Origin of the sequence: Paenibacillus sp. FSL R5-0345, from assembly GCF_000758585.1 — a bacterium.
GTDB lineage: Bacteria > Bacillota > Bacilli > Paenibacillales > Paenibacillaceae > Paenibacillus_AQ.
In genome coordinates, this window is sequence record NZ_CP009281.1 from 4,897,028 (window position 1) to 4,954,698 (window position 57,671).

Annotated in this window: 41 protein-coding genes and 2 pseudogenes (2 of these 43 running past the window's edge); 8 read left to right on the forward strand and 35 right to left on the reverse strand. The window is 46.6% G+C overall.

Annotated features, from left to right (window positions below; all coding sequences use genetic code 11):
* The 6 genes from R50345_RS21755 to R50345_RS32020 all read right to left on the reverse strand — a co-directional run.
* On the reverse strand, positions 1-134 hold the beginning of the coding sequence (locus R50345_RS21755; RefSeq protein ID WP_042130046.1) for a beta-galactosidase. 1,864 nt of this gene lie to the left of the window's left edge; 134 of the gene's 1,998 nt are visible here — the first part of the coding sequence; the start codon lies at positions 132-134; its stop codon lies off the left edge, out of view.
* 27 nt (positions 135-161) lie between these two features.
* A complete protein-coding gene (locus R50345_RS21760; protein WP_052414682.1) occupies positions 162-1,592 on the reverse strand; it encodes a family 43 glycosylhydrolase in 1,431 nt (476 codons plus the stop codon).
* 113 nt (positions 1,593-1,705) lie between these two features.
* Positions 1,706-3,379 (reverse strand): type 2 periplasmic-binding domain-containing protein, encoded by a 1,674-nt coding sequence (locus R50345_RS21765; RefSeq protein WP_042130047.1) that lies wholly within the window; start codon positions 3,377-3,379, stop codon positions 1,706-1,708.
* A gap of 41 nt (positions 3,380-3,420) precedes the next feature.
* Positions 3,421-4,290 carry a carbohydrate ABC transporter permease gene (locus tag R50345_RS21770; protein WP_042130049.1) on the reverse strand — a complete coding sequence of 290 codons (870 nt, stop codon included), beginning with the start codon at positions 4,288-4,290 and terminating at the stop codon, positions 3,421-3,423.
* A 78-nt stretch (positions 4,291-4,368) separates the two neighbouring features.
* Positions 4,369-5,163: an ABC transporter permease gene (locus R50345_RS21775; protein WP_231573864.1), complete on the reverse strand. Its 795-nt coding sequence runs from the start codon at positions 5,161-5,163 to the stop codon at positions 4,369-4,371.
* The gene (locus tag R50345_RS32020) at positions 5,099-5,365 is read right to left on the reverse strand and encodes a hypothetical protein (protein ID WP_231573865.1); all 267 of its coding nucleotides are present in this window, start codon (positions 5,363-5,365) and stop codon (positions 5,099-5,101) included. Before R50345_RS32020 ends, R50345_RS21775 begins: the two co-directional genes overlap by 65 nt.
* Positions 5,366-5,586: 221 nt before the next feature.
* Between R50345_RS32020 and R50345_RS21780 the strand changes: the two genes are divergently transcribed.
* From R50345_RS21780 to R50345_RS21790, 3 genes are all read left to right on the forward strand, one after another.
* On the forward strand, positions 5,587-7,314 hold the full coding sequence (locus R50345_RS21780) for a sensor histidine kinase (RefSeq protein WP_042130053.1): 1,728 nt from the start codon (positions 5,587-5,589) through the stop codon (positions 7,312-7,314).
* Entirely contained in the window at positions 7,295-8,650 is a 1,356-nt protein-coding gene (locus R50345_RS21785) for a response regulator (protein WP_042130054.1), read from the forward strand. Before R50345_RS21780 ends, R50345_RS21785 begins: the two co-directional genes overlap by 20 nt.
* A 181-nt stretch (positions 8,651-8,831) precedes the next feature.
* On the forward strand, positions 8,832-9,665 hold the full coding sequence (locus tag R50345_RS21790) for a helix-turn-helix transcriptional regulator (RefSeq protein WP_197069702.1): 834 nt from the start codon (positions 8,832-8,834) through the stop codon (positions 9,663-9,665).
* A 44-nt stretch (positions 9,666-9,709) separates the two neighbouring features.
* Here the strand turns inward: R50345_RS21790 and R50345_RS21795 are convergent, their stop codons facing one another.
* Together R50345_RS21795 and R50345_RS21800 are read right to left on the reverse strand one after the other, a co-directional pair.
* The gene (locus R50345_RS21795) at positions 9,710-11,893 is read right to left on the reverse strand and encodes an alpha-galactosidase (protein ID WP_042130058.1); all 2,184 of its coding nucleotides are present in this window, start codon (positions 11,891-11,893) and stop codon (positions 9,710-9,712) included.
* Between the two features lie 264 nt (positions 11,894-12,157).
* The gene (locus R50345_RS21800) at positions 12,158-14,623 is read right to left on the reverse strand and encodes a beta-mannosidase (protein ID WP_042130060.1); all 2,466 of its coding nucleotides are present in this window, start codon (positions 14,621-14,623) and stop codon (positions 12,158-12,160) included.
* A 132-nt stretch (positions 14,624-14,755) separates the two neighbouring features.
* Here R50345_RS21800 and R50345_RS21805 point away from each other — a divergent pair, with 132 nt between their 5' ends.
* Positions 14,756-15,607: a helix-turn-helix domain-containing protein gene (locus R50345_RS21805; RefSeq protein ID WP_042130062.1), complete on the forward strand. Its 852-nt coding sequence runs from the start codon at positions 14,756-14,758 to the stop codon at positions 15,605-15,607.
* Between the two features lie 94 nt (positions 15,608-15,701).
* Here the strand turns inward: R50345_RS21805 and R50345_RS21810 are convergent, their stop codons facing one another.
* The 3 genes from R50345_RS21810 to R50345_RS21820 form a co-directional block, all read right to left on the reverse strand.
* Positions 15,702-17,315 (reverse strand): extracellular solute-binding protein, encoded by a 1,614-nt coding sequence (locus R50345_RS21810; RefSeq protein WP_042132364.1) that lies wholly within the window; start codon positions 17,313-17,315, stop codon positions 15,702-15,704.
* A gap of 144 nt (positions 17,316-17,459) precedes the next feature.
* A complete protein-coding gene (locus R50345_RS21815; protein WP_042130063.1) occupies positions 17,460-18,350 on the reverse strand; it encodes a carbohydrate ABC transporter permease in 891 nt (296 codons plus the stop codon).
* A 27-nt stretch (positions 18,351-18,377) separates the two neighbouring features.
* Positions 18,378-19,334 carry an ABC transporter permease gene (locus R50345_RS21820; protein WP_042130066.1) on the reverse strand — a complete coding sequence of 319 codons (957 nt, stop codon included), beginning with the start codon at positions 19,332-19,334 and terminating at the stop codon, positions 18,378-18,380.
* A gap of 227 nt (positions 19,335-19,561) precedes the next feature.
* Between R50345_RS21820 and R50345_RS21825 the strand changes: the two genes are divergently transcribed.
* Complete coding sequence (locus tag R50345_RS21825; RefSeq protein WP_042130068.1) at positions 19,562-21,316, forward strand: cache domain-containing sensor histidine kinase; 1,755 nt, start codon at positions 19,562-19,564, stop codon at positions 21,314-21,316.
* Positions 21,317-21,726: 410 nt separating this feature from the next.
* On the opposite strand, the gene R50345_RS30410 is transcribed toward R50345_RS21825, so the two are convergent.
* The 4 genes and pseudogenes from R50345_RS30410 to R50345_RS21840 form a co-directional block, all read right to left on the reverse strand.
* Positions 21,727-26,532, reverse strand: coding sequence for an S-layer homology domain-containing protein (locus R50345_RS30410; RefSeq protein WP_052414683.1), 4,806 nt, complete (start codon positions 26,530-26,532; stop codon positions 21,727-21,729).
* Positions 26,533-26,815: 283 nt separating this feature from the next.
* Positions 26,816-26,914 carry an AraC family transcriptional regulator gene (locus tag R50345_RS32350; protein WP_331281376.1) on the reverse strand — a complete coding sequence of 33 codons (99 nt, stop codon included), beginning with the start codon at positions 26,912-26,914 and terminating at the stop codon, positions 26,816-26,818.
* Positions 26,911-27,380, reverse strand: a pseudogene (locus R50345_RS32490) (transposase); the annotation flags it as partial. The pseudogene R50345_RS32490 and the gene R50345_RS32350, both read right to left, overlap by 4 nt.
* Positions 27,381-27,818: 438 nt before the next feature.
* Positions 27,819-28,121, reverse strand: coding sequence for a YolD-like family protein (locus tag R50345_RS21840; RefSeq protein ID WP_042130069.1), 303 nt, complete (start codon positions 28,119-28,121; stop codon positions 27,819-27,821).
* 593 nt (positions 28,122-28,714) lie between these two features.
* On the opposite strand from R50345_RS21840, the gene R50345_RS21845 reads away from it, so the two are divergent.
* Positions 28,715-29,092, forward strand: a complete 378-nt coding sequence (locus R50345_RS21845; RefSeq protein ID WP_042130071.1) for a DNA-directed RNA polymerase subunit alpha C-terminal domain-containing protein — start codon at positions 28,715-28,717, stop codon at positions 29,090-29,092.
* Positions 29,093-29,728: 636 nt separating this feature from the next.
* On the opposite strand, the gene R50345_RS21850 is transcribed toward R50345_RS21845, so the two are convergent.
* Entirely contained in the window at positions 29,729-29,941 is a 213-nt protein-coding gene (locus tag R50345_RS21850) for a hypothetical protein (RefSeq protein ID WP_042130074.1), read from the reverse strand.
* A 169-nt stretch (positions 29,942-30,110) separates the two neighbouring features.
* Here R50345_RS21850 and R50345_RS21855 point away from each other — a divergent pair, with 169 nt between their 5' ends.
* Entirely contained in the window at positions 30,111-31,322 is a 1,212-nt protein-coding gene (locus R50345_RS21855; protein ID WP_042130076.1) for an IS4 family transposase, read from the forward strand.
* A gap of 961 nt (positions 31,323-32,283) precedes the next feature.
* Here R50345_RS21855 and R50345_RS21860 read toward each other — a convergent pair.
* The 19 genes and pseudogenes from R50345_RS21860 to R50345_RS21940 form a co-directional block, all read right to left on the reverse strand.
* Positions 32,284-32,574 carry a substrate-binding domain-containing protein gene (locus tag R50345_RS21860; protein WP_081389714.1) on the reverse strand — a complete coding sequence of 97 codons (291 nt, stop codon included), beginning with the start codon at positions 32,572-32,574 and terminating at the stop codon, positions 32,284-32,286.
* Positions 32,535-33,308, reverse strand: a complete 774-nt coding sequence (locus R50345_RS21865; RefSeq protein ID WP_042130080.1) for a glycoside hydrolase family 38 C-terminal domain-containing protein — start codon at positions 33,306-33,308, stop codon at positions 32,535-32,537. Before R50345_RS21865 ends, R50345_RS21860 begins: the two co-directional genes overlap by 40 nt.
* Positions 33,286-33,574, reverse strand: a pseudogene (locus tag R50345_RS30930) (RNA polymerase subunit sigma-70); the annotation flags it as partial. The pseudogene R50345_RS30930 and the gene R50345_RS21865, both read right to left, overlap by 23 nt.
* 143 nt (positions 33,575-33,717) lie before the next feature.
* Positions 33,718-34,596, reverse strand: coding sequence for an ROK family protein (locus tag R50345_RS21870; protein ID WP_042130081.1), 879 nt, complete (start codon positions 34,594-34,596; stop codon positions 33,718-33,720).
* Between the two features lie 39 nt (positions 34,597-34,635).
* The gene (locus R50345_RS21875) at positions 34,636-37,794 is read right to left on the reverse strand and encodes an alpha-mannosidase (RefSeq protein ID WP_042130083.1); all 3,159 of its coding nucleotides are present in this window, start codon (positions 37,792-37,794) and stop codon (positions 34,636-34,638) included.
* Positions 37,795-37,989: 195 nt separating this feature from the next.
* Entirely contained in the window at positions 37,990-40,992 is a 3,003-nt protein-coding gene (locus R50345_RS21880; RefSeq protein ID WP_042130086.1) for an alpha-mannosidase, read from the reverse strand.
* A gap of 14 nt (positions 40,993-41,006) precedes the next feature.
* On the reverse strand, positions 41,007-42,323 hold the full coding sequence (locus R50345_RS21885; RefSeq protein ID WP_052414684.1) for a glycoside hydrolase family 125 protein: 1,317 nt from the start codon (positions 42,321-42,323) through the stop codon (positions 41,007-41,009).
* A gap of 22 nt (positions 42,324-42,345) precedes the next feature.
* On the reverse strand, positions 42,346-43,872 hold the full coding sequence (locus R50345_RS21890; RefSeq protein ID WP_231573867.1) for a hypothetical protein: 1,527 nt from the start codon (positions 43,870-43,872) through the stop codon (positions 42,346-42,348).
* 774 nt (positions 43,873-44,646) lie between these two features.
* Entirely contained in the window at positions 44,647-46,098 is a 1,452-nt protein-coding gene (locus tag R50345_RS21895) for a sugar ABC transporter substrate-binding protein (protein WP_081389716.1), read from the reverse strand.
* A gap of 94 nt (positions 46,099-46,192) precedes the next feature.
* A complete protein-coding gene (locus tag R50345_RS21900) occupies positions 46,193-47,113 on the reverse strand; it encodes a carbohydrate ABC transporter permease (protein ID WP_042130089.1) in 921 nt (306 codons plus the stop codon).
* Positions 47,114-47,116: 3 nt separating this feature from the next.
* A complete protein-coding gene (locus tag R50345_RS21905) occupies positions 47,117-48,076 on the reverse strand; it encodes a carbohydrate ABC transporter permease (RefSeq protein WP_042130092.1) in 960 nt (319 codons plus the stop codon).
* A gap of 235 nt (positions 48,077-48,311) precedes the next feature.
* Positions 48,312-49,520 carry a GntR family transcriptional regulator gene (locus tag R50345_RS21910; RefSeq protein ID WP_042130094.1) on the reverse strand — a complete coding sequence of 403 codons (1,209 nt, stop codon included), beginning with the start codon at positions 49,518-49,520 and terminating at the stop codon, positions 48,312-48,314.
* A gap of 145 nt (positions 49,521-49,665) precedes the next feature.
* Complete coding sequence (locus R50345_RS30415; protein ID WP_052414685.1) at positions 49,666-51,783, reverse strand: DNRLRE domain-containing protein; 2,118 nt, start codon at positions 51,781-51,783, stop codon at positions 49,666-49,668.
* A gap of 35 nt (positions 51,784-51,818) precedes the next feature.
* On the reverse strand, positions 51,819-51,971 hold the full coding sequence (locus tag R50345_RS31725) for a hypothetical protein (protein WP_197069703.1): 153 nt from the start codon (positions 51,969-51,971) through the stop codon (positions 51,819-51,821).
* Between the two features lie 6 nt (positions 51,972-51,977).
* Positions 51,978-52,694 carry an MgtC/SapB family protein gene (locus R50345_RS21920; RefSeq protein WP_081389062.1) on the reverse strand — a complete coding sequence of 239 codons (717 nt, stop codon included), beginning with the start codon at positions 52,692-52,694 and terminating at the stop codon, positions 51,978-51,980.
* A 277-nt stretch (positions 52,695-52,971) separates the two neighbouring features.
* On the reverse strand, positions 52,972-53,607 hold the full coding sequence (locus R50345_RS21925) for a sugar phosphate isomerase/epimerase family protein (RefSeq protein WP_052414688.1): 636 nt from the start codon (positions 53,605-53,607) through the stop codon (positions 52,972-52,974).
* A 45-nt stretch (positions 53,608-53,652) separates the two neighbouring features.
* Positions 53,653-54,465 carry a carbohydrate ABC transporter permease gene (locus R50345_RS21930; protein WP_042130096.1) on the reverse strand — a complete coding sequence of 271 codons (813 nt, stop codon included), beginning with the start codon at positions 54,463-54,465 and terminating at the stop codon, positions 53,653-53,655.
* A 12-nt stretch (positions 54,466-54,477) separates the two neighbouring features.
* Positions 54,478-55,365 (reverse strand): carbohydrate ABC transporter permease, encoded by an 888-nt coding sequence (locus tag R50345_RS21935; RefSeq protein WP_042130098.1) that lies wholly within the window; start codon positions 55,363-55,365, stop codon positions 54,478-54,480.
* A 41-nt stretch (positions 55,366-55,406) separates the two neighbouring features.
* Positions 55,407-56,738 (reverse strand): ABC transporter substrate-binding protein, encoded by a 1,332-nt coding sequence (locus R50345_RS21940; RefSeq protein WP_042132371.1) that lies wholly within the window; start codon positions 56,736-56,738, stop codon positions 55,407-55,409.
* 178 nt (positions 56,739-56,916) lie between these two features.
* On the opposite strand from R50345_RS21940, the gene R50345_RS21945 reads away from it, so the two are divergent.
* Positions 56,917-57,671: the beginning of a sensor histidine kinase gene (locus tag R50345_RS21945; RefSeq protein ID WP_042130100.1), read on the forward strand. Its footprint extends 1,090 nt past the window's final position; the window shows 755 of its 1,845 coding nt (coding positions 1-755); its start codon is at positions 56,917-56,919; the stop codon falls past the right edge of the window.

Below are 57,671 nucleotides of genomic sequence, written 5' to 3' on the forward strand. Positions count from 1 at the left end.
TGCCCCGCCTGAAGTTCAACTCCTCCACCATCCGGTGTTGTGATCATCCGAAAACCATTAGAAGAGAGAGCATCAAGTTGTGTATGATTGTCCGCTTCAAACCAATCCACAGGGAAGGAAATAGATAAGCGCATCAATGTACCTCTTTTCTTGTAATCTGTTTACCTTACCGAAATCAGTTGAAAAAGCTGTGGGTCTCCACCAAGCCGAGGATCATGCAAGTGTTTCGGTTCAAGGCTCACACAGCCCCAGCCATTTCGTTTCTCTCCTGCCACTGTAAGGACTCTTCCGTCTCTGCTGCCGATGGTTAGCGAACCCTCTTCTGTCTCTGTAAGCAACCATAGAAATTGATCTTCTTGATCCAGAGTGGGCACTAATATCAAGGAATTCTCTGAACCGATAGCTACAGTCATTTCACCGTTTCGAAGCCTTGCCGCGCCATCCCTGCCATAATCAACTCTCCATTGCTGTTGCTGATCCGTATAAGAAAGAGTACGGACTTCCAGATTAAGCACTTCATCATGATCAATCGAGTGATTCCCTGACGCAAGATAAAGCTCCATCCCTATACTCTTCATCCTGAATAGCCCACTGCCAGTGCTGCATTCCACAGCTACTATTCCTTTGCATGGGTCAATCCATGTCCGATCTACCCAGTCTAGTGACATTTCACGATCAGAAGGAAAACTAAGCGGTAAAAATACATAGGAGGAAGCGTAATAATCCGTAGGATCCCAGCGGTCACCTACATATAAATAAGAGCACTTATTATTGTCCTTTCCTACAATTGGAACTATGAATGCCGGCTGGCTGTCGTATGTTGTAATGTCACCTAATGGCATCAATGGTGACCAGCGACCCGTCAGTTGCTCCGCCCAAGCATAGGCTCCCTGATTGGGTAACCAACCCGTACAGGCAGATGAGATGAGAAAATAAACACCATGGCGTTTCATTAATGCCGGAGCTTCGCGTGCTTGTCCCGGCCATAATGTTTTGACCTGCTCTTCTATACTTAGATAGTCAGGCGAAAGACGATACATGATAAGATCCGCATTCTCCCTTGCCGCCGACACAAAATAAGCCGTGCCATCATCATCTTGAAACAGAGTACAGTCGCGTGACATGTTACCTGCCGGATTAAAGCTGCCACGAAAAACATACTCTCCATCAACCGTCCCACAATCCGCTATCGCGCAGCGAGCATCAGAGTAGTCTCGTCCATTTTCCCAATGCATCCACATCACAAATCTTCCTGTAAGTTCGTTATAGAGCACTTTCGGGCGCTCAATGACCGCTCCAGTCCCGAATCCTCGATTCTCCACATCCCTAGGTTCAAGCTCCAAAGAGGTTCGGTGATAGATCGGTTTTACTGGTGAATCCAGTGTAAGTACATCTTTGCGCCATTCCCAGTTCACTAAATCCATTGAACGATAACAGCTCACTTTCCGCCGATCTATACGGTTCTCGCCAAACCAATAATAATATCCATCCTTACAGAGCATGTGACCACCATGTGCATGAACAGGGTCTCCATTCCTATCCATAAGCGGAGCGATGTTCACCAAGGCTTCGCATTTCACGTTTACGTCCATTTTTATCCTCCATGGAATCCAATTTATGAAACAAAAAAGCAGGTCCGGCCAAGGATGACCTTAACTGAACCTGCTGCTTTAGAAGAAACTCTTCATTAGTAATCCTATAGAGCTTATTTCAACCCCATTTGAGACATAACATCAACCTTACTGGCATTGTTGTACCATTCATTAATTTCTTCAGTGATTTTCGTGCCTCCTTTTTCATGCCATTGTTTTACGAAATCATCGTACGCACTTAGCGGTTCCTTGCTGTAAATAATTTTGGTGAAGACCTCCTTTTCCATCGTATTCAATTGTTCCCATGAAGTCTGCATAGTCTTAGTCGGTGGTCCGTTGAATGCGTTTGGAAGCAGGGCTTCACTATTCTCGTAAGAAATTACATATCCTTCTTTAGTCGTTTCATCATTCGAAGCTGATCTAATCAAGACTCCATTGCTTGCTTCCATGCCTTTGGAAAGATCATAGAAAGATTGGCCTGGACCATCCACACTTGGTGTATTCTTGGTAAATGCCATCTTGCCTACACCTTGAGCAGCATCCAACGGAGTATTGAACTTCTTGGAATCAAAGACTACTTCATCATTCACGATATCGTAATCATATCCCTGAGCATAACCATACTTGAAATCCCCGGTACCAAAGGCAGCATCATAAAGCTTGTCATAATACAGGAAGAAAGCTTCCATATTGTTAAAATCTTTATTGAACATGAAGACACCGTCATTTTGTTGACCTGATTGGTAAGTTCGATCGCTATTTACACCCTTAATAGTTGGATAGGCTTTGATTTTAGCGCCTTTTACGTTGGTTTCCACATCTTTAACACTGCCATAGAGCCAAGGACGCCCCATTATAATCCCTGCTTTTCCTTCAGTGAAATCAGCCAGTGCATCCCATGCACCCTGAGTAGCCAATTCCTTATTTAAATATCCCTTGGAGTACCAATCTTGAAGTTTAGCTAACGCTTCCTTTGTACCGTCAGCAACAGAACCATAGGTAAGCTTTCCATTGTCGTTATACCATTGACCTGGGAGGTTCTTTCCTGTGAAAGCACTAAAAATCATAACAGAATCACTTACCCAACCCGTGTTATAAGAGTCTTTTCCTGAGAAATCAAATCCATAAGTATCGTTCTTTCCATTACCGTCCGGATCATCATTCGTAAAGGCAGCGATAACCGTTTCAAATTCATCTATTGTAGTTGGCGCTTTTAAATTAAGTTTATCTAACCAGTCTTGACGGATAAGCAGGACCTGACCTTCGGTTAGATTAGGGGAGATCGCCATACCATAAACCTTGCCGTCCTGTACGACCGGATTGAAGGTGGTTGGATATTGCTTATAAATTTCTTTTAGACGATCAGGCATATATTTGTTAATATCATCCGCAATATCTTTTACAAGCCCAGATTGAATCAAATCGTTCTCTAGAGAGGTATCATACACAGGCAAGACGTCAGGGAGCTTCTCAGAACCCGTAAGTGCTAAACGAAGTTTTGTATTGTATTGGGACGCATCACCACCCAAAAGGGTAGTTTGAATGTTAATCCCTAGATTATCGACACCCCAACGGGTTAGCACATTGTCATTCAAACTCTCGCCATTGATATATTTACCGGCATTCTCATCTTGTTGCTTGGCAATGCTTATAGTAATTGCAGGATCATATTTACCATCTTTGAGCACGGATTTTGCAGCGTTAGATTCTTTGCCATCAGAGCCGCACCCCGCAAGCAATCCCGCCATCAATGCAGTGGTTGTAAGTAAGACACCTGTTTTTTTCATCGATAATCTCCTTCAAGTTAAAATTTTTATTTGTTTGCTCCTTATTCTTTTACAGCACCCAGAACGATACCTTTTACGAAGTATTTTTGCAGGAAAGGGTACACCAGGATGATCGGCAGTGTGCTAATAAATATTTGGGCAGCCTTTATACTTTGTTCTGACAAAGCCGCCGCTTCGGATTGACTAAGTGCCATACTCTGCGCTGAACCTTGCACAACTACGGTCTGTAAGAACGAAGCTAACGGATAATCGGTTGTATTCGACATATACAAAATTCCATCAAACCAAGCATTCCAGTTCCCAACCATGATAAACAATCCAACGGTTGCCAATCCGGGTAAGGAGAGCGGAAGATAGATTTTCCGGAAGATGACGAAGAACGAAGCACCATCGATAAATGCCGCTTCTTCAAGCGCCTTAGGGATCGTCTTAAAGAAGTTCATAATCAGAATCAAATTGTAAGCTCCAAAAGCACCTGGAAGAACAAGCGACCAGATCGTGTCTTTTAATCCAAGCTTAGTGACTAATATATAAGAAGGAATCAACCCGCCCGAAAACAGCATAGTGAATATAAAAATCCACATTAAAGCATTGCGTCCCCGAAAATCTTTCGATAAGGCATACCCAGCAGTCGTAATAATGAACATACTGATGAATGTCCCCATAATGGTTCTTATCACGGAAATCCACATGGAACCCGTAAAGTTAGAGTTATTAAAGGTTTTGACATAGGCATCCACATTCAAATCAACCGGCCAGAAGGATACCAAATTACCATTAATCGCCGTCTTACTACTAAATGATTGTGCTAACAAATGAAGCATTGGCAGTAAACAAGATAATGCTACCAGAATCAGAAGGATATGATTGAAAATCGAAAATATCCTATATCCCTTGGACTTATAATACACTCCCACTCCTCCTAAAAGTTTTGTAAGCGATACTTCAGTACATCTTCTTTATAATAGACTCGCTTAAAAAACGTCGGTTTAGAATATTTTATAGTTGGCAACCTTGTATGCAATTCGATAGGAAATAACAATTAAGATGAAACTGATACCCGATTTAAACAAGCCCACAGCAGTACCGAAACCGTATTGACCATTCAATAATGAGGAGCGATAGACGTAAGTATCAATGATATCTCCCGTACTATATACAAGCGGATTGTATAAGTTGAAAATCTGATCGAATCCAGCATCTAGAATATTACCAAGACTTAACGTAGCAATTACAATGATCATCGGCATCATACTTGGTAGCGTAACATGACGTATTTGCTGACGCCGTGAAGCACCGTCTATCTCAGCAGCCTCATAATAAGAAGGATCAATTCCTGTAATGACTGCCAAATAGACAATCATACCAAAACCAAAGTTCTTCCATAAATCACTAATAATGATCGTAGGTCTGAACAGCGTCGGATCGCCCAAGAAGTATATCGGTTTGATTCCCAATAAATTCGTAAGAAGGTGATTAATACCGCCGTCAAGACCTAAGATATCGATCATGATTCCGGCAACCGTTACCCAAGATAAGAAATGCGGTAAATATACTAACGTTTGAATGCTCTTTTTAATCCCCATATTTCTGATTTCGCTTAAGAGGATTGCCATGAAAATTGGAACGATAATCCCGACTATAATTTTGATTACGGCAATAATAAGAGTGTTGTAGATAGACTGCGTCGCTTCTTTATACTGAAATATTCTCGCGAAATTATCCCACCCAATCCAAGTTGAACCTGTAAGTCCGAGCCACGGCTTGTAATCCTGAAATGCCATAATCAATCCAACCATAGGGCCGTATGCGAAAATTAGAACGAATACTAATGCCGGAATACACAAAATGTACAAAGGCCAATTTTTCTTGATTTCCTTTTTCCAAGGATTTTTCTTTTTCTTCAGAACGTCGACTTTTCTCCCCTGTTTGACCTGGGTATTGATTACCTGTGCTATTGTGCTTACCCCCTTCTACATGCTTCATGCTCAGTTGCTCATTTCTTTCAGGTTTAATGATAACAAAAGCGCTTTCATGCTAAAATGTCTCAATCTAAACATCATAGCCACACGCTAAACATGTTTAGAAACGCTTTCATTTCGAGAATTCTATTTCCTTTTTCTTTTAGAAGTTATGGATTATTATGTTCTTACATCTCTTTATACTAAATCTAGGAAAAGTCAGTTGTAGCGACAGGGGTAATGAATATGATTAAAAAAGTGAATATGAAACGGTTCATATACTTTTTCGTCTTTTTTCTTTTGCTTACATTAAGCTTGTTTTTCGTGATGAACTCCCTTGGATCAAAAACCATTCAAGAAAGCTTAGTTAACTCTTCCAAAAATCAGCTTGCCTACACGGAGAGCATTATGAACGGGATCATATCAGAGGCAAGTTTATACGGCATCCAGTATACCGCTGACACCTCCGTCCGCTTCTATCAAGGCCGCATCCAAGAGTTGAACATTTACGATGCTCAAATGAAAAAAAACGATATCTACGATCGGATATCGGCTCCACTTCTCTCTAGCCAAGCCGTGGAATCCATAGGAATCTACTGGAAATCGGATGGCACTTTTATTTTCACTGGTCATGATTCACTAGCCAAAAGGCCCTTTGAGACAGTAACTCAGCGAGGTTGGCAGATCGTGAATAACAGTTTGTATTATTTTTCGATTTATCCGTATATTCATGAGCCTACAAATCCCGCAAATATTCAATACATTGTGGGCGTTAAGTTAAAAAAAGAATATTTAGCAAGCCTGCTTGAGAAAGCGGTTAACGGCGAGAGCTCTAATGCCTTTTTCCTCGTAAACAAAAGCTTAATGATAAGTAATAAAGCCGTGGATAGCCATATCGAGGCAAAGGTCAAAGAAACGATTACACCCAACACACAAGAGATACTAAAGTTTGATTATCATATCAATGGTGACGATTATTATGTCCTTTCTAAGTATATTGAGCCTATCGATACGTACCTTGTCACCTATACGCGTATGAGTGATTTCTTGAATCCGCTTAACCAGAATAAACAAGTTTTCTTTGTCAGTATCCTAATTATTCTAATCATTGGGCTTATCGTTATTTTTATGTTCTATCGAAATTATTATAGAAACGTGTATCTTCTAGACAAGAAATTCAATCAAGTAGAACAAGGAAATTACAGCACCCGAATTAGTGAGAATCCGGACAATCAGTTTTATAGTTTATTTAAAAGTTTTAACCATATGGTGGCCAAAATCCAAGCTCTATTTTCTTCATTAAAGATTGAAACTGAGCTTCGAAGAAACGCTGAAATAAAGCAACTCCAGGCCCAGATCAATCCACATTTCCTTTATAATAATTTGTTTTTTATTATGGCTGTGGCAAAAACATCACCGGAAGCTGTGATGCAGATGAGCAAGCATTTAGCAGAATACTATCGTTACCTGACAAAAATGAACTCAGACGATGTCACACTTTCCTCTGAATTAAAGCTTGCGGATCATTTTTTATCCATAATGTCTCTTTCCAAAAAAATAAATTATGATATCAACCTGCCCCCAGAGCTGGGAGATCAACGTATTATGCCACTCATAATTCAGCCTATTGTCGAGAACGCGATTCAACATGGCATTGAAGAGCATCAAGGCGCTTATCGCGTTTCTATAGATGTAAAACCTCTCGATACCGGGGCGATGATAATTGTAGCTGATGATGGAAAAGGACTTACACCTGACGAAATAAGCCAGCTAATGATCAGACTTGAGAATGAATCTCCCCCTGAAGGAGCTAGAGGGATCGGTCTTTGGAATATTCATCATCGCCTCAAAAACGCGTATGGCGAATTAAGTGGACTGCGCTTTTTTCTCAATGATTGGGGCGGTTTATCCGTTCTGGCATTCATAGATTTCTCGCTTGAAGAAGGAGGACAACATGCGATTATTGATCGTTGATGACGGGCATTACATTGTTGAGTATTTAAAACACCTGCTGGATTGGAGCACATTCGGGATCGAACATGTTGAGACTACAACAAATTCAATTGAAGCCAAGGAGCTCCTCAATCGAAATCATGTGGATATTCTGATTACAGATATTCGTATGCCTGAAGTATCAGGCATTGATTTATTGCAGCATATACATGAAATGAAGATCAAAACTAAGGTAGTTTTTCTCTCCGGTTATTCACAATTTGATTATGCACAACAAGCTATCCGTCTCGGAGCGCTAGATTATTTACTCAAACCTGTGGATAAAGAGGATATGGAAAAAGCTATGAGTCAAGTGATTGAGAGTATTGAGAAGCAGTCAACAGCCTTAGTGGAATGGGAAAAGCTAGACGGTCTTGGTTACTTACTGTCCGTTATCGGTGAAAACCCCTCTGCATGCAATGACTTTAGCACCTATAATACTGCTCTACGTAATAAACAATTTTGCTTCTTTCATATCCCAAATTCGACTGAGAAAGATGAGATGACGCTTAGAGACAATTGTGACGGTTTGGAGAGCTTTATTTGGAGCACTCCCTCGGTTATCACAGGTATTATTCAGAAGTCTAATACCGTGAGTCTCGCAAGTAACATCCCTCTTATAGCTTTTTCAGAGGTGTTTGAGTTCTCTCAGAGGAATACTGTTCGGCATATCTTTCATCACTTCTTTTTCAATGAAAATGTAACGGTCAGTGACTTTGCCATACTGCGTGACCTTGCTATTCTTCCCAAATTTGAACCCGGAGAATGGGAGCTTACGAGAAAAGATTTAATGAAGAACTTTGCTAAGCTCACATCACGAAAGCATAAGTGTCTCTATGTTCTGGAATTGATTCATATGTTGTATTGCATAACCCCAAAGATACAATTAACCGAGGCGCCAGACTGGATATTCAATCAATTAACAGATCCGGGTACAGCTCTCCAATCGATCTTGCAGAGCATCACCCAATTAGATAGAAGTGCTAAATTCTCCAATCACAATATTGTGCATACGATTCAAAGCTATATCTCCGATCATATTAATGAGTGCTTGAGTCTGGAGGACTTAGGAAAAATTGTTCACCTTCATCCGGTTTACCTTTCTAAATTATATAAGCAGGAAACGGGTGAGAATTTATCAAGCTTTATTTCATTCAAAAGATTGGAAAAGGCCTCCAAACTATTGATCGGTTCAAACTTACATGTGCTCGATATTTCACATCTAGTCGGATACAAAAAGCCTCAATATTTCATTAAGCTATTCAAAGATCAGTATGGTATCACTCCCTATCAATATCGAAGACAACAGATTAAATAATTTGTGATTTGTAACTAACCCCTCCTTTACTTTGTTGATGAGATTCACCAAAGCGTTTACACTTAAGAGAGAGTGAGTTCTCTTTAGTAATTTATTGATCTATACTCAAAAGTCTTTCTGGAAAGGAAATCTGCTAATGTTACGTTCCTCCTACACCTTTCGCTCGGAAGAAGAAGCATCCATGCTTCTGTTTGATTCTATCGGCTGGGAACAAGTTGATTCATCTGCCTATTCATTCAACGGCCAGAATCGGACGGAGAGAAGCTGTGTAATTTTTCAGTACACCTTATCGGGAGAGGGTAGAATTGAAATAGATGGGGTTGTTCATCGATTAACGAAGGGCAAAGCTTTTCTAGTGACTGTCCCCAGTATACACAGGTACTATTATCCGGAAGATGGCACCGAGCCTTGGGAATTTTTATGGATCAATCTGCGGGGTCCTTTAGCGATTTCATTGTGGAGCCAACTTGCCGCTCATTGCGGTCCAATTATTGAACTCCCCCAGGAATCAGTTTCGATAGATTTATTGTGGAGCATTTTCAAGGACATACAGGTTCATGAAGAAAGGGATTTGCATCTTTTAACGGGAAAAGTCTTTCAATGGATCTTGTCCGTGGAGAAATATCTCAAGAAACCTAATATGTTAACCACCTATATAAAAAATGACAAGCTTCACGCCGCTATTCAATTTATGAAAGAGGATCTGCATAATAATAATCTAAGCTTAGATGATGTCGCTGCGCATGTAGGCGTTTCTAAACATCACCTTTGCAGACTGTTTCAAAAAAACATCAATCTTTCACCCTTTGAGTATTTAAAAAGAAGGCGGATTGAGTTGGCAGCATCTAAACTTAAAACAACAGATTTGAGCATCAACCAGATCGCCACGGAAACAGGATTTGACAATGCCAGCTATTTCGGAAAAGTTTTCCGTTCCTATTTCGGGGTCAATCCCTCGACGTATCGAGAACAGGATCTAGAGTTCCTAACCAAACATGTGTTTTTTGAAAATTAATCCATATAAAAAAGGAGCAAGCCAGTGGCTTACTCCTTTTCTTATTAAACCTCTTTGAGTACGAATAGTAAGCTTTTGAAATCGCCCTCAAGCTGTGGAAGTGAGATTCCGAAGTGCATCAGCTCATCCCCTCTGTATACTTCACCGTTAAGCTCAAGTTTGTAGTTTTTAGCAGGGTCGAGTCCTTTCAACCGCAATCTGCGGAGAGGTGCATTAGGCTCAGCCAGCACTCTGAAGTACGTGGCGAAGGCTTCTTTTTTATCATCCGAAACAAACATCCATGCCGTCTGATTACCCTCAAACGGACTAAGCAGTCGATAGAAATCACCAAATTGAATCAGCATTCTCAGTTCCTTGTACTCAGAAACCTGCTTCCGGATATCTTCGCGTTCAGCTTCAGTGAGTTTGGTCATATCTAGTTCATAGCCGAAGCTACCCGACATCGCGACATGACCACGGGTTTCCAAAGGTGTGATACGGTGCACCTGATGGTTAGGGACAGCCGATACGTGAGCGCACATAGAACTTGAAGGATACACAATACTTGTTCCATATTGGATCTTCAATCTTTCAACCGCATCTGTATCATCGCTAGTCCAGGTCTGTGGCATATAGTACAGCATGCCTGGATCAAATCGTCCACCACCGCCGGAGCAGCTTTCGAACAAAATGTGTGGGAAACGGGTGACAATTCGTTCTAGCACATCATAAAGTCCAAGAATGTAACGGTGAGCCGTTTCGCGTTGACGTTCCGCTGGCAGAAGAGCAGATCCAATCTCCGTCATATTCCGGTTCATATCCCATTTCACATAAGTAATCGGAGCCGATGACAGCACGGAGCTAACCGAATCCACAATATAATCACATACATCCTTACGGGATAAGTCCAGAACAAGCTGCTGGCGAGCTAACGTTCTTTTGTGCTCCGGTACATGAAGACACCAATCCGGATGCTCACGATAAAGATCACTTTCCGGCGATACCATTTCCGGTTCGAACCATAGTCCGAATTCCATGCCCATTGCCGTAATATCTTCTCCGAGTTTTCCTAGACCTTCTGGAAACTTGCGGCGATCCTCTACCCAATCTCCGAGAGAGCTATCATCATTGTCTCGCTTCCCAAACCAGCCGTCATCTAAGACAAACAGTTCAAGGCCGAGATCTTTGCCTGCTTGAGCAATTTCTTTGATTTTATCTGCATTGAAATTAAAATAGGTTGCTTCCCAGTTGTTGATGAGAATAGGACGCTTACGATCACGGAACTCGCCTCTGCATAACCGGGTCCGATACAGACGGTGGTAAGTTCTTGATAATCCACCAAGTCCTTCACTGGATCTTACCAGCACAGCTTCAGGAGCTTGGAAGGATTCTCCCGGTTCAAGCAACCATTGAAAATTAAACGGTTGAATACCGATGCCCACTCTGGAAATTCCATATTGATCCACTTCCGCTTGCGCAAGAAAGCTTCCGCTGTACACAAGACTGAACCCGTACACTTCACCGTGATCCTCTGTTGCATCTTTTGCAAGTAAAGCCATAAAAGGATTCTGTTGGGAGCTACTAGCGCCGCGCTTACTATCAATTCGTTGGATACCAGGTACGAGAGCTCTTTTGTGGATATGACGTTCTCTTGTCCAAGTACCAGATAATTGCAGCATGTCATAATCAGAATCATGGAAATCAACATTTGCGCTTAACACACGCTTCAGCACCACATTGTCTTTCCCTTGATTCTCAATTCGCACAGAACGTGTGATCACATCCTGATTATTAAATACAGTGTAGCTCAATACAGCAATCAATCCGGTTTTGTCATCCTGAAGAACGAGTTCCAGTGTCTCTGCTTCTTCTTCACTTTCAACATAGGTGGATGGCAGCCCCTTTAATGCAGGCTTACCTTTATTGATCTTATAGCTCTTATAAAGAAAGTCCGTAACGGTCGTACCATCTACCAAACGAACCTCAAGTGCCGGTTCCCGGAAATCACCATTCCCATAAGACGGAAACTCACTTGGAATCGTGTCGAGGGAGATCTTCTTGTCCTCCATTGTGTAGGTCGGGCTAAAGGAGCAACGTTCCACCAGATGCAACGGCTGCTTGATTCCTTCTAATTTAGGTCCCCAATAGACATGCGCTGGAAGCTCACCTCTAACAATTTCAATCACATAGCTGGATTGCTGGGACTGTAAATGAAATACCTTACGGCTGTCATCATAATAAATACTCATAATATCCTCCTACTCTTCTTATCAGATCTTGTTGTAATGTAATCGCCTTAATTTATCTCGTTGTTTGAAGTCTATTTTAAAGATATTTGGAAGGGGATACAATCTGAATATCTATACCTTGAATAGTAAAATATTGACCTCTAACATTTATCACATGTGAGATTAAGTTCTAGCAAAACATAAAATGATTATTAACGGCTATAGTAAAAAAAATACATACAAAAAAGAGCCCCACTAGGGAGACTCTTCCTCAATACTTCCTGCTTAAATATCAAAAACGGAGCGTATAGTAAGCTGTGCACGCAGTTCCTCGGCCGTGGCTGGCTTATCAAGGTCTTTTTTAGCGATTGTAATAGATCTTGTTGTATCTCCCGACATATCAAAATAGTTGTCACTGAAGATGGCATCTCTTTCCCTGAAGTCTAAGCCGACGAAACGAGCATAGGCCTTCGCCTTCACAGTAATTACAAATTGCTCTTCTTTTTCAATGAGTACGGCCTCAAGCTCAGGGTCAATAAAACTAAAATGCTTCGGCTTAACAAATAGGACCGTTCCACCGCTCTTCGTCTTGCCGTCTACCTTAAAAGCGTATTCCAGATAAGTCTCTCGTTTCTTCCTTTTCGTATCCAACATGTGGGTGAAATCAAGCTGTTCGAACTCAGCAGTACTTAACGCGGCAATCTCCACCGGCTTTGTGCCTTCCAGCAAGACCTCAGATGCCCGAGTGAGCAGTCTCCAACTCAGTTCACCAATAACCTGTTCTCTGCTTTCATTGGACACATGAAGGGAGACCTTCGTTCCTTCATCATGGGCAGAAACAAGAATCGGCGCGAAGAAATGTTTAGCCGCATAATGCATAGCCTTCCACCGGCCATAATAGTCAATACTGGACCAAGAAGCTACCGGCCAGCAGTCGTTCAACTGCCAATACAATGCCCCCATACAGCGACCTCTATGTCTACGCCAGTGCTCAACGCCGCAGCGCATCCCTTCTGCTTGGATCAATTGCGAGGCATATAGCACAGACTCAAAATCTTTCGGATATTTGTAAGTCTCCCCGATATAGTAGAGAATTTTCTCATTCCCGGTGTTGTTCTTCTGATGGGACTCCATGACATAAGAGAAGATATTCCGATCCTCCGGCAGCGTAAACGACTCGATAGTCTTCAAGCCCGGAAAAGACTGCAATCCGAATTCAGACATATAGCGCGGATATAGCTTCCGGTAATCGGTAAACGGTTCTTTCCCATGCCAGACCCCCCAGTAATGCATATCTCCGTAATTCTCGTCATTTGGCTTGTCAAAGCAACCCTTGGAGGAGGGTGAAGCACGCCAATAGAAGGTATTCGGATCAATTTCTTTAGCGATTGCCGGTAGAAGCACCTCATATTGCTTAATATAATCTGCCTTAAGCTGCAGGGAGTAATGCTTCTCCCAGTCCCATTCGTCCCAAGCCAGCTCCTGCTCGTTGTTGCCGCACCACAAGCCTAGCGAAGCATGATGGCGAAGACGCTTCATGTTATCGATAGTCTCGTGCGTGATGTTCTCCTCGAAAGCTTCGGTCAGAGCATAGATGCCGCAGGCATACAGATGATCCTGCCAGACGATAAGACCATATTCATCGCAAAGGTCGTAGAAATAATCATCCGGGTAATAACCACCACCCCATACGCGAATTGTATTGAAATTGGCAGCCACACAGCTTTGGAGCAAGCGATCTGTACGTTCTCTAGTCACGCGAGGCAGAAGATTATCTTCCAGAATATAGTCGGCACCTGTAGAGAAAATAAGCACACCGTTGACTTCGAAAGCAAAGGATTCTCCCCATTGGTCTTCTTCCTGCTTCACAGTAATGGTTCTTAGTCCAATCCGCAGTTCTCTTCGATCTAGCTCCTTCGCCTTTTCCTCAAGTACAACCTCTACATTGTACAGTGGCTGAGCACCGAGATTATTCGGCCACCACAGCTCTGGCTCGTTAATTTCAAGTGTAATATGATGATCCGTTCCAATTGTCTCAAACACACGATGCTCAAGACTTTGGCCTGCTGGGGTATGAATTTTGACCACGATATCCCGATCAGCTTTCTGCCAGCTCTCCGTTCTTACTCGAACATCCAGCTTGACCTTATCCTTCTCATGGAATTGTGTAATATAAACATCGTCAAGCCGAGCAGAGTGATAGCCCTGAATGGAGAGACTACGCCAGATTCCCAGATCGGGCAGCTTCGGACCCCAATCCCACCCGAACATGGAGTGCGCTTTGCGCAGATGAGAGATCCCCTCTACCGCATCAGCACATCCGCTAAGCGGGAATTCCGCTTGCTTCCTTAATGTAAATTCTACCGGGGAGCGGAAAATCGCGTGAATGATATTCTCACCAAGTGTCAATGCAGACTTGATATCTACTTCATATGTCCGATGCATATTGTCACTGTTCAGAATATTCGTTCCATTCAAGTAAAGCTCACAAAGCGTATCGAGCCCTTCACATAACAGAAATACGCGGTCATGCTCTAGCACTCCAGCCTCCAGCTGAAAAGTACGCTGATATTCGTAATCATAATTGGACAGCTCCAGAACCTCATACTCCTGCTCCCGGTAGAACGGATCTGGCATTTCTCCGGCATTCAACAAATCATGGTAGACAGAGCCTGGCACGCTGGCCTCCAGCCATTTCGGATGATCAAGCCGTTTCATTTGCCATTTCCCGTTAAGATTGACAAGTTGCATTTTTCCGCCTCCACACATGTTCTATTTTGACTTCTTGTTTTAAAACCTTAACAATAATATGTATATTTTTCTTCTATTGTGTTCACCAAAATAGTGTGCTATTTTAACATCATCAAATGCTGGAGGAAGAGCATGATCAAATACACCGAGGCAAGCCACATTAATCCCGAATTGTTAGCTGATCCCTTCTGGGTCGAGTCCCTAAGTCAGGTATCCCCAGAACATACACATGACTTTTATGAATTTTTTATACTCACTGAAGGCCGATGCCGGCATATTGTTAACGGGGCTACCCAGCTTCTCCAATCTGGCTGTCTTGTCTTCATCCGCCCCGATGATACTCATCGATATGAAGCTGATGGGGATAGCGATTGCCGCTTTCTCAACATTCCCTGCCGAAAAAGCCTCATTAATGACGCCTTTAGTTACCTGAATGAAGAAGAGTTCCTGCACAGGCTATTAAATACTCCGATTCCTAGCATCGCTATGCTGTCTCAACTGGAGATGGATGATTTCATTCGTTCTTTCGAACGCATCCGAATGCTCTCTGCCTTAGACAAAGTAAAGTCCAGGATATATCTGAAAGGAATACTCGTAGATACGCTTACCCGGCATTTTTTCTCCCCTGAAACCATCGAGCAGCCAGAATTCCCGCTGTGGCTCGAGCATGCCGTTTCCAAGATGCATCTAAAAGAAAACTTAAACAAAGGCCTTCATGCCTTGTACGAGTTGTCGGGCAGAAGTGTCGGTCATATCAACCGGGCCTTCCGCCAATATTTAAACCAGACACCGACAGAATTTATCAACCAGCTAAGGCTCAACGTGGCGCGTAATCTGCTACTTACTACTGAACTGCGTGTGGTCGAAATCGCCCTGGAATCCGGCTTTGAGAATGTCAGCCATTTCTATCATCAATTCAAAAAATACTATCACCAAGCCCCGCTAGATTTCCGCAAAAATACGCATGCCAATAGACTAGTTTAACTGTTCATAAACATAGCAAAAGGGCTCCCTCTCTGCCTAATACAGAGAGGAAGCCCTTACATCTCAAGATATTGAACTTATTATCCAGCTGTGCTTATTTTGAATTCCACAGCTCCATACGTTCTGTGTACTTCTGGTTAATGATTTCTTCTACTTTTTCATCCCCAGCCTTTTTCATATCCGCAAGCATCTTATCGAATGTAGCGTTGGCTTCGGCTTCAGAAGGAGCAATGATTACTCTAGTAATGCTTTGATCCATAATATCTTTTACCTTCTGTGCAGTCAGTGCTTCAGGTGTTCCGCCGTCAGGGCTCAAGTTGTCATATTCCGCAGTATCCCATACAGAATCTCCAAGGCTCTTAATTGCCATCTGATCTACTTCACTGCGTTGATATTTAACTGCCATATCGTAAGGCTGTTCATTTGCATCTAGACCATTCTTAATAAACCACAACCATTTACGAACACCGCTCTTCTTCACTGTGTCGTCCCAGTTTTCCTTGAAGCTATCCAAGAATGCAGGATCCGGTTGTCTCTTACCATCTACCATAGTGTATTGAACGCCTTCTTGGCCCCACAGCAATAAATGCTGTCCTTCATCGCTTGCCAAGAAATTGAATAGCTTCATTGTTTCTTCAGGATGCTTGTTATTCTTAGTAATAGCGATGGCATCCCATCCTAGCGAGCTTCTTGGTCCAAATGTCGTTTGGGCAGGATCTACGCCTGGAGCAACAACCTTGTAAGGGAAGAGCTGATTATCTTCTCCGCCATCCTTCTTCAAAGTTGCGTTCCCGTTACCTGGATCCCAATAAGCGCCTGGTGTGGAGAATACCGCGCCGGTAGCCAGCTTTTGAACCCAAGTTTGTGTTTTGCTAATGGCAAATTCCTTCTCAACCAAACCTTCTCTGTATAATTTATTCACATAGAGAAGCATTTCACGATACTTTGGATCCTTAACATCATATTGCAATGAACCATTGTTATCGTAATAAGTTTTCAGACCCCACATGCCTTTGAACGTTCCCAAGTTAGCGCCCATATTCTCACCGTTCATGGTCATTGGAATGGATTCTTTTCCATCAATCGTCTTATTTTTTGCTTTAAAATCCTTCAGAATGGCTTCTAATTCATCCGTTGTGAGCGGAGTTGTGCCATCTGCTTTGTCTGGAGCCAGATCTGCAAGCAGATTTTTTCTCATCAGCATTCCGAAGACTGGATCACTATCTAGTCCGTACCAGTTAGCCAAATAATAGTTTTTTCCGTCTTTATAACGAGTCTTGGTCAGTGTATCGCCATACATTTCCTTGATATCTGGACCATTCTTCTCAATCAACTCATCGAGTGGAATGAACGCGCCGCTTGTAATGTACTTATCGAGGGAAGCATCCCCACGGCTCATCACGACCACATCCGGATAGTCACCGCTGGCAAGCATCAAGCTTAGCTTCTCTGTCGGATTTCCTGTTGGCTGCTGAATGGAGATTTCAATGCCAGTCTTTTTAGTGATTTCTTGAGCGACAGCATCGGTAAAAGGCTCTCCCTTTGTATTTGAATCAAACCATGTAAGTGTAATCGGCTCTTTTTTTGTATTTTCTCCAGCCGCAGTATTTGTATTGTCTTTTCCGTCATTAGAGGAGCATCCCGCTAATACACCAACGGCCAATGCAGCAGTAATACTTACGCTCAATACTTTGTTTTTCTTTATCATAGACACCCTAATTCCTCCCATTAAGTAAGTTACTTTATAAATTCACCAAGCAACCAAAAACCAAGCAAGTCTATCCGCTCACCCCCCTTCAGGGCCGCCTGCCGGACAAGTCATCCCCAGCAGGCGTTCGGTTATTTAATCATATTAACTCTTAACAGCGCCCAAAGTCATACCTTTAACAAAATACTTTTGCAGGAACGGGTATACAAGAACGATAGGCAATGTTGCTACCATCGTCGCCGCCATCCGGATCGTATCACTTGAAACGGCATTCCGTTTGGCGGAGTTTGCCAGCATTTGCGATTGCGATACCATACCTCCGGTCTGGAATTGGCTCAGTATTTTGACGAGTACTGCTTGTAAGGTTTTCAAGTCTGAGCTATAAGTGAACGCATAGGAGTCAAACCACGCATTCCAATGCGATATGGCTTGAAAGAGTCCCACAGTTGCGAGTACTGGTGTTGTCAACGGCAGTACAATTCTGAAGAAAATCGTGATATCATTCGCCCCGTCTACCTTCGCCGATTCCTCGATCTCACCGGGCAGCCCCTCCATAAAGGTACGGACGATAATCATATAGAAGACATTCATCAAGCCTGGCAAAATAAATACGGAAAATGTGTCAATCATGTTTAGCGCTTTAAGCACCATGTAATAAGGGATCAGCCCGCCTCCGAAATACATCGTAAAGACGAAGTAAAGGTTCCAGCCCTTGCGCCCCACCAGATTCTGGCGGCTTAGTGGATAAGCTAGCATCGTAATCACAAAAACCGACAGTGGCGCACCAATTACGGTTCGTTTTACAGTGACCCATATCCCATTCATAATTTCGGTATCTTTCAAAATTTGGTTGTAGCTATCAAAGGTGATATCTCTGGGCCAAAAGTAGACGCCACCTCGAACCGTATCCTCCGCAGCATTTAATGAAAGTACGAGAATATTCCAAAAAGGTAAGAAGGTAACTAGCAACACAAGAATAAGAATCAAATATACAAAAGACTTAAAGATATGATCTCCGTATCTGTTCAAAAACATCTCAAGCGCTCCTCTCCATTTTGTTATTTAGAACAACGCTTGGTCGTTCACTTTTCTAGAAATTCGATTCACAATCACAACAAGAATGAAGGCAATAACGGATTTGAATACCCCCACGGCAGCCCCGTATGAGAACATGCTGTTTTGTAACCCGTATTTGTATGCATAAATATCGATAACTTCCGAGTACTCAAGTACAGTGTTATTTTGCAACAGATATTGTTGTTCAAAGCCGGCATTCAAAATCCCTCCGACTGCAAGAATGGCCAATATCACAATAGTTGGACGTAAAGCAGGGAGCGTAATATTCCACATTTGCTTGAATCGGCTAGCTCCATCTACTCTTGCGGCTTCGTAAAGCTCCGGATTAATAGCGGATATTGCAGCTAGGTACATAATGGCGCTAAAACCCATTTCTTTCCACATATTAGATAAGGCGATAATCCACCAGAATAAAGGTCCGTTTTGTAGAAAAGCTACCGGTTCGTCAACAATCCCGAGCGTTACTAGAAGATTGTTGAACATCCCATCGGAAGCTAGCAGCGTAATTACAATGTTAGCGGCGATAACCCATGAGATAAAATGCGGCAGATAAGAAACCGTCTGTGTAAAGCGTTTGAAAAATCCCTGTTTTGCTTCATTCAGCACAAGCGCGAGTATGATCGGCGCAGGAAACCCGAATAACAAGGTCAAGAGGCTTGTCGCAAGCGTATTACGCATTACACGGTAGAAGTCTCCTGTGGTAAAGAAATATTCAAACCACTTAAAGCCAACAAAGTCAGCATGGAAAAATTGTTGAAAAAACGTTCCTCCACCCGGTTGATAGTTTGTAAATGCCATATACATACCAAACATAGGTCCATAGGAAAATAGCAATGTCGCAATTATGGCAGGCAGCATCAGCAAAAATAACCATTTCTGCTCTTTTAATCTGTACCAAAGATTATTGCCCCTGACTGTTTTGATAGCGCTTGCTTTATGCATCAAATCCCCTCCCTTTTTATTTAGTGCAGCATGCCCTGCTACATCTCGACTCAACTTCTCTCCTATTCATCTTAAGTCCGCATAGGGCTCCTTTCTATACTTCAATCCTCCGAATGATAGCGCTTTTTAAAGGAGTTTCGGAACATTCGAGCATTGGATTTTGATATTTAGTCTGATATGATAAACTTGGCTTTCCGTGAATTCACAGTAAAGAAGGGACTTCTACGATGCGTCATTTTTACAAAAAGTATATTTATATGCCTTTTATTGACCTTAGCTTTCGCTCCAAGCTGTTCCTCGTGTTCGTTCTGGTCACCATTATTCCAATGATGCTATTTGTCTATTTTTCATTTGAACTTACAAAATCAAAATTAACCGATCAAATTTACATCAATATGATGAATTCGACGGCTCAGATCAACAAGAACCTGGAGAACAAACTGGACAGCTATGAGCATATTTCTGCTTCTATTTACTTGGATAATAGACTGGCCACTTATCTCACAAGCGAATACCAGGATGATCCATCCTATCTGGACGTCTATCAATATATTGGCAATCGAATAGATACGGTAATGGCTGCTTATCCCGATTTTGGTAGCGTTTTCATTTATTCCGACAATCTATCACTGCCCAAAGATAATTACTATATCAAGCCGGTTACACCCGAAGTGAAGGAGACAGAGCTGTACAAGCAGCTGATGCAGTCTCACGGAAATATTATTCATCTGTCTTCACCACAGTCACAAGATAATCCCGCAATGTTTACACTGGCTAGGTTACTGAACAATAATCGCAACCAATATCCTTACGGTATTCTGGTCTTCGAAATATCCGAATCGGTGATCTATTCTTTAATGGAGAAAGAAGCAGGCGGCAAAGATATTTTTATCGTTAATGACAAGGGCCTTATTTTATCAGCCGCCGACAAGCACTTATTAAATACAAGTCTGCCGGAGATGCTTGATCAGAACTTTGATGAACTGCCTTCTGGTCGATTTGATACTACATATAAAGGGGTAAAGGCTTTCGCCGTCTACAACACGCTGAAGAATGGATGGAAAACAGTTTCTATCTTCCCTTATGACAGTATCATTCAGGACGCGAAATCATTGTCAGAGCTCATCACTAAAATTTCTTTAGCTTTTATAGTTGTCGCATTATTGCTGATTTATATTACTGCGTCGTTGTTCAGTAAGCGTATTCGAACATTAATCCGAATGATCCGGCGCTTAGAGCGTGGTGACTTCAACCCTACGAATGATGAAGATTTAGGCAATGATGAGATTGGTCAGCTTCATTTTGCCTTCAAGCAAATGACTACACGTTTAAAGAGTTTAATTACCGAAGTCTATCAGAAGGAGCTACAGAATAAGGAGGCAGAGCTTGACCTGCTTCAGGCCCAGATTAACCCCCATTTTCTGTACAATACATTGGGCTCCATCTCGTCACTTGCCTTAAAGCATCAAGATACTCGTATTCAGGATTTGGTGCTTCATCTCGCCAAGTTTTATCGAATATCGTTGAATAAAGGGAAAAGCATACTGACCATCAATGAGGAATTAAAGCTGACGCAGAGCTACAATGCCATTCAGCTGATCCGATTCAAAGGACAACTGAACATCACCTACAATGTGGATGAAGCGATCTTACCTTATTCTACAGTCAAGCTTGCCTTACAGCCTTTTGTAGAAAATGCGGTGCTTCACGCCGTGTGGAATCAGGAAAGCCCGCTTAATATCCATATCAAAGGCGTAGTCGAGGATAGTGATATTATTCTATCTGTAATTGATGATGGCATGGGGATGAGCCGAGAGACACTTCACACTTTGCTTGACGATAAACCTGGACGAGGTTATGGGATTTCAAACGTAGATCGACGGATAAAACTGAGATTTGGTGAGCATTATGGCGTTACAGTGTTTAGTAGGCTCGGAATAGGAACCACTGTGCAAATTCGTTTGCCGCAAAAGGAAATGTAAGGAACGACGCATCTGAATAACTGCAAAGCTTATTGAGAAATCAGAAATATTGATTAACAATTAGGGAAATCCTCCCTAAAATTAGGCGATTTTTGCTCATTATACTGATAATCAGGGAAATCCTCCCTGATTATCTGCTGATTTGGAGGTAAATTCAGAATTCTCCCGATTATTAGGGATGATTTCCCTAATTACATTGCATCCAGGAATTTCCCGGCTATTTTCAGGGAGATTTTCCCTAATCGCTCTCATCTAGCCTAGTTGCCACGAGCTTGCCACGAGCCCCTCGATATAACCATTATCATTAGGACGCTAGCTACTTAATAAAGCTTCAGTGAACACCAAAAACGAAGGAGCTAAGCATCTAGAGATCGCTTAACTCCTTCGTTCATTTGTATATTTGCAATGTTTTACTTCATAATCAAGTTATAGATCACTTGGGTCGCTTCTGCTCGGGAAGCGATCCCTTTTGGTGCAAACAGACCCTGACCTTGGCCTTGAACTAGTCCTAGGCCGGCTGCTCCCTTTACAGAAGCGGCTGCCCAAGAGGAGACCTGCTTCATATCGGTGAATGCCACGTCAGTTGAAGCCACATTTCCTTTGCCATTCTTCAGTTCATAGGCTTTCATTAACATGACCGTGATTTCTTCACGGGTGATCTGTGCGCTCGGCTCGAACTTGGTCGCACTTCTGCCGCTCACGATGCCCGCCTTGTAAGCGATAGAAATGGACTCCGCGTACCAAGCAGACGGAGCCACATCAGCAAAGCTAACATCTCCCCTTGTGGTCAACCCAAGGGAATGTACGAGCATAGAGGTGAACTCGGCACGTGTAATCGCACGGTTAGGTTCAAACTTGTCTTTGCTAATCCCTTGTACATACAGCTTCGCCGCCAGCTCTTGGATTGCAGGACTAGCCCAGTGATTGGCTGGCACATCTACAAAAGTCCGTTTGAGCTCCAGAACAGCATATTTGCTGAAGTGATTAACTTCTGCTGTCAATACACCGCCAGCATAATTCGCAGGGATATATTCCAGCTTACCGTTATCCGCAATATAGTAAATGCCTCCACGTCTCAAATCAAAACCTTCTCCCACTGTCAGACTTAGCGTAATGGGTTGATCAAACGTAGAGAGCGTTTCTATTGTGCCAGTTTTCGTGGTCACTGACAGACTGAACTCATAGACATCCCCCATGAGTCTAACCTGTGCATGAGTAGTTCCCGCCGCTGCTGCAATGATCTCATTAGCCTTATTGCTAAGTGGTACTAATTTCAGGGTAATTGTGCTATCATCTCGCTGAGCTTCCGGTAGCTTGTTCTGCAACTGACGGAGCAAATCCGCAGGCACCTTTATGGAGAACTTACCGGACTTCAAAACCAGCGTATGATTCGCCAACTGACGAACTACATCAGAAGATAATTGTATTTGCTGTATGTCTCCCTTAATCTCCACGTTTACTTCACCAGACACACTATCCACTTTCAGCATCTCTGACGTAAGAAGCAAGGTTCCTGTAGCATTATAATGACCTGCATTGCTACCAGGAGTACCGTTGTTGTTACCCGGATTACCTGGTACTTCTGGATTTCCCGGTTCTACAGTGGGGGCTGCTTTGACTGTAACTTCTGCCGTAGCTGTGAAGCCGCCGTCTACTGTTTCCACAGTAATTGTGGTTTTCCCAGCATTTACAGCCGTTACCGTTCCATACACTACGGTAGCTACAGACGTATCGCTCGAAGTCCAGTGTACTGCTTTATTCGCCGCCTCTTCCGGAGATATCGTAGCCGTCAACTTTCCGGTTTCACAAGCGGTTAATGTTAGCTCTGTCTTATCTAGCGATACACCTGTTACTTTCTTAGGTGCAGCTGTTAATTTTACCAATTTTGATTCAGTCGGCTGCAAGGACAATGCGAGTGTTCCTGAAATCGTCGAAACCTCTCCTGTCCAAAGGTCTTGCATCGTGTACGTTTCTGCTGCATCCAGTCCAGCGCGACCGAGATTCACTGCTTTGTCTGCCGCGGCATTGGCACTGTAGTTGAATACGGCCATATAATAATCGTTGCCGTCTTTCATAACAAAAGTATCCGCTGCATTCGCATTCGTATTTCCTTCCAGCGGCTTGAACACTTTACCTTTTAACGCTAATTCGAGAACCTCCTTGTTGTTAAACAAAGCAGTCATATATTCTTGTGCCTTTGGATCGTTAACATCATCAGAGCCGAGAAGTACAGTACCGGCGATAACGCCAGAGTTCATGCGGCTACGAGCTTCAGTTAAGCTGGAAGCACGGGCCAATGCCAAATGATCGGGATCCGTATAGGTGTAGATCGTGCCATTTTGCCAGAAGCCATAAGTTAACGAATTCAGCATGTACTCCGTTTCATTGATCTTACCGTAGGTGTCGCAGGAAATACGTCTGCTGTGTGCATATTGGCTTGGAAAGATTGGCGCAATAGATGCGCTAATGAACATTGTTCCGTCCAGACGTTCTTTCACATAACGCATTCCTTCATTATAAGCTTGGATTCCTGTCGTTACGGTTGGATCGAAATGTTGCCCCTCAAGCGAACCATGCGTCAAGAAATCTAATTTGATGAAGGTAAAGCCCAGATCCTTAAATTTATCCAAAAAATAATTCATGCGTAGCTTAGCACCTGGATGTGTCACATCCAAAGGAAAAGCTCCATCCAGCGTAGGCAGAGGTTTACCCTCGGCATCCTTGAGGACAATGTCACCATACGTATACTTATTGTCGGTTCCCTCTACAAACTGGCTCATATTGTTGCCCCAATAGACAAATGGAGCCCAATAGATACCTGCATGCTGTCCATTGCCCTTAATTACTGATACAGCGTCAGCAAGCTGCTTATCATTCAAATTATCCCAATAGGAATCCATATTAATAAACACATTACCATTATTGTTGAAATCTTTTAGGTGCTCCTTATAGTAATTGGAGACATCCACAACGTCTTGGTATGAAAGTGTACCTTCGTAAGCTCCCCAGCTGTTAAAGCCAACCGGTACGCCTTGCGGCAACTCAGGATTCAGCTCCAGCGGAGGTGTGATGATCGCATTAGCTTTTCCGTATTCCTCAAGCCCTGTACGGTAATCGCTGAATGCCCCTACCATAATCATCGGCGAAGACAATTCCGCGCCTGTAAGAATGCCATGAGGCTGGGTATCCCGTGTAACGTCGCTGGCTGCTCCGCCATAAACCGCTAGCTCATTCAGCCGATTAGAAGAGCCCTTCCAGTCAATTCCGGTCTTCCAGGTATCATGAGTGACCGACCCGAGCACAAGACCGTTTCGTGTCGAGTTATTAAAGATAGTCGTCATTTCATAGCTGGTATCCGCACGGTTCATAGATTGTGATTTATAACGAATCCAAGCATCATTGTCAAAAGGAACGGTCAGTACTCGGTTATCTGCACTGGCACCGATATCCACACCACCAGAACGTTTTAAAGTAATAGGTGACATATAATTCGTCTGCAGCGCCGTATCGCTAACGGCATCCAGACGAGTTAAGAAATACTTCTGATCGTCATAAAACTTGTAAACCTGCTTGAGGGTCGGCTGTCCAACAGAAGTGTGGACAAATGTAAGCTCCACGCCTTTGCCGAAGCCATCCTGAATTTCTACCGGAGCACCAGCATTTGCATGATTCTCATAGCTTTTAGTCTCGATAAGAGTATCACCGAGTTTGATACTGCTATAAATGCCATGCAGCTTCTGACCATCCGTCCACTTGTAGCTTGCGTATCCAGACTTGGTATTAAAGGACACTTCATAGGGTCCATTAGATACGAGTGTTCCATAAGTATATTCGGTAACAGTGATGGCCCCGTAGTTATTTGAAGTCCCCGGTGTCCCCAGATCACCATCCTCTTCAACGGGAGGATTAGGATCTGTACCCATTGCCGGTTCTACAATGATGCGATCCAGATCTGGCGCATACCAATTGCCGTCTGAGAATTTGATTGTATTCTCACCTTCGTTCAGGGGCAGTGTAAGCTCATATGTGAGAGCCGTATCCCAGTCTGGTGTCTTGGGCAGTTCATAATACTGCTCTGCCCCACCATTAGCGCTGACGTATAAGCTGCGCGGGTCACCTGAGAAATAAGCTACCGTGATTCGATAATCCCCTGTCATAGGAGCCATAATCTTATTGAAAGTTAAGGAACTGCCACCATTCAGATACCCTACCTTCTGACCACCGGAAGCATTCGGGCTATCGCCAACTCGTGCTTCTCCAGTTAAATCATTGACCGGAGACTCCGCTTCATAACTGATCGTATACGGAATGACTTCAATCCGGTCGAAATCTGGAGAGTACCAGTCATGATCTGAGAAAGTGATCTTATTCAACCCTTCTTGCAAGGAGACTTCCACATCATAAGTTCCTACCGTATCCCAGCTTGCCGTCTTTGGCAGATCAATCAATTCATCCAGTCCATCATTCACCTGCATATAGACAGGACGCTGGTCACCGGAAATATAGGAAATACGGATCAAATACGTTCCCGCTGCCGGCACAGTGACATTTGTGAACTGTAAAGTACTGTTTTTATTCATATCCTTTACAATTTTCCCGCCGGAAGCAACACTGCTGTCCGCTATCTTGGCGTTGCCTGTAATTATATTTTCAAGCGCTTCAGCTTCGATGACTGTTCCATGAAGCTGCTCTTTCCAGTCGCCTCCAGATCCTTCACCTGGGTCGCTGTCGTCCAGTCCACGAATTACAATCTTGTCGATGTCTGGAGAATACCAGTTGTTGTCATCAATCAGGATGCTGTTCTCTCCAGCATTCAGCGGAAGAGTCACATCATAAGTTCCCACCGTATCCCAGTCCACTGTCTTGGGTGGTTCTTCAAACTGCTTATCGCCGCCATTGGCGCTGATATTGAATGGCCGCGAGTCGCCAGAAATATAATACACTGTAATTTTATAATTCCCACTCTCACTTACAGTCACATGATTGAACTGCAAAGTGCTTCCTTGATACATGCCTCCGACTTTCTGCCCCCCGGAAGCCGTTGGGTGTTCAGAAATAGAAGCATTGCCAGTCATAGTATTTCCATCAGCTTCAGCTTCATAGATAGTTGCCGTATCATCGGCATAGACGCTTCTGGCGAACTGGCCACCGCTGCCCATTACCAAGCAGATCATGACAAAGAACAAGAATCCTCTTTTCATTGCTTTCCCAAACATTTAATCCCTCCGTTTGTAGGTCTCCTTGCACATTGGTGATATTCGGGCTGTAGCTGTCCATCAAGTCATCAAAGGGGTGAAGCAACATCTTGAAAGCGCTACCGATTTTCGATGAACTAAAGCTCCTTTGATTGCCTTGATGGATGAAGCCCCTCACATGTGCTGAGTTATATTACATGCCTAATTGTAAAAAGCAGAGGGGCGAATATCCATATCGCAAGTTTATTATTCGTAAGGGAAAGTGACTTTTATTTCATATTACCGTACTGAAGTGCTGGCGCACTCACAGACTCTTCCTATACTCGTTAGGGGTAACGCCTTGGTTCTTTAGAAATAGGGAAATAAAATAAGACGTGCTTTCGTAGCCGACTCTTTGGGCGATATCGTATCGATGGCCGGATGCAGCTTATAGCCAACCACTTGACTTTGTTGCCAAACGTATCGAGTTTAACTCCCCAGTTGGCATTGCCGGTGAGTTCGCTTTTTCGCATAGGTTTTTTTCTCGTAGGCGTGAATGGCTGCGCTTTCGATTGCGACATGAATTCCGACCACGATTCCTGCTTCTTGTCACTGAGAGACAAGATCCTCAAACAACTGCATGACAAGTTTTTTGCGAGTCGCTCGGCAAATACTGCTTAACGTAGAAATCGAAGGAGCGGGCATGTCCAGCCGAAGTTCACATTGGTAATGTAAGCGAAGGTCAAACTCTAGTCTGCGCGGTGAAGGATTACTCAATTGTCTCGCATACGACCGTAAGTCCAGTCCGCTGAACAAGAGGGCAATCGCTCTTTCGATCCTTTTATTTGAAGCTCATCAAAGGAAAAGAGACTTTCTTGGAGAATATACAAAGGGGACTTCCTCCTCTGAGTGTTTTGGTGTCGTTACCAAAAAACTTCTCCAAGTTGGGGTGAAATCCTTTTTTTATGCTCGAAAAACCGTTGTGTAACAAGGACTTAGTGCAAAATACTCAGCTTAAAAATTATTATAACGTTAGATATCAATTTCTTTATTTTCTTCTCAACTACACTCGTTAACCCTTTGGAACTAAATAATTCATCATGTGAAATATAACCTTTAGCAAACTCATAACTCTTCTCCAAATGTTAACTATTTTCATACATTAATTCGACCTGAAATGCGCAACTAGTTCCTCATACTCCAGATTAATATATTTTTGATTACTTTCTTTATCCTTGACAAATTTCAATGATCTATCTTTTGATCCATTAACCGCCATTACCCTTCCTTTAATCCCTTAAATTGACCACATATCCTCTAACTGCTGTTCAAATAATATTTAAGATATTTTCTATTTTCACCCATTCTGATTGATCCCTAATATTTCTAAATTCAATTTGTTGCAGTTGATAATCAGCAGTCATTACAATACCGTGTAGCACTCTATCATAATTTGTATAAAATACTTTTAACCATAAGGGGCTATGATCTTCAATAGATTTATTTATAGCGCAAATAATTACTTGTAATTCAACCACAGAAAGTTGTGGTTTTGATCGTACTACAATACTTTTATTACCAACTTGACATTTTACTTTCTTTAATAAATTTTTATCTACTTTTCTTATCATTTATTGTCCTCCTGATAATTTATACAGAAGTCCAGCAAAACATATCTATGAACAAGAATATGTAGAGGACTATCATTAATTATTATGAACTCACTAAAGAATATTTGTTTGTATTATATATAAGTGAACATCTCTTAGCAATAATCAACTTAATAGTATGAGAGATAATTAAATTAATCTTTAATAAGACAAAACAAAGACTGCAAACTCAACAAAGAGTGTACAGTCTTTACTTTACCCGATCTACAATCTTTAAACATTGTACTTCCTTCTTAAGACTGACAGCTTAGATTTCGGGATGATTCAATCCACATCTAACAAAATAGTGTTAATTCAAATTTATAGTTTATGCTTACCCTCTCATTTATCTACCTAATTTGTTAATGAATTTGTGTACGAGTTGTTCCATTCTATCTGATTTTTGCCTACAGTACTAAATTGTCAAGTGAGTCATTAATTCATTCTCCGTCTTTAATTCGTAATATTTACTACCATAATTAACGATTAAATACTAATCATAAGGTTTAAACTATAGATACTTAATAAGTCTAATATACCAATTAGTACGGACAACTTTAGAATGGAGGAAATAGATGAACCAGAATGTATCCTTAAAATTTCTTTTTCCAGTCCCTAAAGTCTTCTATTCTTTTCCTATCCATTTTTTGCGAATCGCTTCCTCAAATACGTCCAATAAAGGCATTTCCAGAATTCTTAATTCACTCTTGGAAAACGAATATATGACAATTGATGATGTAGTTAACAGTACCATGAAGGAACTAACTCAAAATCGGAATTTCGGAAAAAAAGGGCTGCTTATATTATTAAATTTACTAGAAACTATTTCTCATAAACCTGAGTTGATTCTGGAAACGAAGACTCTTGAACAAGGATTACGAGATGAAATAGAACTGATAATACAGGAGCCTCTCATTAAAGAGCAGCTCCTTGAGTTAGGTATTAATATTTAAAAAAATTAACCCGTAAAACTTAGGGTCGGTGGTAACATTACTGGTCTAAGTATCAAAAACGATGAGCATCGGTCATTACACCACTTTGAAATGAGCAAAAAGAGGGGAAGCGGCACAACTCCATAGACCTGTGTTTGGCCACATTGCGAGTTTCCATGCATCATGAATATAGCAGTCGCAGGGATAGTCATTCCCATTCTGCTCCAGCGCCAGCATAGTGCTACATCTGGAGCGTTATACACAGTTAGTGTATTCTTATCAAAGAAGCGGACAAGGTCCGCGACTGGCTGTTACCTCTCCGCTTATAGAATTGACTAGTTCCCTGGCCTTGATAAAGTCCCCCCAGTGAAGCACTATAAGGATGTTGAACTCAACCCTGTACCACCGTATGCGGTTTTTGCCCTTATTCACTTGGACTCCCAGACCGCGTGAATCCACCTGTGCGCATCATGGAAGTCGCGGGGACCATCGATGCTAACGCCGTTAATAAACCGGTATTTCCGAAAAAAGCCTCCCTTTCGTGTACAAAGCGTTGCGGATCGCCGTATGCGGAGGAGCGTAGGCTACCGAAGGGCCAACACCTCCTCAAAGAAATCCAGTCCGGCCAACAACGGTTCCCTGCTCATCTCCAAATATTCACGGATAAATTTCTCCAGCACGGCGGAAGAAATTACGCTCGTTGTCCTGAACTGGATTAAACGCATTGCAGAAACCGAAAACTGACTGCTTTACGTCAATTTCTGGGGCCAAAATACGGCTTATCGCGCTCTGTATACTTTCGGTAAGCAGTTCCCTTTCACCGATAAGCCACTGCCATCCTAGCTGTTTGAAAAGGTGCTGAAAGCCCATAATGGAGATAGGCTCGCACAGCGCGAGCGAAATCGATATATATATCAACTAGCCCAGTACACTTGCACCAAACCTGACATGAGTAGATATGGAAAAATAACCCTTCAAAAAAAATCGGTTCCCCCTAAAGTTGTAGTTACCACAGCCACAACATGAAATAGGAGGAACCTTGAATCAAATTATAAATTTCAAGACCGTGGCTGGTCAACTTTTAAATTGGATTCCGGTGGACAAAAGGCATCCGGTGCACGACCATCGTGTCCCCAAATTAACAACGTACCGAACCATTTTCTTGTTTCTTTTCGCCTTGCTCCAAAATCAACCGTCTTTGTCTGAGTTTTCTGCCTACTTTCGTAAAGCAAAATGGTTACAGCAGATCGTGGGCTTCTCTTCCATTAGTGACTCGGCGCTCAACCGACGGCTTCAGCGCATCCCTCTTTTTCTCCTTCAAGAGTTCTATACCGACCTGATGGAGGCGCTGATTCAGTGTCAGCTTAAGCAAGATCGTTTTCCGGACATCGGGGCGTTACGCGTCATCGACCCCACTCAACTTTCGCTTACGGCTCACGGGGAGCACTGGGCGTTTACCCAAAAGGGGCAGGTTAAGGTCAAGCTTCATCTTGGGTTGCATGTCTACAATGAGCAGAATGTGCACCCTGGACGAGCGGTGTTCTCGACGGCCGGCGTCGCGGATCACGATCCGGAAGTGCTCGATCGGCTGCTTCAACCCGATCGGGAGAACTCTACGTATGTCATGGATCGCGGCTATCCCGGATACCACCAGTTTTGTGAATGGGACCAGGCGGGCCTTCGGTTTGCCGTTCGGATAAAACAGAACAACCGACTGACGGTGACGCGCCTGCGGCCACTCCCTCCAGAGTGTGGGATTGTGGAAGACGCTGAGGTGCTGGTCCCAAGCTCGAAGGGGGAACCCCATCGAATGCGGCGAGTAACCTATCCGTATGTGAACCGGAAGGGAAAGGAGTGTCTCAGCGTTGTACTCACGAACCGGTGGGATGTGGAGGCACCAGTAATTGCACAGATTTATAAGCTTCGCTGGCAAATCGAGACGTTTTTCAAGACCTTTAAGCACCGAATGAATGGGGCGCATTTGTACACCAATCAAGCAGAAGGCGTGACGCGTCAAGTCCTGCTTAGCCTGATTGCTTATGCGTTTATGGAATGGATACGAGTGATTGGGGCTCCCGAACAAACAATTCAGCGGGTCTTACAGCTATTCCGTTTGTACGCCGATGCCGAACCTTGTGACTTTCGGGAAGCCTTAGAAGGGAAAAAGACCCGCACGAGTAAGGGCAGGCGAAAAAAGCCAAAGATCGGTCGCCCCCGGAAACACCCACTCGTGCCAAAGCCAAGCGAATAGTCGTTGTTTTTTAAGTGAATAAGCTATTCCAAATCCATTTAAAAAAATGTGCTGTGGCTGGTGTAGATTTCGTGCGGCCTTTTTTAGATAAAATCGAGTCTGTTCACCCTCCGATATCTTCCGTTGATCTAATGTTAGGTTTCTTGCAAGTGTACTGCAACTAGCCACAAGAGAATCCCCCATTCCCGAAAAAACCACAGATATTAACGGCCTCAGCAGATGTTCGACTACTTTGACAAGGGGATTCGCTACATGGACGGCCATAGCGGCCGGATTTTGAAATATTGAAAGTGCAAGAGGTGATGTACGAGACCGTTATCAACCAGAAATGTATAGAATTAAAAGAATTCCTCTTTGAGTATCAAAATAAAAACGGATTGCCACCCGAGCCAGCCTCAACCCTTTTTTTGTACTGGTCTATGAACTCACTATAATTGAATTGTTAATCAAGGTTAATAGAATTGACCTTTTAACCGACGCTTATGCCGATATTGTAAAAATATTATTATGATGGTGACCATACATATATTTTAGATGAGATACCTGTAAGGTATGTAGCGTATATTTTAGCAGCAAATGTAGGATCTTCTATCGGGGTTTTAGTCCAGTGGATCAAAAATAATATGTATGAATCTCCGGAGGATCTAGTTACTAATGGATTTTTTCACCTGAGAACTCATTCCTTGCAGATCGTCTTTGAAACGCAAAAGAAACCCAGTGTCTTAAATAATCTGGGTTTCTCGACAATCTGAATGACTTTTTCTTACCAGAAAAGTCATTGTTTTTTATTAAATTAAGTACACCATACAGGTTTGACTTTTCGTATTATCGGTGTAAGTGCCTTAATCGATTTGAATGATCATAATTGCAATCCTTTGACCGTTTCTTCAAACCAAACACAGAAAGGTTCATTTATTGCTGCATGGAGAAGAAATAGCAATATCTTTAAGTATAGTTTTATCTACTGCGGTGCACTTGTTGATTGGCGAACGATCAGTTTTGTATCCTGTATTAGTTTTGGCACAGCAAAATTCCCGTTCTCTTTTTTCGAAATCATCTCTAAAACTAATTGGGCAGCGGAAGCCCCCATCTCATAAAAGTTCTGCTGTATAGTTGTAAGTGGAATGTCGAAGACCTCCCCGGCTTGCAAATTATCGAAGCCCGCAATCGACAGCTTCCCGGGAACCCCGACTCCGGCCAAATTCGCGGCTTTCATAAGCTGAATCGCCGTTTTGTCATTAACGGCAACAATGGCTGTTGGCTGATTATCAAGACGGAGTAGAGCTGAATGGGCTCACGGCGTATCTCCGCCCCTGAACCCCCTTGCGCCAGAGTCAGCGATATGTTCAACTCATAACCCTTGCGGTAGACGGCGGCCGGCACAGAATCTCCGGCATGCGGATACAACGCGTACGTAAACCGGTGGACAGCACGGTCCGCGACCGGATCGGGAGAAGCGGGACTTCTCAGCAAATTCAGATCCATTACATGTCCTCGAACGCTATGCCCGTATTTGGAGTCGTTCAGCAGCGCCACTCCATAATCCGGCTGGGACAAATCGATATAGTGATGTGCCGCCACTTCATCCTTCGCGAACTCGATCATGCTGTTGCGCGTCGCGGGCTGCTCGATCCGGCCGAACTGAATGTCGGAGGTGAAGTGTTCACTGGCAATGTTTACGGGAAAGGACACCCGCAGCATTTTGTCTGATTCATTCCAGTCCGCAACGGTTTGAAACTCGATCCGGTCCGAATCCTCGGATAGGATAATCTTCTGAACGAGGGTAGACTCACCGTATTGATAATGCTGTTCCATAATGGCCTGCGGACCATTGATACGGAAGATGCTGCTCATCAGCTTCAGAGTTCCGGCAACCGTTTCGCGGTAGTCATGCGGGAAATCCCAGACATCCCCGTTGTCTTCATAGACTGTGAATACATTTGCTGTCGCGTTCGGATAAATGGCTTCTCTCTTCTTCTCCGCCAAAGCGTCCTACAACGACTTCCTTCTCCCGTTCATCCAGAATATCTAGGTTACGGTATATCTTGCTCTTCTCAATCTTAAGATCGACTTCCTTAATTACGTCATCGGCTTCAGAGCCGAGAATATCAATCAGCGTGATCTCGTTACCTTCCTTGTATGTTCCAATCGGATCGTGAAGGGATACGTCCTTTCGAGTCTTTTTCAGACCGAAGGTGCATTAGGATTTCATTTTCAATGCATCGTGCTGCAAAAGTAGCCAACGTCGTCCCTATGTGCCGAATCTGCCTCCCCCAAATACTAAAGAACACAGATTTATAAACACTTTTATAGCTTATGGCTTACAGAATTCATCCTAACATAGAGCAGATTTTTTAGTATTTCCGGCGAAAATACATTTTTTGAGCCTTTTTTTCTAATCATCACAACAATTTGAGGCTAATGCAATCGCTCCTGCCAGCCCCGCATTATCACCTAAATTGGGAGGAACAACATAATTGTGAATTTCATTGTTTAATAAAGGGTGCGCTATATAGCCGTTAAGCAACTCATGCAGTTTATTGCGAATAAGAGGGAAGAGCTGGCCTTGCTTCATAACCCCGCCACCCATTATGATTTTATGGGGAGCTAAAATCAGCACATAATTCATTAAAGCGTGGGCTAAATAATGAGCCTCCATAGCCCATGCGGGATGGTCTTTGCCAAGCTCTACAGCGGATTTTCGCCATCGTGCGCCGATCGCTGGTCCAGACGCCATACCTTCGAGACAGTCTCCATGGTATGGACAACAACCTTTGAACGTATCATCTGACAACCGCCGAACATAAATATGTCCCATTTCAGGATGAGAAAGTCCATGAACGATTTCTCCCCCCACCACCGCGCCAGCACCAATCCCTGTCCCTATCGTTATATATAGGCAACTGTCTAATCCTTTCGCAGCACCCCATTTGTATTCCGCCAGCGCTGCTCCATTAACATCAGTATCAAAAGCAATCGGTAGAGCCAAACGTTCCTGAATGGCTCCCACTATATTGTACTGGCCCCAATGCGGCTTGGGCGTCGTTGTAATAAAGCCATATCCGGAACTGGAGGCAATGGGATCAATCGGTCCGAAAGAACCGATTCCAATAGCCTCAATTGACTTTCCTTCAAAATATTGAAAAACTTGAGTCATGGTTTCTTCGGGTGTAGTAGTCGGGAAACTGGTTCGATCAATAATTTTCCCATCCTCATAACCGATCCCGCATACGAATTTAGTTCCTCCTGCTTCGATTCCACCTAATAGTTTCATTAGTCCTGCCCCTTCTCGATTCCCATGTTATGTTGCAGGCTACTGAATAGCAAAATCAACAATAAAAGTTTTAATCTCATAGGGATTTAACCGGAATGCAATGGTAGACGAGTTCTGCTTGCCTCCCTGTCCGCGTTCCAGCAGGTCACATTCTTCCCAGCCCTTGATCAGATAATCGCTGGATACCTCGACCTGGCTGCGGGAGCCGGCATATTCATGTAGGCGGATGATCACACCTTTTCCATCTTCCGCCTTTTTGACCGTATCGACAGCAACCCCCTTGGCCTGGGTATGGAAAAGTGATTTGCCCGTATTTGCAGCACTGCCAAAATAGGAAAATAACGGATTATTCAGCATCCAAGCTTCTTCCGCAGTCCGCGCTTCCACCCAGTCTCCGTTATGGGGCAGCAGCGAGTACGTAAAATGATGCTCTCCTTGATCTGCGTTCGGATCTGGATGGATTGCCGATTTGAGCAGAGACAGCCGGATTACGTTGTCCTTAATGTCATGGCCGTACTTGCAGTCATTCAGCAGACTGACCCCGTAGGATCGCTCTGACAAATCGACCCATTGATGACCTACCGATTCAAATCTGGCCATATCCCAGCCAGTATTCCAGTGCGTCGGCCGTTTCACATTGCCGAACTGGATATCATAGGTTGCTTCCGTTGCGCGCACAGCGACAGGGAAGGCCGTCTTCAGCAATTGCTGGCGCTCCTGCCAGTCAATAAATGTCGCGAAATCGATGCGGCGATTAGTGTCATAGACAGTCATGTCCTGCACGATGACAGAATTCATGTAGTTCCATTTAAAGCGGACCGTAGAGAGAAGCGGGCCGTTAACCAGCATTTCCACAGATTGCAAATCCCTGATCTCACGGACTTTCTCCTGATAATAAATATCTATATCCCAGGCATCATGCGCCATTGGCTTATCCTCAAACACCTGCAGAATATTGCCGCATTTCCCTTCAGCCAGAACCTCCCGCTCCGCATCACGATCATAAATAGACGTAAGCTGCCCAGCTTCGTTCCATTCGAGGACATAATAAGGTGTAACCAGACAGGAATCTCTCAGGTTAAATGGGCCCGCCCCTTCCTCACGCTGCTTCACACTTTGCGGCGTAAACCAAATAGTCTGCTTGCCAAGTGCAGGGAGCTTCTCTACGCGCACTTTCCATGCTTCGTCCTCGCGCTGGGCCTGCAGTAATTTTCCCGCCGCATCCTGCCATACTCCTTCTTCCATACCTGGCTCAAGCGAAATAGTAACTGTATCTGTGCGCACGAATGACGCGCTGTTAAATATCTCTACAGCGGCCTTTGCCGAAGAAGCTGAAGCATCGAGCGTTTGGCTCTCAGCCGCCGAAGTTCTCGCCTCCTCCCCGATAAGCTCTGCCTCTGCATACTCCACGCGTGAGTCCTCATAGACCTCGCCTATGGATGAACCTGGAATAATATCATGGAATTGATTGCGCAAAATCGTCTGCCAGCCCTCAAGCAGTTTGGCTTGTGGATAAGCCTCCCAGCTTCCACGCTCGACAGCATTCAGCGTCTGAAGCCATTCCGCTTCCCGGTACAACAGCTCCAGCTTGCGATTCATCCGTTTATTATAGGCCTGGCTCGTGTAGGTTCCCCGATGATATTCCAGGTAGAGCTCACCATCCCAGGTATGAATGTACTCATCCGTTGTTTTTACCGTTTGCTGCAAGCGTTCAAAATATTCATCCGCCCTGCCGGTTACGACATTCGGCAGACCGGGCATATTCTCCATCCGCCGCCGCATCTCCAGCATCTCCCGGTTCACTCCGCCGCCTCCATCGCCGTAGCCGTAGGACAACAGCAATTGCTGATTGAGTGACTTGTCGCGATACTGCTCCCAGATACCTTTTACTGAAAAAGGCTCTATCACACCATTGTATGTATAGAACCATCCCTTAGGCTCGGCAGTCTCCGGTGCTGTGACAAAATGCGTCAGCACTTCAGAACCGTCAATTCCGCGCCATTTAAAGGTGTCATGCGGCATCCGGTTATATTGATTCCAGCTGATCTTGGTAGTCATAAAGGTATCAATGCCCGATTTTTTGAGAATCTGTGGCAAGGCCCAGCTGTACCCGAATACATCGGGCAGCCATAAGTACCGGCAATCCGCACCAAACTCCTCGCGGAAAAACTTTGTCCCATAAAGAATCTGCCGGACAAGCGACTCTCCGCTGGTCAGGTTGCAATCAGCCTCCAGCCACATCGCGCCGCCGGCCTCCCAGCGGCCTTCCTTCACCCGCGCCTTGATCTTCTCATAGATTTCCGGATAATCCGCTTTGATATAAGCATACAGCTGCGGCTGAGTTTGCAGAAATACATACTCGGGAAACTGCTCCATCAGTTGTAAGACAGTAGAGAAGGAGCGGGCTGCCTTCTCTCTCGTATGCGTCAGGCGCCACAGCCAGGCTACATCTATGTGGGTATGCCCGATGGCTGTCACAGTAATTTCTGATACTTGCCTCATACCCGCCAGACGATCCGCAAGCTCCTGTGCTGCTTCTCCAACAGAGGTGTAGAAGCTCTCCGAACCCGGCCGGGACCAATCGATTCGCAGATAGGCAGAATCCAGCGTTTTCAGGAGTTGGTGCTTCTCTGGCCGGTCCTCCGGCAACAACTTGACAGTGTCAAGTATAGCGCGTCCATTATAGTACAAATCATCTGCTGCCCCATCAAGCCAAGCCAGTTCAGCACGCTTTAACTGATGCTCCTGTTCGGCTGGTTTCCCGCCTCCCTCCAGCCCGGACCATAACCGGAAATCAAGGGCTACCTCTCTTCCCGTATATTCGGCTGGTAGAAACACCTCCTGATGGTTGGAGTCAACCCCCTGAAACGGTTCTCCCTCCAGATACAATAAAGACTCGAATCCGGAATTGTTGCCGCCGCCCGTCTTCCCAAAGTCGAAGATACCGACAATCCGGCGCTCTTTCCACTCTGCAGGAATGGATATTTTTTGGGAGAGCCAGACATACACATCTCGTCCCTTCCAGCGGTCTCCCGTGTTTACCTTGGTATTCCCTTGCAAATCAGGGACGCAGCGGACTCCGCCCGCTTTCTCCTCATCCACTTGAAATAACCATTCCTCCAAGCGGATAGCCTCACGATAACGGTAAGCTGAAAGCTCATTAATCCTTAATTGAAGCTTTTCCAATGTGTAAAACATAAAGACTGACACCCTTTCATTAGCACGTGTTATTTACCCCTTAATTCCTGCATCCGCAAATCCTTCTACAATATATCGTTGCAGGAATAGGAAAATAAGAACAGGCGACAGCACTGACATTGTGGAAAGCGCAAAGATCAGAGGATAATTGCGGTCTCTCACCTGCTGCAGGGAAGCTACCAGAGTGCCAACATATCATTTATTTAGTAATACCCGAATGCTTTTTATCTCAAAAGGAGTGAATTCCAGCTCGACCTCTGCGCTATGCTCCTGCAGCAGACGAATCGGACGCTCCATCAGATCGCATTCCTCGATGGACAGGCAATCCAGTCCAAGGCTGATCGCTGTCCGTGCCCGGGTTCCGCATGTTTCATACAGGCGGAAAATGAGATAATCACTGTCTTCCGCTTTTTTGACGGATTCCAGCATGACAGCAGGATGCCCGATCTGAATGAGCTGAATGGGCTCACGGCGTATCTCCGCCCCTGAATCCCCTTGCGCCAGAGTCAGCGGTATGTTCAGCTCGTATCCTTTGCGGTAGACGGCGGCTGGCACAGAATCTCCGGCATGCGGATACAGCGCGTACGTAAACTGGTGGACAGCACGGTCCGCGACCGGATCGGGAGAAGCGGGACTTCTCAGCAGATTCAGATCCATTACATGCCCACGAACGCTATGCCCGTACTTGGAGTCGTTCAGCAGCGCTACTCCATAATCCGGCTGGGACAAATCGATATAGTGATGTGCCGCCACTTCATCCTTAGCGAACTCGATCATGGTGTTGCGCGTCGTAGGCCGCTTAATCCGGCCGAACTGAATGTCTGAGGTGAAGTGTTCACTGGCAATATTCACGGGAAAGGACACCCGCAGCATTTTATCTGATTCTTTCCAGTCTGCAACGGTTTGAAATACGATCCGGTCCGAATCCTCGGCCAGAATAATCTTCTGAACGAGAGTAGACTCACCGTATTGATAATGCTGTTCCATAATAGCCTGCGGGCCATCGATGCGGGAGATGCTGTTCGTCAGCTTCAGGGTTCCGGCGACCGTCTCGCGGTAGTCATGCGGGAAATCCCAGGCATCCCCGTTGTCTTCATAGACCGTGAATACATTCGCTGCCGCGTTCGGATAAACGGCCTCTCTCTTCTGTTCTGTATCGTATACGGAGAGAATATGTCCCGCTTCGCTGAAGCGGACCGTCAACCGTGAATTTGCAAGCAGTCCGTCCGCCGCCGCCAATCCTTCGATCACCTTGTCTCCGGTGGCATCTGCAAGTCTCAGATAGCTCATACCAGGGACAGTTACCCAGAGCCATTCATCTTCCACACGAACCCATTCTTTCCGCTCCCAAGGCAGTGAATTGAATACGGCCGTCTCTCCGCTCCAGCCGGACAGTCCGGCGATCTCCGCATAAGCCTTGCTAATCATGGCATACACTTCGTCATACAGCTTGGCGTAACGCTCCAGCGATTCGTCATAGACTCTCGTTATGGATGATCCCGGCAAAATGTCATGGAACTGATACAGCAGCACTTCTTTCCAAATCTCCTCGAGCTTTGTCACCGGATAGGAAGAGCCTCCCAGGCCATGCAGCAGAGAGGAAGCATATTCAAGCTCCCGCAGCGCCTTTTCCAGCTTGCGGTTATACCATTTATTGCGTGCCTGCGTCGTCAAGGTCCCCTGGTGCTTCTCCAGATACAGCTCGCCTTTATAGGTCTCGAAGCGGGCGGCTTCCTGCTCCAGTCGCTGGAAGAAGAGCAGTGAAGACTCCTGGATCACCGGCGGCAGACCGGAAAGATTATGCTCCCGGGCCAGCCGCTCCAGATGCTCCACTCCGGGCCCGCCGCCACCGTCGCCGATGCCGAACAGCATCAGTGCATGGCTGGACACATTCCGCTCCAGATAATCATGCTCAATCTTGACAAGCGACCGCGGCGCCGCAGGACTGTTGTAGGTATCCTCCGGCGGCAGATGCGTCAGCACCCGTGTTCCGTCGATTCCCTCCCAATAGAAGCTGTGATGCGGGTGGTCATTGTATTCACTCCAGGACAGCTTCTGGGTCATCATATAATCGACGCCGGACTTCACCAGAATTTGCGGCAGGCTGCCCGTATAGCCGAAGACGTCCGGCAGCCACAGCACCTTCATTTCCTGGCCGAATTCCTGTTCAAAGAAACGTTTGCCGTACAAAATCTGCCGGACCAACGCTTCGCCGCCGGAAATATTGGTATCCGGCTCCACCCACATCGCGCCCTGCGGCTCCCAGCGCCCTTCCTCAATCCGCTCCTTAATCTCCTGATACAACTTAGGATAGCTGTCCTTCATCCACTGATAGAGCTGCGGCTGGCTGGCTCCAAAGATATATTCCGGATATTTTTCCATGTTGCGCAGCACCGTCGAGAATGTGCGGGCGCCTTTGCGGATGGTCTCCCGGATCGGCCACAGCCAGGCCAGGTCCATATGTGCATGTCCGATGGCGCTGACAGTCAGATCGGGATCGCCGCCTTGCTTGACAAGCTCCCGTGCAACAATGCCCGCAGCCTGGCTTACCCGCTGGCCATCGATCGTGGATAAATGATTGGAGGCATCGTACAAGGCCTGAACAATCCGGGCTTTGCGGGCGCTGTCCTCCGCCAGCCGTTCTGCCAGCTCCAGCAGCACTTCGAAGTCGTAATACAGGCTGCGGATATCGTCATGACAGACGGCAATCACCGCTTCCTTCAACGTCCCGCTCCGGTAATGGCCGAACAGGTCGTTGCAGCCCGCATCTCCCCACAGCTCAATCCGCTCCCCGCCTGCCGCCTCAGGCAGCAGGTCCACCACACGCTTGCCTGGCAGGCCAAGCGCATACTCGAATTCGGAATTGATATTGGTCAATCCCTGGCGCGGTGATCCCGACTCGTCTACCAGACACAGCTCGCCGTTCACGTCGATGAGCAGCACAATCCTGGCTCCGGCCGCCTCAGCCGGTACAACGCCCGCGAAGTGGAACCACGCGCAATCCCAAAGCTCACCCCAGCGCTCACCCGCGCTGAGCTTGACATAGCTTCCTGTCGTTTTTTCGGTGTAGGCCACAGGCTCCTTGGTCACCCATGCCTCAACCTCCAGCAGGCCAACCGTATGATACATCGCCTCGTTCAACTTTTCCTTCACTCTCTTTATCTTCTTAAGCTTAACTTGATCTGCTTCGAATGGCATTCTCTCACTCCTAACTAATTCTTACCGTGCAGTTGATAAATGAATGCGGCAAACAGACTGTTCGACCATGCGAACCAGGGCCGTGTATATTCAGCCGGAGCATCCGGATTAAACCCTTCGTGCATGTAGCCCGTATTCCCGTCAGTGTTGGTCATCATGACCAGAATCCCGGCAATCTCCTCAGGATCCAGTGAGGTCAGCCCCTGCATGGCCAGCCCAATATGCCAGATATATCCCGGCGGAGTATGAGGGCTTCCGACACCACGGGCATATTCCCCTTCAAAGTAATACGGATTGGAGCGGCTTAGCACAAAGTTTCTCGTATTCATATACAGAGGATCATCTGCAGCGGCATAGCCTAAATAAGGAATCGACAGCAAGCTGGGTACATTGGCGTCATCTATAAGATGATGGTTACCAAATCCATCGGTCTCATAAGCATATATTTCGCCGAATTCAGGATGAATCACCGTGCCGTAGGTCCTGATACCATAATCGATTTCTTCTCTCAATTTGGCAGCGCGGCACGCCGTCTCTGCATCGTTGTAAACCGTGTGGAGAATTACCTCTGCGTATCCCAGTACGACAGAGGCAAACATATTGGCTGGAATCAAATAACCGAATACGCAGGCATCGTCACTTGGGCGGAAGCCGCTCCAGGTCATCCCCGTATAATTAACCGGCATCGAGGCGCCGTTGTTTCTAAGCGTATCGCCCGGAGGACAGTTCAATCGCTCAAAACGGTATGGAGACTGCTCGTGATGTCTTTGCTCCACCGTCCACAAATCGATAATGCGCTGTACCGCCTCCTTGAAGGCATCATCAAAAATATCGATGCTCCCCGTCTCCCGCCAGTACATGTAGGCCAACTCAACGGGATAGCAGAGCGAATCAATCTCGTACTTGCGTTCCCACACCCAGGGGCCGGATTCGGTTAAATCCCCCTCCCAATGCCCATGGTCATTCGGTTCCTTATTGAAGGCATTCGCATAAGGATCTTCGTTTATACAGAAAATTTGCTTGCGGATCAGCCCTTCTATCACTGCCTGCAGTTCGGGCAATTCGCTGACAAAGGGAATATAATGCTTCACTTGAGCACTAGAATCCCTCAGCCACATCGCTGGAATATCGCCTGTGATTACAAACACAGAACAGTCTTCCAGATATTCAACCGTTGTCTCAAGAGTACTCATGAAGCAATTGTTAAAAAGAGTGCCCAGCTTCTTTCTATCCACAGCCAGCTTGGAAAAATAGCCCTGTCCCTGTTCTATAGCGTCTGTAAGTTCTTTCCATTTGACTGAATCCTGGAAATTGATGATTGGTTTATTCAAATGCGTCGCCTCTTTTATTATGCTATTGCCGAATCTGAATCCATGTATCTTCCTGCTGATGAACATACCGGACAAGCAGCGTGCGGGATTCCCCATCCCATTCCCAGTGAAGCGCCTCTACACGGCTATCCGTATCCAGGATTACCTCTGCCGGCTTGGCCGCACAGCGGATTCTTGCCGCCGCAAGTACCCCGATCGGCCCCCGAACCGTAAAGCGGACGCCGCCGGGTTGCTTGATCACATTTTCGATTCTGGACGAACTGGCGATAACCTCGATTCCTGCTGAAAGTTCTGTGCCTCCACCCGGAGCAGAGTAATCCAAATCGTATAAGAATGCCTGCTTGTCAGGCTCAATGCTGACCCTATTCCGGATGGACAGCTGCGGATCAAGAAGATCCACGTAATGGCCCGTCAGCTTCAGCGGATCGGAATGAATGGATTCCCGCATGACGGATGCAATCACGTACGGTCCCCGGCGGAGCATGAAATAATTCCGCGGGCTCCAGCGCAAAAGCGGATCGTTTAGACCCTCGATAGCCTGCTGGACCACATTACGTAGCATTTCAGCCCCTTCAGGACTCTCCGCCAGCCGCTCGGGATGAACCGGCAAATACATAAGCAAGCCACGTCCAATCTCCGCTGCGCCTTCGGGCATTCCGGCATCCACTCCCAGAGTCTCAAACAGGTGTTCGCGCGGAGATTGATACCTGCGTTTCCCCTGATTCCACCATTCTCTGACCTGGTGATACGTATCACTGTCATCGCCGACATAAATGAGCGCTCCCCCGTCCCTGACCCATTGCGCAAGTGCATAATGGATGTCAGGGTTCTCCGGCTTCATGAACTCGTAGCTGACAATGAGCACCCGGTAATCGTCCAGATAATTCGCGGAGCGTCTGATGTTGTCCAGTTGAACCGGCCGCACGGGAATGCCATGCTTGACCAGAGGGAGCGTCAAGCCGTAAAAGGAAGAGAAATTTAGCAGCTGTACCGCATGCTCGTCGGTCAGTTCTACCTCGTTCGTTCCGTCATACTTCATCATAAACCCGGCTGTTGCAGCCCCGGGCGTCTTCCGCTGATACATTGCCGAGTCGGAGAGCAGAACACCAAGCGGGATACCGCCTCCCGGCTCGGCAATAACCGGCTGGTCCATATGCTCCAGCGTATGCATCACATTAAGCAGCATCGTGGCATAATCGGCTGGAATCCGCTCCTTGCCGTGACCGTCTTCCGCCGGATATTCCTCTTCAAAAATACGGCGCGGCCATGGGGCAACCTCATAGCGGCTCACTTCCGGATGAAGCAGCGACGCAGTCAGTGTCTTGATATAATTAAACCGGTAATCCTCCCAGGTATGCTTGGGATCATCCTCAATCGGATCATGCAGGAACCACATCTGGCGGTCTGTCCCGCGAACAAGCTCCTGCATAATGCCGTATTCAAGAAAAGCAGTCTCAAATGTGCGTTCGGAACGCACACCCTCATAGACATTCGGCGTACGAGAGGTTCCGGTCCAGATTTGAGCGATATAGCCGTTGATGGAGGGCACATCAAGCAGTCTTGATTCAGGACTTACAATCCGCCACTGTGCGTAATTGATCAGACTGTGCGTCGGTACGTAGAAACGCAGCGGTCGGCCGTAGCGGACCAGCGAATATTCTTTGAGTGCCGAGCACAGGTGGTCCAGACAGCGGGTATACAGGTAGGCCTTCAGCTTGGAAGCCCGGTACTGCGCATCCGCCGTTTGCCCCGGATCACTCCAAGGTTCGTTATAATAGTTCTGCCACTCCCGCTTGAACGCGTCGGAGTAGCCCCCTTCCACCCAGAATTCCGGCTCCTCCAAATGGATGGCTTCCACTCCCGCATCCACTGCCGGACGGATCTGCTCCAGCAGATATTTTGAATATGCGATGGTCGGCACCATATAGGGGATATCTGCCGAAGTTCCGTGGATGATATGCTCGCCCGTGCTATACTTTTGTGCTTCATCCCAATGGGAACGTCCATCGAATTGCCCGTCTAAATAGTCCCCATATCTCCCCCAGGATACACCGGTCATAAGATGCACACGATACCCTTTATCCTTCCATTCCCTGATCCGCTCCGGCAGCGACGCATTGACACCGTACACCATGACGAAATCCGTCTGCAAATCATAGGATTCCCTGAATTCGCTGCCTTCCTGAAAACCGGTTCTCTCATTTTCTCTGGCATTCATGCTTCCACTCAGCTCCTTTGTCCTAGCAATCCGTCCCAGCACCTGATGTGAATAGAAAAAGGGGGCAGCATTGGACTGCCCCTTTTTCAGCTATGCCTGTTCCAGTTATTTCGTAAGTTTCTCGGCTTTAGCTTGGGCATCATCAAGAATGCCTTTGATATCTCCGTCGGTCATCAACGCTTTGGTTACAGCATCTCCGAAGAATTGCCATACCTGCGCGTCGCTTTTCGCAAATGTCGGAAGCCCTTGAACATCACCGGACATCGCCAGATAATGCTGATACATTTCCGGGTGGTCCTGCTTGTAGGTATCGGTTTCTGCAACCGATTTCAACACTGGGGACCGGGTGCCGGTGTCGGCAATCAAATTCTGGATTTCTTCACTGTACATTTGACGAATGTATTCAAAAGCCGCCTCTTTGTTCTTTGACCCTGTTGGTACCGAGTTGAAGGCCGCGCCGATCGTAATGTTACTTGCCTTGCCGTCAGCAGAAAGCGGAATAGTAGCCATGCCGTAATCGATGCCGAGCGTCGCACTTTCTCCTGCGCGCCATGGTCCATCAATCAGATAGGCGATTTGCCCTTTCTTGAATGCATCGAAGTATGCGCCTTCACTTTGATTGGCCATCAGCCCTGCTGGATGGACAGCGTTAAGTTCTTTAAGAAATTCTACTGTCTTCACATTAGCTTCGCTGTTGAATACCGGCTGACCCTGGTCATCGGCGAAGCCGCCATTGTTGATCAGCAGCAGTGGTCCATACCGCAGATAACCGCCGGCATTTGGCCCTGCATAGACGCCACCGCCGTAAAATTTACCTTTTCCTGCTTCATTAACCTTCTTCAGATCAGCCAGCCATTCATCCCAGGTTGCCGGTGCCTTGTCGGGGTCAATACCCGCCTCTTTTACAAGCGCCTTGTTCCAGAACAGACTGCTTACACCTGGCTGTGCTGCCAGACCGTAGATCTTCCCATCATATTCCATTGGCTTCCATGCCGCCGGAGCCAGCTTTTCTCTAATTTCGGCAGCCATATCATCCGGGAAAGGCTCAAGTTGCCCCTGCTGGGCAAAGCCCGGCATTTGCGTCTCTCCGACGATAATATCCGGAACGTTGCCGGCGAGGAAGGCTGCCGTTTCTTTCTGGGTCAGAGTATCTCCCCATCCCCAGTCCTCCACGGACACCGTAATATTTTCGGCCTTCAAATTTTCATTGATAATGTCCTGATAAAAGTAACCGAATACATTGGGGTTGCTGACCGCTTGGCCCTGGGTGTAAGTGAAATCCGCTTCCGTTACCCGTGGCGCGAGTGTTTCATCCGCTATAAGGGCTTCTTTTTTCTTGGGCAGCAAATCACTGACAACGCCTTCACCAATACCAATTGAGCCATCCGTCAGCACACGCAATTCCACATTTGCCGGAGCACTGGTGCTGGTGGCAGGTTCTGTCGTTGCTGCCGCCCCCGATTCTGCCGGTCCACTGTTGTTGTTTGAGCTGCATGCCGCCAAGCCAGTCGCCATAGCGAGAATCATTGCCGTGCTAGCCATTTTTTTAAAACGCATTTTTTAGCCCCCTATTAAGAATGTAACTTCAGCTTACGAAATCATTATATCACATATATTAATTATATCAATTATATTTTTCAAAAAAATATTATCAGCCTTTTATCCCCGTGTTTGCCAAGCCCTGCACAATATATTTCTGTAAGAAAAAGAAGATCAGGAGCGCCGGCACAGTAAGCCCCAGACTCAGGGTAATGATTAATGGATAATTGACCAGGCCAACGGTTACGGACACAGAGGATAATCGGGTTATCGCGGAAGTAAGCATCTGCAGATTATCACTGGTCGTATAGAAGTAAGGCGTCAGAAAATCATTCCAGACTGTCAAAAATGTCGTAATTGCTATATATGCCATAATAGGAAGCTGCAAAGGAAATAAAATCTGGAAAATTAAACGGATCGTGCCGCAGCCATCAATTTTGGCCGCTTCATCCAATTCCACCGGCACCTTCTCCAAAGACTGCTTCACCAGGAAGGTACCCATGATGTTGATGGCCGGCCCGCCGATCAAATAGACCCACCAGGTATTCAGAATTCCGGTCCCTCCCGTAAAAATGTCATTGCCACCGGCAAATGGAAACCGGGCATATTCCAGATAGGTTGGAATAATAGCCATTGTCGCCGGAATCATCTGAGTAGCCAACAGGAGCAGGAACAGACCTTCCTTCCATTTGAAATGCAGCCGGGCGAACACATAACCGGCTAAGAATGAGGTCATAATTGCACAGAACGTCATATAAACCGCACGAAGTGCTGAGTTTCGGATGTAGAGCAGAATTTTAGCATCATTACTGCCCACGAACAGTGATTTATAATTTTGAAGCGTCGGGTTTTTCGGAACAGGAAATAGATCCAGTAGCGTGGAGGCAAACTCCACTTTATTAAAAAATGCGACCATAATCATAAAAATAAGCGGATACAGCAGAACAAGCCCTACTGCCAGCAGAATGATATGACCCAGTAAATGGCTCGGCTTAAACTGGCGCTTCAACCTTTGCGTGTATATATCGGACATTTCTTATTTCTCCTTTCTGTGCTTCTTGATAGGGATTGTGTTTTGTTTGTCCGAATTGGTGGACCAGCGGTAATAGAACACAGTAACCAAGATGACAACGGCCGCCATAATCACAGAGGAAGCGCCTGCCATTCCCATGTTGAAATCCCAAAATCCGTCCCTGTAAATCCGGAACACCAGAACCTCCGTTTGGCTGTATGGTCCACCATTGGTGATGAACAGCACCTGTTCATAAATCTGTATTGCCGCAATCACGCTTGTAATCACAATATAGGTTGCAATCGGTTTCAACGACGGCAGCGTAACAGCCTTCAGCTTCTGCCATCTTCCGGCTCCATCAATACCCGCTACTTCATACAGAACCGGGTCTACAGATTGAAGACCGGCCAGCCAGAGCAGAGCGGCAGCCCCTACACCCTTCCAGACGGAGTAGACCACAATCCAAAATATACCCCATCCTACCGAATACTGCCAAATGATCGGATCTTTACCCACGGCCTTCAGAATATTATTGATGACGCCATTGTTCGTATCCAGCAGCATGTTAAACACCTGAGTGGTGGCTACGGTTGAGGTCACTGCAGGAACATACCAAAGTGAGCGATATATCCCCTTGCCCATAAGCGGCATGTTCATTAGCATCGCCCCGCCGAACCCCGAGAGCAGGGTAACAGCCGTTACCAACACCCCAAGCCAGATAGAACGCCATAAAGCACCTGTATAGAGCGGATCTTTAAAGAAGGCGATGAAGTTATCAAACCACACAAATGTAGGTGTGTCATTTAGGCCCACCCAATGAAAAAATCCAAGAAAAAAACCAAAAACCGTCGGAAATCCAGAAACCAATAACCAAAAAGCAAACATTGGAATTAGAATGACAGCGGCGATTATCGCATCCTGATTTCTCTTTTTGCGCCGCTTTACTTTGGTTGAAGCTCCCAGCACCTGAGCAGTTCTCCCCATATCCGCTACCTCCATGTAACTATAAGATTAGACATAACACATCTGCAGACATTTCATGCCTCTAATATAATATATAATCAATATATTATATATGTCAATATAATTAAGATAATTATCCTACCACCAGTACATTGGACTTATTACGCGTAGATGTAATAAATAATAAAAAAACGCTCTACGAATTCCTTCGAAATTGAGCGTTAATGATTATTTGTTTTGTACTATAAAGAGCAGATTAGTTACGAAGGTATTTTGCAGTGGACTGGCGTTCAACAAGCTTTGGCTGCAACAGAATCTTATGATACTTATGATCCTGCTCGGCAGCCTTATCTGCAAGCAGTGTGGTCAGAATGCGCGCCGCTTCCTCACCCATAAGATCTTCTGACTGCGAGATATAAGATACAAAGCCGCTTTCATCCGTTCCCGGAGAGGGGTCGTCGAACGTCAGGATCGAGATATCCTCCGGCACTCTGAGCCCCAATTCCCGGCAAATAGCCATGAGATGAAGCCCCAGCCTGCTGTTCAAGGTAATGAAGGCAGTAGCCATGCGGTTCTTGATGAAGCGGTACAGCGGATGCTCAGGATCGACACCCTTGTACTCCACCAAAAAATCAGTAAGAATAAGCGAGGGATTGATCAGCGCTCCCTTCTGCTTCAGTCCTTCCATGTAGCCGCTGATCCGGTCCTCCACTGTAATCGTTGGAAATGGCGAATCGGAACAGATCGCGATGTCACGGTGCCCAAGATTCCACAGATAATCCACTGCCATTTCGCCGCCAACCAGACCGTCACAACGAACACTATTGGTCTCCACACCATGAAAATAACGGTCGATCAGAACGAATGGATATTTATTCTGCTTCAACGTCAGGACTTCCTCGTTGTAGGTTTCCGTATCGCAGGGGAAAATGATCAATCCTTCCACACCATCCCGAACAAGCTCTAGAATCGTAGCTTCCTCACGCTCAATCCTATTATAGGTCTGTACAATGCAGAGACTGTATTCACTCTTCTCCAGCACTCTATTAATTCCCTGAATGAGACGAAGCGAGAAGTAATCGATTAAATAGGGGACGATCAATCCAAGTCTTTTCGTCTTGTTCTCTGAAGCATTCCTCTCCATCTTATTTCCTAAATAACGACTCTTCGTATTAATCATAACCTCCGGAGCAGCCGGAGGCTTGCTGTCCTCTTCCGTCAAACTTTCTTCGGCTTCCTCCTGATTCCCTTGAACAAAACTCCCTCTACCGGGTACCCGGTAGATCCACCCATCCTTCGCCAATTGCATGAGCGCGTTGGCTACGGTAATACGGCTGACATCGAATTGCTCCATAAGTTCCTTCTCGGACGGAATTTTCTCACCCACCTTCAATTCCGAATTCGAGATCCGGTGGCGAAAATATTCTTGAATTTGTATATAAAGCGGCTGCCTTTCATTCTGCATAAATCATTTCTCCTCATAAACATTATATAAGGATATTATATCATTTATAGCATTTAGTCAAACACAGCCGCTTAAATTATTGGATAGGGACAAAAAAAAATGACCAATCCTGCTCTGAATCTAGGGCAGGATCGGCCGTCCAGGTTCATGGCAGCCGGTACGTAATGATCAGGCCCGGCCGGTTGGCCGTGTTGCCGTTGTTCGCGGATGCGAAATCCTTGGTTCCGGATGCGCTGTTCACAATATTCTCAAGCAGAACGAAGCCGTTGTTCGTCTTGGTGCCGTTTACCCAGCTTTGCACCAGATCCGTTACGTTAAACGTATACCATGCATTTTTGGTGCTGCTGACTGTTGTTTGATCAATCGTGGCAGTCCCATACCCCGGCTTGTTGTTCCAGTTAACGCCTGCCACGGACTGTCCGTCAATCCCCGTTCCCGTCCCTTCGCTCCAAGCAGCGGTTACTTCCTTTACACCCACAGTCTTTTTGACAGTTCCGTTACGCGTTCCGGTTAATTTTACACGCAGTTGCGCGCTGGTAATGATCGCACCAGACGGGATCGAGGACGGGATCGAGAAGCGGATTAACGCTTGTTTCTCGTCCGTGTCAGCACCTGAGTAGGAGGCAATCTCCAGCTCCCCGTTTGCTCCCGTGTTGCGGTCGGGATAATTCTCCAGCACATGCGCATCCCTCGTGTCGGTGTAGCCGGAAACACCTTGCTGTAGAGACACCGTCGTAAACGTATACGGACTCGCCGGCGCAACTGCCACATTGTCGAAAGTCGCGCTGCCGACCTTGCTGTTATCATGCGAGGTTACGGCCAATCCGACATAGATGGTGCCGGTCATTGATACCGTCACGGCGCTTCCGATCTGTGTCCATGAGCTGCCGCTTGCCGAAGCGAACGCCGTGAATGTATTGCCGCTCCGCACAAGTTTCACATAGTAGCCCGTTCCGCCGGATGCCTCGTCCGTATACCCTGTCGTATTGGATAAATTCTGGCCCGTCGCAGGGCGCCGCTGGAAGTTGATTCCGTGAGCAGGCGTGACGACGACATCGGCGAATTTGCTGCCTGGGTCGAGCGATTCGCGAATCATTATTCCTGCTTTTGCCCATTCACTCGTGTTGTCTTGGCTCTTGACCCGGGCTGTAATCGTCACGTCCCCCGCAACCGGCTTATACACGAAGCGGAACTGGTCGGCCGCCGTCCAGATGTCGAATCCGGATGCGCTCAGCGTGAACTGTCCGTTGCGGCTCCCCGCGCTGCCGCTCGCACCCACCGCGCCGATATCCTTGGATGCCCAGCCGGACTCCAGCGGCTCGCGCGAATTCAGATACGCGGCAAGCTGTGCCGGGCGATCTGTCTGAATGAAACCAGCCCCCCTGTTGATGACCCATCCCCAGCCACTGTCCGGATTGCTGACGGACATATCATCGGTGTGTCCGGCGTTAAGGGATGCCCATAAGGTATTAACGAAGACTCTTCTGCCTGCGTTAGCGATTTTATTCACTGTAGTACTGGAGATGACGGCGCTGGATTCGGATTCAAACACCAACTCGTACAGATCCGGGTTCGCACCGGCGATAAGTGCATCCAGATCGGAGAGGTTGTTGTCGGAATCCGTAATGACCGCCTGATACAGAGGACGCGGAGACTTCGAGTCGAGCCAGGAATCCACGACTGTATTAGAGGCCGTACTCTTGAACACCCCCTGGGCGGTCGTCCCGGTGCTGACCAGCACATTCCAGACATCGTCTCGAATATCCCAGCATTTGTCGAGGTTGACCAGCACCTTGCCCTTCGCAAGATTCATCGTTTCCTCAAGTGTCGGCACCGTCTCATTAGTCAGCGCTGCGCCCGATCCCCCCTGCCCTTCACGAAGCTTGAGTGCCTTGATCTGCGCGAGTGTCAGATTCATGACGTCGCCTGTACCGTTTGTTGTCCGATTCACGTCGGGATCGTGCATCAGCACGATCTTGCCGTCCGATGTCTTGCGAACATCGATTTCCACCATCTCGACGCCCATGTCAATGGCGGATTGAATGCCGGACAGCGAATTTTCCGGATGCCCGCGCCAATCGCCCTTGTGAGCGGCAATCATAACCGAACCATCCGGACTCAGCATCTGGGTCAGCAATGCAGGGGCGCTGAGCGCATCTGCTTTCGGTGCGCCAGTCCCCCCCCAGGCGGATGCAGCAATCAGCATGCTGCAAGCATAAAGGAACAGCTTGCGGGAAAACGAATTCTTTTTACGCGTCTTCATGAAAATTCCTCCTTTTGCTACACAAAATAGATACATTACAAAGCAACATTTACGCTTTTCCGGTCGCCGGACCGGCTTAGTCCAGCCTCTCCTGTCTTCTTGGCCGTCTCTGCCTCGCCTCCCTTCCGTTGTTCAACTCCCCAATACGCGTCCCGCCTCAACTCACAGCTGTCAGACTCTATGCCCACGCAAGATCAGGACTGAAAGGTACGGTTCACTTCGACATTCAGGAATCCCGGCTTGCCAGCAACCATCGAAGCAAGCTTCTCTTTGACTTCCCGTTTGCCATTCTTCACGACAAAGTCGATCTGGATGACCGATTCCGCTCTGCTGCGTTCCACCTTCATGGAATGGATTGCGATATGCTCGTCGGATAAAAACCGAAAAAAGGCTTCAATATCCCCATCCTCATCAAGCAGAATTGAATACTCCTCCTTGCGCCCCGCTCTCAACCATTTCTTCTCTATGATGTTCAGGATGAACAGACTGACAAATACGATAACGGTTGTCAGCGCCGACGCATAATAGAAGCCCGCGCCAGTTCCGATGCCGATAGCTGCGACCACCCACAGGGATGCGGCCGTTGTTAGACCCGAAACGTTGCCGCCATGCCGCATGATCGTACCTGCACCGAGGAATCCGATGCCGCTCACCACCTGCGCGGCCAGCCGTGCAGGGTCCATGCGGACATTGGTTTCGTAGGCAAATTGCGCGAAGCCGTAGATCGATGTCAGTGTGATGAGTGTCGAACCCACACAGACGAGAATATGCGTGCGGAAGCCAGCCGGATGTTGACCGCGCTCCCGCTCCCATCCGATAATGCCGCCCAGCAGGATAGAGATAAGAATCCGGAGGCTCAGCTCGTAGATGCTGATATGCCATAACTCCGGATGGTTCGTCAGCACCGTCATGCCCCTCCGCCGCCAGGCTCATGCTCGGGCAGCGAATCCCCCCGGGCAGCCCGGTGCGGTGCCCGCCAAGCTTCCAGCGGATTGAGCGATGCGGCAGCCGCCGCTTCATTGCCCGTCTCAAGCACCCAAATGAGCCGCTCTCCGTCCTCTCCTAGCTCAGCGGCAAGCTCGCGGTACGGAACTGTACCGCTGCCGACGGCCAGATGCTCATCCCGCTCGCCGTGGTTGTCGCCGATATGCATGCCGATCAGCAGAGGTTTGCACTTGCGCAGCTCGGCTATTGCCCGGCCCGGCCCGGCCCGCACAAATGCGCATGCCCGGCATCAAGCAGAATGCGCACTCGCGAGGTGCCTGCTGCGGCAATTGCTTCCAGCAGAAATCCGCAGTCCGAGCCGAAGCGGTCGGGGCGCGGCGGTACGTTCTCCAGCGCGAGCGGTATGCCTGCCTCGCCGCCCGTCTCATTAATCAGCCTCCTTAAGAACAATGCGCAAAGGGAAAGACAATCCGCACGCGCCGCCGCATAGCCGTCCGGATCGGTGGCGACATCCGGGATAGCACGTTTATACTCGCCTGGATGCAGCACTACGTAGGCGGCATCCAGCCTATGCGCGATGCCGATCGCCTGCTTCAGCGTTGCCAGACCCGCTTCGATCGTCTCAGGGTCGGACGCGCAGGCGTTTACCCCATGGATAGGAGCGTGCACCGACCAGGAGATGCCCTCTTCCCTGCTCCAGCGTTCAAGCTCTGTCCGCTGCGTCTCGCTCCAGTCAAGCAGCTCTCGGTGGCCGTCCTCGACCATAATCTCGATATGGCGCCAGCCCGAAGCGGTCAGCCGGTTCAACGCCTCCGTGAGCGGCAGGCCGATCCAGGTCAAAGTCGAAATGCTGTAATCCTTCTGTAGCCATTCAGCCATATTCGTTTCCTCCCACTTATACATTAATGTTTGTCTTCAATTTCCTCACTTGATGCCCGAACTGACGAAGCTGTTAATGAACTTCCGCTGGAAGAACAGGAAGCCGAGCAGCAGCGGTACGATAACGAGCAGCGTCGCCGCACTTGTGACCGACCACTGTGCGCCCGTCTCCGCAGCCTTGGCGAACAAGGCAAGCCCGACGGTGAGCGGACGGTTCTCCACCGAGTTCGTCACGATTAGCGGCCAGACGAAGTTATTCCAGTGATAGCTGACCGATACAAGACCAAACGAGAGGAGCACCGGACGCGCGAGCGGAAAATAGATCGTCCACAGAATACGCCACTTGGAGGCCCCTTCCATCTCTGCGGCCTCCTCGAGATCCGCAGGGATGGTCATAAAATACTGGCGCAGCAGGAAGATACCGAACGCGGAGCCGAAATAGGGAATCATGATTCCAAGCTTCGTATCGAGCAGCGACAGATCCTTCAGCACGGTATACAGCGGGAAGATAAGCACATCTACGGGAATCATGATTTGCACAAGAAAAATCAGAAAGACGACATTCTTACACGTGAAGTGCAGCCGGGCGAAAGCATAGGCGGCCATTGTCACCGTAATCAATTGAACGCCGAAAATGCCGACGACAATAATTAATGTATTGGTGAAATAGGTCGTAAAGGGAGCGGCTCCCCATACATACTTCAGATTTTCGAGCGTGAAGCGGAACGTGAAGCCCGCTGACAACGACAAGTCCTCCGGCCGGAAAGCCATGTATATAACCCATAGCAATGGGATTGCCCAGATGACCGCGATGATATAAATCAAGGCGGAGTAAGATATTTTGCCCAGTGTGGCCATATGTTCTGCCTCCTATCTGTAATGGATCTTTTTGTCCAGCCTGAACTGGAGGACGGTGATGAGCAGCATGAGTATGATCATGACGATCGTGGATGCCGCGGCGACGCCAAAGTCCCAGTAGGAAAACGCCTGCTGGTAGATATAGTAGAGCAGCAGATTGCTCGCATTGTTCGGCCCGCCCTGCGTCATGATAAACAATTGATCGATTGTCTTGAAGGCATTCGTCAAAGCAACGATCAGCACAAACAGCGTCGTCGGCATGAGCAGTGGAAAGGTGATTCGCCAAAAGGCCCGCCATTTGCTGACACCGTCTACCTGTGCCGCTTCATACAGATCATTAGGGATGTTCTGCAGACCTGCCAGATAGAAGATCATAAAGTAGCCGGCCTCCTTCCACACCATCATCACGATGAGCGCCAGCATTACCCATGTCTCTGAGCCAAGCCATGCGGTATAACCCGCATTAAGCGCATCCGACAGCCTGCTGAGCAGACCATATTCAGGCGTATAAATGAACAGCCACACATTGGCCAGAGCGATCATCGGAACGACATTGGGATAAAAAAAGGATACTCGCACAAACCCGCGGAATTTCAGCGCCCTGTTCGCGAACAGCGCGAAGATCAGCCCGAGCGCCAGCGCTCCGGGCACCGTACCGAGCATGTACCAGAAGTTATTGATCATCACTTTGTGGAACAGGGAATCCGAGAAAAGCTGCGAATAGTTATCCCAGCCCGCAAAAACAGGCTCGCGCACTGCCAGATTCTTCGTAAAAAAGCTCTGTACAACGGTGATTCCAATCGGGTAAAACGTAAACACAGCCAAAAACAGCAGGGATGGGGCCAGCAGTCCCCAAGCGAACGCCTCCGATCTCCATCTCTTGCTCAGCAAGCTAAACATGATGATTCCTCCATTCTTATCCTGTGAACCGTTCTATCAGTTTACCGGAATGACTCCAGTGCCTTATCAGCTTCCGCCTGCGCGTTCTTCAGCGCCTGGGACGGTGTTATCTTGCCGTGCAGCGCCGCCTGAATAGCGTCATTCAGCGCCGCTGTCACCTTGCCGCTGTTATGCGTCGACAGTTCGCCTTTTGCGTATTGGAGCTGGTCACGCGCCACAAGCGCAGCAGGGAACTCTTCCGTATATTTCTTCATGGTATCCGTCTCATAGGAAGACTTGCGGACGCCCACATAACCTGTGTCGATGCTCCACTGCGCCGCACGCTCCGGATCAGTCATGAATTTAATGAATTTCCAGGCTGCCTCCTGCCGTGCCTGGCTGATCCCTTTGAAAATATAAAGGTTGCCCCCGCCGGTCGGACTGCCGAACTGCTTATTCTGCGGAAGCATCGCCACCCCGAAATCAAACTTCGCATTCTGACGGACATTGGACAGATTGCCGGTCGTATGGAACATCATGGCCGTCGTCTGCTCCAGAAAGTCGGAAGGCGTCGTCGCCCATTCGATGACATTTTCCGGCATGGCCTTGTCTTTTTTGGACAAATCTACCCAATACTGAAGCGCCGCCACGTTCTCCGGCGTATCAAAGTACACTTCCTTGCCGTCCTGGCTCATCAAGTTTTTGCCGCTCTGAATCGCGAAGGCGGAGAACATCCATGTGGAGGAAGTCGGCGCGGACGATGGAATCTCAATCCCCCAGCGTCCGTCTTTGGTTAGCTGCTTAGCCATCTGCGCAAGCTCGTCCCAGGTGGTTGGCGGCTTTTCCGGATCGAGCCCGGCATCCTTGAAAGCATCCTTGTTGTAATAGAGCAAGACGTTGCTGCGCTGGAAGGGCAGGCTGTAAGTCTTTCCGTCAAGCTGCGAGTTTTCCATGAACGCCGGATAGAAGTCATCCAAGAAATCGTTTCCGCCGTCTTTGGCAATGAAGTCATTCAGCGGCATAATCGAGTCCATATCCATGAAGCTGAACAAATCGGCTGCGAGCAGCACCGCAACATCCGGCGGATTGCCGCCGGCTACGGCTGCCTGCGTCTTCAGTGTTGTGTCGCCGTAGGAACCGGTATAGACGGGCTTGACGATAATACCGGGATTCTCCTCCGTAAACTGCTCGGCCATGCTTTCGATCGTTGCGGTGAGCGCTCCACCGACCTGGATCGGATAATAGAAAGTAAGCTCGACCGGCTTGCCGGAGGCCTGCTCCGGAGCCGTGCTGGACGAAAGCGTTCCGCTTCCCGCTTCATTGTTGCCTCCGCAGCCGCCCACAATGGTAACGAGCGCCGCTAGCATAACAAACCTTTCGATTGATTTTTTCATTTTCATTCTTCTCCCCCTCGCTTTGGATATGTCTTCAGTATATTTGAATCCGCTTTCACAATATAATAGCACTGGTTTAAGATTTGGTACGGTTTTTTAACGGCATTTACAATTCTATTGTCTTTATTAGCGGAAATGGTAAGATCAAAATCAAAGTCTATGCATTGGGGGAATTCATATGCAAACGCTTTATAAGCTTTTTAGGTATAGACATTTTACACTATCCTCCAAAATCCTCCTTATTTTCATCCTCCTTATCTCTGTACCGCTCGGTGTGCAGGGAGTTGTGACGTTTCTTGATTTCTCCAAAACGATTGAGCGGAGAACAGCTGACTATGCCGTACAGATCGTCGTTCAAATCAACACAAGCCTGGATAAAGTATTCACTGAGGAAAAACAGCAGCTGTCCATGCTGCCGCTCTACAATCCGGAGATTGTCAGGCTGCTCAAAAAGTACGGAAATTCTGAATACGCAAACATTCATCCGACAGCGCAGGAACGGTCGCAAATCTTCCACTATCTGGCCGGCTCGTCCTTTTTCAGGCCGGAAATACGCGGAATTCACTTTATTACAAATAACGGCGATGTCTTCACGAATATGGACCCCTATCTGATCAAGCCTCATTATACCGGGGGGAAGCAGGCTTGGTTCCAAGAAGTGATTCACGCAAACGGAGCATGGTTGGCGCTGCCTCAGCACTATCCTGACTATCTGATCGAGACGAAGCCCAAACCCTATGTTTCGCTGGCGCGCGTTATTATCGAACCCGGCAGCATGGAGTCGCTCGGCATCGTCAAGGTTGACTTCAGGCTGGATGTTTTCGAACAGCTTGCCGTCAACTTCAAGTACGACGAGATCGGCAGCCTGCTTGTACTGAATGGAAACAAAGAGCTGTTTTATCAGCAGAATATTGACGGGCTGGCTATAGACGT

Excerpts from the sequence above, each read along its gene's own strand:
- R50345_RS21760 (WP_052414682.1), bottom strand. The coding sequence starts at position 1,592 with ATGGACGTAAACGTGAAATGCGAAGCCTTGGTGAACATCGCTCCGCTT.
- R50345_RS21765 (WP_042130047.1), bottom strand. The coding sequence starts at position 3,379 with ATGAAAAAAACAGGTGTCTTACTTACAACCACTGCATTGATGGCGGGA.
- R50345_RS21775 (WP_231573864.1), bottom strand. The coding sequence starts at position 5,163 with ATGGCATTTCAGGATTACAAGCCGTGGCTCGGACTTACAGGTTCAACT.
- R50345_RS32020 (WP_231573865.1), bottom strand. The coding sequence starts at position 5,365 with ATGAAGCATGTAGAAGGGGGTAAGCACAATAGCACAGGTAATCAATAC.
- R50345_RS21780 (WP_042130053.1), top strand. The coding sequence starts at position 5,587 with ATGATTAAAAAAGTGAATATGAAACGGTTCATATACTTTTTCGTCTTT.
- R50345_RS21785 (WP_042130054.1), top strand. The coding sequence starts at position 7,295 with ATGCGATTATTGATCGTTGATGACGGGCATTACATTGTTGAGTATTTA.
- R50345_RS21790 (WP_197069702.1), top strand. The coding sequence starts at position 8,832 with ATGCTTCTGTTTGATTCTATCGGCTGGGAACAAGTTGATTCATCTGCC.
- R50345_RS21795 (WP_042130058.1), bottom strand. The coding sequence starts at position 11,893 with ATGAGTATTTATTATGATGACAGCCGTAAGGTATTTCATTTACAGTCC.
- R50345_RS21800 (WP_042130060.1), bottom strand. The coding sequence starts at position 14,623 with ATGCAACTTGTCAATCTTAACGGGAAATGGCAAATGAAACGGCTTGAT.
- R50345_RS21805 (WP_042130062.1), top strand. The coding sequence starts at position 14,756 with ATGATCAAATACACCGAGGCAAGCCACATTAATCCCGAATTGTTAGCT.
- R50345_RS21810 (WP_042132364.1), bottom strand. The coding sequence starts at position 17,315 with ATGATAAAGAAAAACAAAGTATTGAGCGTAAGTATTACTGCTGCATTG.
- R50345_RS21815 (WP_042130063.1), bottom strand. The coding sequence starts at position 18,350 with ATGTTTTTGAACAGATACGGAGATCATATCTTTAAGTCTTTTGTATAT.
- R50345_RS21820 (WP_042130066.1), bottom strand. The coding sequence starts at position 19,334 with ATGCATAAAGCAAGCGCTATCAAAACAGTCAGGGGCAATAATCTTTGG.
- R50345_RS21825 (WP_042130068.1), top strand. The coding sequence starts at position 19,562 with ATGCGTCATTTTTACAAAAAGTATATTTATATGCCTTTTATTGACCTT.
- R50345_RS30410 (WP_052414683.1), bottom strand. The coding sequence starts at position 26,532 with ATGTTTGGGAAAGCAATGAAAAGAGGATTCTTGTTCTTTGTCATGATC.
- R50345_RS21840 (WP_042130069.1), bottom strand. The coding sequence starts at position 28,121 with ATGATAAGAAAAGTAGATAAAAATTTATTAAAGAAAGTAAAATGTCAA.
- R50345_RS21845 (WP_042130071.1), top strand. The coding sequence starts at position 28,715 with ATGAACCAGAATGTATCCTTAAAATTTCTTTTTCCAGTCCCTAAAGTC.
- R50345_RS21850 (WP_042130074.1), bottom strand. The coding sequence starts at position 29,941 with ATGGGCTTTCAGCACCTTTTCAAACAGCTAGGATGGCAGTGGCTTATC.
- R50345_RS21870 (WP_042130081.1), bottom strand. The coding sequence starts at position 34,596 with ATGAAACTATTAGGTGGAATCGAAGCAGGAGGAACTAAATTCGTATGC.
- R50345_RS21875 (WP_042130083.1), bottom strand. The coding sequence starts at position 37,794 with ATGTTTTACACATTGGAAAAGCTTCAATTAAGGATTAATGAGCTTTCA.
- R50345_RS21880 (WP_042130086.1), bottom strand. The coding sequence starts at position 40,992 with ATGCCATTCGAAGCAGATCAAGTTAAGCTTAAGAAGATAAAGAGAGTG.
- R50345_RS21895 (WP_081389716.1), bottom strand. The coding sequence starts at position 46,098 with ATGCGTTTTAAAAAAATGGCTAGCACGGCAATGATTCTCGCTATGGCG.
- R50345_RS21900 (WP_042130089.1), bottom strand. The coding sequence starts at position 47,113 with ATGTCCGATATATACACGCAAAGGTTGAAGCGCCAGTTTAAGCCGAGC.
- R50345_RS21905 (WP_042130092.1), bottom strand. The coding sequence starts at position 48,076 with ATGGGGAGAACTGCTCAGGTGCTGGGAGCTTCAACCAAAGTAAAGCGG.
- R50345_RS21910 (WP_042130094.1), bottom strand. The coding sequence starts at position 49,520 with ATGCAGAATGAAAGGCAGCCGCTTTATATACAAATTCAAGAATATTTT.
- R50345_RS30415 (WP_052414685.1), bottom strand. The coding sequence starts at position 51,783 with ATGAAGACGCGTAAAAAGAATTCGTTTTCCCGCAAGCTGTTCCTTTAT.
- R50345_RS21920 (WP_081389062.1), bottom strand. The coding sequence starts at position 52,694 with ATGACGGTGCTGACGAACCATCCGGAGTTATGGCATATCAGCATCTAC.
- R50345_RS21925 (WP_052414688.1), bottom strand. The coding sequence starts at position 53,607 with ATGGCTGAATGGCTACAGAAGGATTACAGCATTTCGACTTTGACCTGG.
- R50345_RS21930 (WP_042130096.1), bottom strand. The coding sequence starts at position 54,465 with ATGGCCACACTGGGCAAAATATCTTACTCCGCCTTGATTTATATCATC.
- R50345_RS21935 (WP_042130098.1), bottom strand. The coding sequence starts at position 55,365 with ATGTTTAGCTTGCTGAGCAAGAGATGGAGATCGGAGGCGTTCGCTTGG.
- R50345_RS21940 (WP_042132371.1), bottom strand. The coding sequence starts at position 56,738 with ATGAAAAAATCAATCGAAAGGTTTGTTATGCTAGCGGCGCTCGTTACC.